Consider the following 57,671-nt stretch of genomic DNA (forward strand, 5'->3'; position numbering starts at 1 on the left):
CAATAGCTTCTGCCGAGCAGCTTCACGGAAAAGAATTATCCTACAACAACATCAATGATGCAGACACCGCCCTGCAGATTGTAAAAGAATTCAAAGACCCTGCAGTAGTGGCTGTAAAACATATGAACCCATGTGGAGTGGGTACAGGCGCAACAACGGTGGAAGCATACCGCCGTGCATATGAAGCGGATCCGGTCTCCATTTTCGGTGGCATCATCGCTTTCAACACGGAAGTGGATAAAGAGACGGCAGAGCTTTTGCACGAACTATTTTTAGAAATCGTCATCGCACCATCCTTCAGTGAGGACGCTTTGGCAGTATTGAAGCAGAAAAAGAACATCCGACTGTTAGTGGTAGAAATGAATGGGGAAGATGTGCTGCAATCCCGCATGGTATCCGTTCGTGGAGGACTTTTGGTACAGGATGAGGACCAGTTTGGCTTGGAAGATGCGACTGTTACCGTTCCAACAAAGCGTGAGCCGACAGAGCAGGAGTGGGCGGACCTGAAGCTTGCATGGAAAGTCGTGAAGCATGTGAAATCCAATGCAATCGTACTAGCGAAAGACAGTCAGACAGTCGGCGTCGGGGCTGGACAGATGAACCGTGTCGGTGCGGCGAAAATCGCCATCGAGCAGGCTGGCGAAAAAGCGGTCGGTTCCGCACTTGGATCTGATGCATTTTTCCCGATGAACGATACAGTCGAAGCAGCCGCAAAAGCCGGCGTGACAGCCATCATCCAGCCAGGAGGTTCCATCAAAGACGAAGACTCCATCAAAAAAGCCGACGAATACGGCATCACCATGGTATTCACCGGCATGAGACATTTTAAGCATTAAGGAACATTGTGTATGTGAAAATGAGATTCGCTCGTGATTAACCAGATTTCCCCTGTTTACTGAAGTGCAAGGTGAGAGACTCCGGCGGGAGGTAGCGGTAGACTTGAGACCCCACAGCGCAGTGAGGAGGCTCAAGCACCGCCCTGCGGAAAGCGAACACCTGGAACGAAAGGAAACAGGGGGTTAGCGCGATCCCAAGGTAGTTTTATGATACAAATCAAAACCCCACAACACGTCAGGAGGAAATTTCATGAAAGTATTGGTAATCGGAAAAGGCGGCCGCGAACACGCCATTGCCTGGAAATTCGCCCAAAGCCCATCCGTATCAGAAATCTTCATCGCTCCAGGGAATGTCGGCATGCAAGCGATTGGTAACCTTGTACCGATCCAAGAATCCGACACGGATGCTCTCGTTCATTTTGCAAAAGTAAACAAAATTGACCTGACCATGGTAGGACCTGAAGTACCTTTATTGAACGGAATCGTCGATGCTTTCCAGGCGGAGGGTTTGCTAGTATTCGGTCCAACCAAGGCCGCAGCCCTCATTGAAGGAAGCAAAGGCTTTGCCAAAGATCTCATGAAAAAATACGGAATTCCGACAGCTGGCTATGAAACGTTCACAGAGTACGAGGAAGCAAGAGCGTATATTGAAAGCAAGGGAGCGCCAATTGTGCTGAAGGCGGATGGTCTTGCGGCAGGAAAAGGCGTGGTGGTCGCGATGACCGAAAAAGAGGCGCTTGATGCGGTGTATGAAATGATGGCACAGTCCAAATTCGGGGAAGCCTCTGCCAAGCTGGTTGTGGAAGAGTTTTTAGAAGGGGAAGAATTCTCGTTCATGGCATTTGTTAACGGTGAGAAGGTCTACCCGATGGTCATCGCCCAGGATCATAAGCGTGCATATGACGGGGATCAAGGGCCGAATACAGGTGGGATGGGGGCCTATTCACCAGTACCACAAATACCGGATTCTGTTGTGGAAGAGGCGTTGCAAACGGTGTTGCTTCCGACGGCAAATGCAATGGTGAACGAAGGGCGTCCATTCGTTGGAATCTTATATGCAGGGTTGATTTTGACAAAGCAGGGGCCAAAGGTGATTGAGTTCAATGCCCGCTTTGGAGATCCAGAGACGCAAGTGGTATTGCCGAGATTGGAATCAGACCTAGGTGAAGTGTTGACAGGAGTTTTACGTGGAGAAGATCTTGAACTAAAATGGTCGGAAAAGTCTGTGGTCGGAGTGGTCATGGCATCCATTGGATATCCGGAAGCCTATGAAAATGGAGCGGTCATTGAAGGGCTTGATCAAGTGGCAGAACAAGGGTCTGGCCTTGTCTTTCATGCAGGCACAGAAGCCCGTGATGGGAAACTTTTGACCAACGGGGGACGAGTACTGCTTGTTGCGGCACAGAGCGACAGCCTGGAAAAAGCGCAAAAAACAGCATATGAAGAACTGAGTAAAGTGAAGTGTGAGAACCTTTTCTACCGGAGAGACATCGCCAACAAAGCTATTGCGTCCGGCGTTTCCTCTTAACAAACACATACAAAATGGCAACAATCCCACCAATGATCGTCGCCAACACAAACGACATATCCGTTAAATACTCGAGCATTTTTCATACCTCCTTATATAGTTCGACGTGCGTAAACAAAACCCTTTGGGGGTCTGACCCCCAAAGGTGTTTTTTTTCCTCTTTTTAACCTCTTAAGACGGATTAAAAGAATCAGCGCCGCCGCTTTCTCCGCCACCTACGTTGGCTTCGAAGTCGTCGAAGTCGAAGTTGTAGTGGTTGTTTTCGCTGTTGTGGTCATTGCGGTATTCTTGCAAGCGTTCGAAGCCTTGTGTCATCGGGCAGTAGCGCAGGATGCCTTCGGCGATTTTCATTCCTGCAAGTAGAGCAACAAACTTGTAGGAGTCGCGGTGTGGACGACGGACCATTTTACTAGTGATCCAGGCCAGTGTTGCAAAGCCTGCTGTGATACGGATCATGGCATTGATGATACTGATATTCGGTTTAACCTTCATAATGAATCCCTCCATTTGATTTTATGTACCGTCCTTAAAGTTGATAAAATTTTCACATAATTATTAAGAACGATAATGCAAGCAAAACTTTGTTATGGTAACATGGTAAAAAGAGGTTATATCACAATAATTTTCGCGACAAAACCTTAAACTGATACAATCTCACAAAGAGTGGGTGATGAGCATGCATGAACAAGCATATCGATGGAAAAGCAAAAAAATTCGAGAACAGGTTTCGGTGATCGACGGAAAGAAAGCACCGACCATTCTCCTTACCAATGCCACATACCTTAATGTGCAATTGAAGACTTGGATGACAGCGAATATCTGGATCCATGAAGACCGAATCGTCTATGTAGGCGACGAGCTTCCTGCTAACACGAAAAACACGGAAGTGGTCAATTGTGAGTCGTTCTACCTGGTGCCAGGATATATAGAGCCTCATGTACATCCGTTTCAACTTTATAATCCCCTTTCCTTTGCGCAATATGCATCGAAATTGGGAACAACGACATTCGTTAATGATAATTTAATGCTTACTTTGCAGATGAACAAAAAGAAAGCGTTTACTTTTATAGAAAAAATGAATAAAACAGCTGCTACCATGTATTGGTGGTGCCGATTTGATGCGCAGACCGAAATCAAGAATGAGGAGCAAATCTTTTCCAATCCGAATATGAAAAGCTGGTTGGATCATCCTCTCGTGATGCAGGGAGGCGAACTGACCAGCTGGCCGAAGTTGATGGCGGGCGACGACATGATCCTGCAATGGGTCCAAGAGGCAAAAGCGCGAAGAAAGCCGGTGGAAGGTCATTTTCCAGGGGCGTCGGAAAAGACGTTGACGAAAATGCAGCTGCTTGGTATCCACAGCGACCACGAAGCAATGAATGGAGCGGATGTCATCAAGCGGATCTCCCAAGGCTACCATGCCTCCCTCCGCTATTCATCCATCAGGCCGGATCTTCCATTAATATTGGAAGAGTTAGAGGCTGCTGGTGTCCATTATTATGATCAAACATTTTTCAATACTGATGGTTCGACTCCAAGCTTTTATGAAAGCGGTGTCATCGACAGAACCATCGCTATCGCGCTCGATAAGGGAGTTCCGCCCATCGAAGCATACCGGATGGCTTCCTATAATGCGGCAAGGCACTTCTCGATCGACTCGCTTCACGGCAGCATCGCACCGGGGCGAATTGCCAACATCAACTTCCTGAAGGCAAAAGAGGAGCCGACACCGGTGTCTGTCTTATCCAAAGGGATTTGGGTGACAAGGGAGAACAAAACGAACGCAGAGGCGTTTCCAGAGCAAGATTGGAATTCCCTTGGTCTTGAGCCACTTAAACTCGACTGGGACCTTTCCATCGATGACCTTCAATTTTCCATGGCCATGGGAATGGAAATGGTTAACGAAGTCATCATCAAACCATATACTATATCGGTGGATGTTTCAGGGGACCGTTTATCAACTAGGCATGACGAGTCATTCCTCATGCTCATCGACCGGGCTGGGAAGTGGCGTGTGAATACAATCATCAAAGGCTTCGGCACACATGTGCAAGGATTTGCGAGTTCGTATTCAAACACAGGTGACATCGTTTTGATCGGAAAAGACAAGGTAGCGATGATGAAGGCTTTTCAACAGATGAAGGAGCTTGGCGGGGGAATGGTGCTCGTCGAGGATGGGGAGGTCATTTGCGATATTCCGCTACCACTGGCTGGGGGCATGTCCAACTGTGACATGGAGGGTCTGATGAAGCAGGAAACGGAATTGCGAAATCAGCTGTTTGCAAGGGGCTATGGCTTCAATGACCCTATCTATACCTTACTATTTTTGTCCTCCACACATCTTCCTTATATTAGAATAACACCTAGAGGAATATACGATGTGATGAATAAAACGGTACTCTTTCCGTCAATAATGCGTTAAAATGTAAAAGTATATGAAATTTGATCAAAGGTTGTGTTTTTTAAAAAGATGAGTAGGAACAAATTAGGCCTGATCGGGACAGTTCTTATGCTTTTTTTAGCAGGCTGTCAATCAGGTAATTCCGATGTTGATACAGCAAAAGAGCCGCAGGAAGATAACAAGCAAGTGGTCCAAGAGGAAGAAAAAGTGGGGACAGAGGTTTCTGAACCACTCGAAACAGCTCCACTGACAGGAGAAGCGGTGGAAGAGAAAGTAGATGCACGTCCTGTTGCCGTCATGGTCAATAACGATGGGAAGGCACGACCACAATCAGGACTTCACAAAGCCGATATTGTGTATGAAGTGCTTGCAGAGGGTGATATTACAAGATTTCTCGCCATTTTTCACAGTGAAATGCCCGATACGGTAGGACCTGTAAGGAGTGCAAGGGATTATTTCGTAGATTTGACAAAAGGCTATGATGCCCTTTACGTGTTCCACGGCTGGAGTCCGGCAGCCAAAGAGAAAATAGAAAATAAAGAAGTGGATGGAATCAATGGTTTGACCTACGATGGGTCGTTGTTCAAACGCGCAAGCTTCCGTAAAGCGCCGCATAATTCCTATATCACCTCTGAAAATATTAAAAAAGGTGCAGATCAGCTGAATTATTCTTTACAAGCAGAGGTACCCTCCTTTACATTCTTAAAGGAAGGTCAAACCAATGAGCTTGATGGAACGGCTGCTGAACAAATAACAATAGAATACTCATCAAGAAAAACCACACATGTTGACTATAAATATGATGAAACTAGAAATGCATATGTCCGTTATAGTGCAGGCGAGAAACTTACGGATCTTGAAACGATGGAAGAGATTATCGCTCATAACGTTTTCATTGTTGAGACGCCACATATCGTGATAGATGACCAGGGAAGAAAAGAAATCGATATTACATCCGGTGGAAACGGGGTGCTGATCCAAAACGGAGAACGCTTTGATGTGGAGTGGAAATCGGTGGATGGAAAAATTCTCCCTTTTGCCAATGGCGAACAGGTTCCGCTCGCTCCGGGGAAAACGTGGATTCAGGTCGTTCCAGACTTAAAAATCGTCACATACTAGTCTTACTAAGCAAAGGAGAAATCAATCATGCAAATCAATAAACTACGTGGAAAAGAACTCGATCAACTTTTCGAATCCATTCTTTCCTTAAAAGATATGGAAGAATGCTATCGCTTTTTCGATGATCTCTGTACCATCAACGAAATTCAATCTTTGGCACAACGCCTTGAAGTGGCAAGAATGCTGAGAGACGGTTTCACTTACCATAAGATCGAAACCGAAACAGGTGCAAGTACAGCAACGATCTCCCGTGTGAAGCGTTGCTTGAACTACGGAAATGACGCTTACGAGATGGCGCTTGAGCGTATTGCGGAAGAAAAGAAAGCAGAAGAAATATAAGTGAAAAGGTGGTCCGCTGGAAGTGCAGTGGGCCACCTTTTTCATGAAAGATATTATATTTTCCACAATAAATCACCGATAAAACGTCTCCTGGTTTGATTTTACTTGGTCGACTGTTTTCGTTGATGCTGCAGGGTCGGTTGTTCTCCTTCTTCTCTTTCCAAAATAATCCACAAGCGCACCGAATACCAAAAGAATAGCGAAGCCAATAACAAACCACAGCCACATAGGCATATTGGACACCTCCTTACCACATCATATTTTGAAACAATCATGATATGCATCTATCTATTAAAAGGCAACTATTTTCCTAAGTACTCCTCAAGTTGTTATTTACTATTTACCCGCAATACAGAAGGAATAACAGAATAGCTGTAAAATATAACTTTTGGTCTACCGGAAAAGGACGTAACTTCCAGTCGATAATCTCCTTTTCTCTTTTTCGTATTGGCGCTGATTTTGCTATAATAGGGGAATGGAAAATTAGAATGGGGGACGTTTGCAGTGTTAATGGAAATACGTGAGTGGAAGCACGTTTTTAAATTGGATCCAAACAAAGAGATATCGGACGAAGATTTAGAGCTTGTGTGCGAATCCGGTACCGATGCCATCCTTGTCGGCGGTACGGATGGGGTCACGCTTGATAATGTGCTGAGCCTGATGAGCAGGGTGAGAAGATATTCGTTGCCATGTGCATTGGAGGTATCCACCATTGAATCGGTCACACCGGGATTCGATTTTTATTTTATCCCAAGTGTGTTGAACAGTAGAAGGACAGAATGGGTCACGGACCTTCACATAGAAGCGCTAAAAGAGTATGGTGACATCATGAACTGGGAGGAGATCGTGGCAGAAGGATACTGCATCCTCAATGCCGACTGTAAAGCTGCCAAACTGACAGAGGCAAAAACAGACCTTGACAGGGAAGATGTCATCGCCTATGCAAGACTAGCGGAGAAGATGTTTAATCTTCCTATCTTTTACTTAGAATATAGTGGGACGTACGGGGACGTGGAAATGGTCCAGGCGGCGAAACAAACGCTAGAAAAAACACAGCTCTTTTACGGAGGCGGCATTTCCACAGCCGAACGCGCCAAAGAAATGGCAGCCCACGCCGATACTGTCGTAGTCGGAAACGCAGTATATGATAACTTGAAAGAAGCTTTGAAGACCGTGGACGCGGTGAAAAATAAGTAGTAGTTAGATATTCTAGCTGTTGATTGTAGCACAGGGCGAAGACTCCGGCGGGAGGTAGCGGTAGGTTGAGACCCTAAAGCGTTGTGAGGAGGCTCAAGCACCGCCCCGCGGAAAGCGGAGCCCAGTGCGGAAATCAACAGCGGTGTCAGCGACATTTACCAAAACTTCTAAAATAAATAGTAATTTAAACTACATTTTAGTATGATAGAAAATAAGAACATACGTTTGTTGGGACGGTGAAAAAATATGCAATATTTAAGTCAGAGGCTTCTTGAAGGGCTAAACCCGATGCAAAAAGAAGCAGTGAAGAAAACGGACGGACCCTTACTCATCATGGCCGGAGCGGGAAGTGGTAAAACCAAGGTGCTGACGCATCGAATCGCCTACCTGATGACCGAAAAACAGGTGGCGCCTTGGAATATCCTTGCGATCACCTTTACGAATAAAGCAGCCCGCGAAATGAAAGAACGGGTGGAAAAACTACTGGGACCTGCAGCGGAAGATATCTGGATTTCCACTTTCCACTCCATGTGTGTGCGCATCCTGCGCCGCGACATTGACCGCATCGGGATAAATCGTAATTTTACCATACTTGATACGACCGACCAGTTGTCAGTCATCAAAAACATTTTAAAAGACCGCAATATTGATCCGAAAAAGTTCGAGCCAAGAACAATTCTAGGTACCATCAGCTCTGCAAAAAATGAACTGATGAACCCAGAGCAATACGCAAAACAGCCGCTTGGACCATACGAGCAGCAGGTTGCGGAAATCTATACAGACTACCAAAAGAGGCTGAAAAAGAACCAGGCACTTGATTTTGACGACCTGATCATGACGACCATTCACTTGTTCAAGCGTGTGCCGGAAGTGCTCGAATACTACCAGCGCAAGTTCCAATACATCCACGTGGACGAGTATCAGGATACGAACAGAGCGCAATATACCCTGGTCAATCTTTTAGCGGACCGTCTGAAAAATCTTTGTGTGGTAGGGGATTCCGATCAATCCATCTATCGCTGGCGCGGGGCGGATATCGCGAATATCCTTTCCTTTGAAAAAGACTACCCGAATGCGGAAGTCGTGCTGCTTGAACAGAATTACCGTTCTACAAAACGTATTTTAGAAGCGGCTAACCGGGTGATAGATAATAACATCGGTCGGAAAAAGAAAAACCTTTGGACGGAAAATGACGAAGGTCAAAAAATCATCCATTATCAAGCGGATTCAGAGAAATCGGAAGCACAGTTTGTGGTCGGGAAAATGCGGGAACTCATGCAAAAGGATCCAACACGAACGCTTGGCGACTTTGCGATCCTCTACCGTACAAATGCCCAATCTCGTGTGATGGAGGAAATGCTCCTCATGTCCAACATCAATTACACGATCGTCGGCGGGACCAAGTTCTACGACCGCAAAGAGATCAAGGATATCCTTGCTTACCTTCGCCTGATTGCCAACCCGGACGATGACATCAGCTTACAACGAATAGTCAACGTACCAAAGCGTGGCATCGGGGCAACAACCGTCGATAAGATCGCCAATTACGCTGCGCAGCATGATATCTCCATCTACACGGCCCTTGCAGAGGTGGACCTGATCGGCGTGAGTGGACGTGCAACTTCACAACTGAAAGAGTTCCGCGCACTTATTGAGGGATATGTTCAAATGCAAGAGTATATCTCTGTAACGGAACTTGTGGAAGAGGTACTCGAGAAATCGGGCTATCGCGAAATGCTGAAGGCTGACAAAACAATTGAATCCCAAAGCAGATTGGAAAACATCGATGAGTTCCTGTCTGTTACGAAAAACTTTGAAGAAAAGTACGATGACAAGAGCTTGGTGGCATTCCTTACAGACCTGGCACTTGTTGCGGATATTGATAAATTGGATGAGGAAGACCCAGCACAGCAGGAAGGGGTTATTTTAATGACCCTCCATGCTGCAAAAGGACTGGAGTTCCCGGTTGTATTCCTGATTGGTATGGAGGAAGGGGTATTCCCTCACAGCCGTTCCTTGTTTGAAGAAGCGGAGATGGAAGAGGAACGCCGCCTTGCATATGTAGGAATCACGCGTGCCGAAGAGCAGCTGTTCATCACAAATGCCCAGATGCGTACCCTGTTCGGACGTACAAACATCAACCCGCCATCCCGTTTTATTAAAGAGATCCCGGAAGAATTGTTAGAAAGTCAGGAACCGAAAGAAGCTGCGTCCAGACAAACGCCATTCGGCGGTGGCCGTGGTTCAAGTTTTGGAGGCTCTGCTTCCCCGTTTGGAGGAGGATCCGCAACAGGAAGAGGAAGAGCCGCAACTCCCGCTTCCCAAACAGCTCGCCGTACGACAGCACCATCGCGTGGCCTTACCGCAACAGGTGGAGAAAGCTTGGACTGGATGGTAGGGGACAAAGCGGAACATAAAAAATGGGGAATCGGAACCGTTGTCAGCGTAAAAGGCGACGGCGACAGCAAGGAACTCGACATCGCGTTCCCAAGCCCAACAGGCATCAAACGCCTCCTTGCGAAATTTGCGCCTGTAACGAAGGTTCAATAGCCAAAGTTACACCTGTTTAGAAGTTGACAATAATTAGTGGATTGAAGCGGAAGGCACTCGACTCCGGCTGAAGGTAGAGGGAAACGGGGAAACCCGAAGGCTTCGCTGAGGCCACTGATAAACCCAGTAACTTTTCAATAATATGATTTCTAGCTGTTGATTGGAGCAATAGGCGAAGACTCCTGCGGGGGGATAGCGACATTCTTGAGACCCCGCAACGGAGTGAGGAGGCTCAAGGTCGCCCCGCGGAAAGCGAAGCCGGTTGCGGAAATCAACAGCGGTATTAAACAGATTACTACAATCATGTACTCTTTCAGTGGCCTTGGCAAAGCCGAGGAGGCTCCCGGCCATCCCCGCGGAAATCGAGTGCCGGCAACGAAAAAAAAAGGTCAATCTAAAATTTTGAAAATAGAACTAGATATGAAAACCGCCAAAAAAGAAAGGACGACATTGCATGGAAAGAGAACAAGCTGAAAAACGGGTTCGCGAGCTGCATGATGTGCTGAACCAATATAACTATGAATATCATGTACTGGATAAACCGTCCGTTTCAGATGCCGAATACGACTCCCTTTTACAGGAGCTGCTGACGCTTGAGAAGGATTATCCAGAGCTGCAAACATCGGACTCCCCGACTCAGCGTGTGGGAGGAAATATTCTTGAGATGTTCAACAAGGTCGAGCATCGCACCCCGATGCTCAGCCTTGGCAATGCCTTCAACGAGGAAGACCTGCGTGATTTCGACCGCCGGGTCAAACAGGCTGTCGGCGAGGATGTCACATATGTTTGCGAACTGAAAATTGACGGTCTTGCCGTATCCCTGCGTTATGAGGATGGCCTGTTCGTCCTTGGAGCGACCCGTGGGGATGGGACAACTGGTGAGGATATCACGATGAACCTCAAAACGATCAAATCGATCCCGTTGCGTTTAAAAGAGCCGGTGACGATGGAGGTTCGCGGAGAAGCATATATGCCAATGAACTCTTTTGAAAAGCTAAATGCGGCGAAAATGGAGCGCGAAGAAGAGCCATTTGCCAACCCGCGTAATGCGGCGGCAGGATCTTTACGACAGCTTGATCCAAAAATTGCTGCATCCCGTAACTTGTCCGTGTATGTCTACAGCCTTGCGGATGCCGGTGAGACAGGTGTGGATTCCCACAGTGAGGCCTTGGATTATCTAGATAAACTTGGCTTTAAAACAAATACGGAAAGAAAAATTTGCACTTCCATCGAAGAAGTTTTGGAATATGTCACAGCTTGGCACACAAAACGCCCAGATCTGTCGTATGATATAGACGGTATCGTTATTAAAGTGGACAACACCGAGCATCAGGAACAGCTTGGTTTTACTGCAAAAAGCCCTAGATGGGCAATTGCGTACAAGTTTCCTGCAGAGGAAGTGACCACGAAGCTACTTGATATCGAACTGAATATCGGCCGTACAGGGGTGGTGACACCAACTGCTATCCTCGAACCGGTTCGTGTGGCGGGTACGACGGTCCAACGCGCGTCCTTACATAATGAAGACCTCATCCGTGAAAAGGACATCAAGCTTGGAGATACCGTCATTGTCAAAAAAGCAGGAGACATCATCCCGGAAGTGGTGAATGTACTTGTAGAGCAAAGGACCGGCGAAGAACGAGATTTTGCGATGCCGACACACTGCCCGGAATGTGAGAGCGAACTTGTCCGCATCGAAGGGGAAGTGGCGTTGCGCTGCATCAACCCGAAGTGTCCGGCACAGATTCGTGAGGGATTGATCCATTTTGTATCCCGTAATGCCATGAACATCGATGGTCTAGGGGAAAAGGTGATTGCCCAGCTTTTCCGCGAGAACCTGATTGAAGATGTGGCAGATCTTTATAAATTAACAAAAGAACAGCTTTTGGAGCTCGAGCGGATGGGTGAGAAGTCTGCGGACAACCTGATTTCTGCTATCGAAAAGACGAAGGATAACTCGCTTGAACGCCTTCTGTTCGGCCTTGGAATCCGTCTGGTCGGAGCCAAAGCCGCCAAAACATTGGCGCAGGAATTTGACCATATGGATCGACTTGCAAGTTTGACGAAGGATGAGCTTACAGCCATCCACGAGATCGGCGATAAGATGGCAGACTCCATTGTGACCTATTTTGAACAGCCGGAAGTGTCAGAGTTGCTTTCAGAGCTGAAAGAACTTGGTGTCAACATGGCGTATAAAGGACCGAAGCCTGTGAGTGTGGAAGACGTTGATTCTTATTTTGCAGGAAAAACGATCGTCCTGACAGGAAAGCTGGAAGAAATGTCACGAAATGATGCCAAAGCAGCCATTGAGCAGCTTGGCGGAAAAGTGACCGGAAGTGTCAGCAAAAACACCCATCTCGTCATTGCGGGAGAAGATGCGGGCTCTAAGCTTACAAAAGCGCAGGAGCTTGGGGTAGAAGTTTGGAATGAAGCACAAATGCTTAAGGAAATACAATCATAAGAGGTGTTGGAAGTGAAAAGGTTTTTGTCGTTGCTCCTTGTTGTTTCTCTTTTTGCCACCGGATGTGTGCCTGGCTTCGAGAAGCAGGAAGAAGTGGTACAAGATCCAGCGCAGCAGGAAAACACGGAACAAGCCATTGTTCCGCGATATAAAATATCAGATGACTATTACCAAACCATCCTTCCCTATAAGCCCGGGGAAACCCGCGGCCAGATCGCCCCGCGCTTGAACAGCCGGGTCGATGTGGAAGAAATGGAAACCGGCTTGATGCGCTTGGCCCAGGAAGTATTCCCATCTGACAGCTATCTGTATCAGGAAGGACAATATATAAAGCGGGGAACCATCTCCGAATGGCTGAAGCGTAAGACTGGTGAAGAGAGCTTAGGATTGAACCCGCCGATTGCTCGGGGGGAAGATGTAGATGTTGAAAAGGCTAATGAAGCCAGCCCCATCTATCTAGCGCATATTCAAGAACAGAATTATTTGATCCGAAGAGGAGAGGACCAGGTAGAGCTTGGCGGTGTCTCCATCGGGATCGCGCTTAACTCTGTTCATTATTTCAATCTTTTAGATAAAGACGGTGGGTTTCCTCGTGAGTACCCTATACCTAACGATGAACTTGAAGCAGAAGGCAAAAAGATTGCAGAAGAGGTAATCAAAAGGGTCCGCACGATGGAAGGCCTGGAAAATGTTCCGATCATCGTCGGATTGTATAAGCAAAGCCCTGCCAATTCCGTTGTGCCAGGCAGCTTCATTGCCAAAGCAAATGTCGCTTCTGGTAATAACACGATTGGAAAATGGGATAGCGTGAATGAGGAATATCACCTTTTCCCACATAGCAAAACCACGGAACTATTCCGTGATGACGCTGTACGCTTTGAAAATTTCAAGCTGGATATTGATGATTACTTCCCTAATCATACTGGTGTTATCGGCAAAGGCTATTACATTGATGGTGAAATCCAGCAGCTTGCCATTGAAGTAAATATGGAATTCAACGGAAAAGCGGAGTTGATCGGATTCACCCAATATGTGACGGGGCTGTTGGTAGAACACTTTCCGAATTATATGAATCTCCAAGTATCGATTTCTTCCATAAGTGGACAAGAAGCGTTGATTGTAAGGGATGCCGGAGCGGAAAAACCGTTTGTTCATATCTACTAAAATTTTTGTGACCTACTATTCTTTGGGATAGTGGGTTTTTTTGTGTGTTGACGGGAGAGGGGAGAGGTTATTGTAACTATTTTTGTGGTTATTGTGACTTTTTCAGGGATCATTGTGAGTTTTTCGCAAGTTATTGTGACATTTCCAAAGATTATTGTGACTTTTTTGGACCTCATTGTAACTTTTGCAAAAATGCAGTGAAATCCTCTCCCAGCCCCACATCTCACTAGCAAATTCCTGTCCTCCAGAATTTTCTTCCTATGAGAATATAAACAATATTTGAAAGACTAGTAATGATAAGGTAGAATGAGAATTGTATGCAAGCGCTTAAGAATGCAAAGGAGGGCGAATGTAATGGTATTACCTTACAAACATGAACCATTTACTGATTTCACTAATGAGGAAAACAAACAAGCTTATCTTGAAGGCTTGAAACTAGTGGACTCTTATTTAGGACAAGATTACGACTTAATTATCGGTGGAGAGCGTGTTACGACAGAAGATAAAATCGTATCCGTGAACCCTGCAAATAAAGAAGAGGTTGTTGGTCGTGTGTCAAAGGCGGATCGTGACTTGGCAGAAAAAGCAATGCAAGTTGCAGACGAAACGTTCAAAACGTGGCGTAAAGTGAAGCCAGAAGTAAGAGCAGACATCTTGTTCCGTGCGGCAGCAATCATTCGTCGTCGTAAGCACGAATTCTCTGCACTTTTAACAAAAGAAGCAGGTAAGCCTTGGAATGAAGCGGATGCAGATACAGCGGAAGCGATTGATTTCCTTGAGTACTATGCGCGTCAAATGCTTAAATTGAAAGACGGTATGCCTTTAGAAAGCCGAGTTGGCGAATACAACCGTTATAACTATATTCCACTAGGAGTAGGTGTGATCATCTCCCCTTGGAACTTCCCATTTGCAATCATGGCTGGTACTGCAGTAGCGGCGATTGTAACGGGTAACACAGTATTATTGAAGCCTGCATCTACAACTCCAGTTGTTGCAGCTAAGTTTGTAGAAGTAATGGAAGAGGCTGGCCTGCCTGCTGGCGTACTTAACTTCGTACCAGGTAGCGGAGCTGAAGTAGGGGACTACCTAGTAGACCACCCACGCACTCGTTTCATCTCGTTCACAGGATCTCGTGACGTTGGTCTACGAATCTATGAGCGTGCTTCTAAAGTGAACCCTGGCCAAATCTGGCTGAAGCGTGTAATCGCGGAAATGGGTGGAAAAGATACGATTGTGGTTGATAGCGAGGGCGACCTTGAGTTGGCAGCACAATCCATCGTTAAATCTGCTTTCGGTTTCTCCGGTCAAAAATGTTCTGCGTGCTCCCGTGCGGTAATCGTGGAAGATGTATATGATCAAGTATTGAACCGTGCAGTTGAATTAACAAAAGAATTGACAGTTGGCGACCCTACAGAGAACCACTACATGGGGCCTGTAATCGACCAAGCTGCATTTGATAAAGTAATGAAATATGTTGGAATCGGAAAAGAAGAAGGACGCATCCTTGCAGGTGGAGAAGGAGACAACTCCAAAGGATTCTTCGTTCAGCCTACAATCGTTGCTGACGTAGATCCAGAAGCTCGCCTGATGAAAGAAGAGATCTTCGGACCGGTTGTAGCATTCGCAAAAGCAAAAGACTACAATCATGCGCTTGAAATTGCGAACAATACAGAATACGGCTTGACTGGAGCGGTCATCACAAACAACCGCGATAAAATCGAGCAAGCACGTGAAGACTTCCACGTCGGGAACCTTTACTTCAACCGTGGATGCACAGGTGCAATCGTTGGATACCAACCATTCGGCGGATTCAACATGTCTGGAACTGACTCCAAAGCGGGCGGTCCTGACTACCTATTGCTACACTTACAAGCAAAAACAACTTCTGAAACATTATAATTTTTATAATAGAAGGAAAGCTGATGCCCATTTGGGTGTCAGCTTTTTTGCATTATGAACGGGAGAGGTAAGCTGCGGTTGGCTCCGAAATCTAGCTAAAATATTGTTTTGGCACGAACTTGGCCCATTTTGGCACGAACTCGCCTTCTTTTGGCATGAACTTGACTCCTTTTGGCACGAGCTCGGCCGATTTCGGCATCAACTTTCCCGTTCCTCCATCCAAACTCCAACCCAAGTATCCCAAACTCTCCTCAAAAAGAACAATTAATTACTATTATTTTACATATTCTAAGCGGAAAATTTCATACTAACAAATGTGTTCAAAAAAAGTAAGGTAAAGGAGACTAAAAATGAAGAAGTTCTTGAGCGTCTTAACAGTATTGTTGTTTGTCCTCGGAGGCGCAATCAACTTGGCAGAAGCCAATACAGGAAATAAGGATGAGGCACAAGTTCGTATCCTGCATGCATCGCCTGATGGGCCGGCTGTAGACGTCTACGTAGATGGAAATACAGCGGTGGAGGGTGCGAAATTCAAAGATGCAACCGACTATCTATTCCTTTCTGCTGGACCGCATAACATTGAAGTCTATCCTGCAGGTAAAAAAGACAAGGCAATTATTGCGCAACGGCTTGAAGTGGAAGGTGGCAAGTCCTATACAGTGACAGCCGTCAATAAGCTTGCAAACCTTGAAATGATCGCTGTGGAAGATGAGAGAAAAGCTCCAAAAGGCAAAGCCTACACCCGCGTTGGTCACCTTTCCCCAGATGCACCAACAGTGGATGTTGGAGTCATTAAAGGAGATACGGTATTCAGTGATCTTTCTTTTAAAGACATTTCCGTTTATCAGGAGCTTGAGCCTGGAACGTACAATTTGGAAATCAGAACGCCAGATGGAAAGCAGGTTCTAGACCTTTCCGGAACAAAACTTGAAGCCGATACAGTGTACAGTGTGTTTGCGGTGAATACGGCAGATAAGCTGGAAGTATTGGTATTGGTGGATAACAAGAAATAAGGAATTTTATGAAAAGTCGTTACCTTTTGTGGTGGCGGCTTCTTTTATATTGTCGAAATTTTTAATAGAGATAGCATTCGGCAGAGTGAAAATGTTAGAGACAGGAGCCGGTTCCAGGTGGTAAAATTTTCTTGTGATTAAGATGCCTAATGGATGGGGAGAGGGTTTCGCGATGGGGAAGAAAGCTGTATCGATGATGGCAATACTTTTGTTATTATTATCGGGCTGCACCAAGAGCCTCACTACAAGTGAGGAAAAAGTAAGGGAAGATTCTTCCGTAAAGTTGGAAGACCTCGATGCTGTAAAGGAAGCGCTGAAAAAGTTAGAAGGGGATCTTGTGGAAAAGGACAGTGCCATCAAAGAGCTTCAAACCACCGTAGAATCCACGAAAACCTCTCATCTAGATCGGATTGTAGAATTAGAAAACAAAGTGCATATGCAGGAGATATTGCTCGCCCATTTACCTGCTATTGTCCATAAGCAAGGATATATTAAGGAGATAAAAAGGGACGGGACTCAAGTGTTTTTTGTTATTGATTATGCGGCTTGGGAGCAAGATCCGAATGCGCCGAACGGCGGGAAGCTTGTAAATGAGAAGGAGGAGCAGGAGCTCATCGCTGTAAGTGAAAGCATAGCAGCGTATGTCCTTAATGGAGCTGCTGTACCCGTTTACGAGCCATTTAAAGAATTTGAAGAGAAAAGCCATTCAGGATTATTTAACCTGTATCTGGTGGAAGGTGAGATTGTCTTGATTAGTGAACAATACCTTCCATAGTAGGAAGGTTATTTTAATATAGCAATTTTCAAACAAACGTTTGATTAGAATTTCTAAGAGTGATTGCGTCCCAAGGGATTCAAGCAAAAAAACGGAATTAACTTTTCAAATAACTATATCAAAAAAGAGAACCCGCAAATTCTAAGGGGTTCTCTTTTGTATAAATCGATCTTATTCTTTATTCTGTTCTGATTCCATTGTTTCTTCCATTTCCGTAAAGCCTTCACGTACATTTTTACGTGGGAAGTTTGTAATATAACTTACAACGATTACGGCAATCGTACTTAGGATGAATCCTGGAATGATCTCATATAAGAATGCAGTTAGAGGTTTGCCGTTGATGGTGAATGGCCCATAGATCCATAATAGTACAGTGAATGTACCCACTAGCATACCTGCAAGTGCACCCCAGCGGTTCATGCGTTTCCAGTATAGACTTAGGATTATTACTGGACCAAATGCTGCACCAAATCCTGCCCATGCGTTACCAACTAGATTAAGGATGGTATCGTTAGGTGTCAGGGATAGCGAGATAGCGATGATAGCAACTATCAATACAGAGATACGACCGATAAGGACAAGTTCTTTATCCGATGCTTCACGGCGTAAAAATGTTTTATAAAAGTCTTCTGTCAGTGCACTAGATGTAACTAGTAGCTGAGAAGAAATCGTACTCATGATCGCAGCTAGGATTGCTGCAAGTAAGAATCCACTGATTAGTGGATGGAACAAGAATTGTGAGAAAACAATAAAGATTGTTTCAGAATCAGCCAATTCCATTCCTGTACGGTTCACATAGGCAATACCTACAAGTCCTGTAGCCATCGCACCGATGATGGAAACGATCATCCAGCTCATTCCGATACGACGAGCGGCTTTAAAGTCACGGATGGACTTAATTGCCATAAATCGTACAATGATATGAGGCTGTCCAAAATAACCAAGTCCCCAGGCAAGCAAGGAAATGATTCCAAGTACGGTAGTCCCTTTGAAGAAATCAAGGTATGTTGGGTCTATGGAACGTACTTCATTAAATGTTACTCCAACACCGCCTAGATCAGTAAAAGCAACAATCGGCACTAGTACTAAGGCAAGAAGCATGATGACACCTTGTACAAAGTCAGTTAAACTAACTGCCAAGAATCCCCCAAACAATGTATAGGCTACTACGACACCAGCCGTTACAAACAATCCAGTTTTGTAGTCTAACCCAAATGCACTATCAAATAGTGTACCACCAGAAACTAATCCTGAGGATGTATAAAGAGTGAAGAATATAATAATAACGATAGCTGATACGAAACGTAAAATACGAGTTCCATCATAAAAGCGGTTTTCAAAGAAATCTGGGATTGTAATGGAGTCATTCGCAGTTTCAGTATAAATCCTTAAGCGAGGTGCAACGATTAAATAGTTCACATATGCACCGATTGTAAGCCCGATTGCAATCCACATGCTGGATACACCAGTAGCATACATGGCACCAGGTAGACCCATTAGCATCCAACCACTCATATCGGATGCCCCGGCAGATAGTGCTGTTACTCCAGGTCCTAATTTACGCCCACCAAGCATATAACCTGAAATATCATCGGTAGATGTTTTATAGGCATATAAACCTATACCTAGCATGGCGATGAAATAAAGTGCTAGGGAAATAAATACTCCTGTTTCCACAATATCAACTCCTGAATAATCTTAAATGTTGTTTGACATCAGCAATTTCGGCGCCCCAAATTGCTCTTATAACGGTTACGAGTATTTAAGCTAACAAAGTATTTCCCTTAATTCAAGCGATTGAAACCATTTTCAATAGGAAGAAAATCACTGTACCCCTTGATATAATGGGCGTACTTCCCACTTGACAATTAATTAAAGTAAAACTATTCGAAATTTTCAGACGTGTAATATCTTTGTAATAGGGCTGATATTTTTAAGACCATTTTCACGAGTGCGTGAAAATATTTTATCCAATAATCCCGAAATATATTTTAGATTTGTTTAAGAGGGGGTCAGACCCCTTTTACCACTTTAACGCAATGAGGGTCAGACCCCTTTTACCGCTTTAAAGCAATGGGGGTCAAACCCATTTTACCCCTTTAACGCACTGAGGGGAAGTCCCTCTTTATCAAACTAAAGAAATTTTTTACCAATATCCCGTCAGGATTGCTTGTGGGGGTTAAAGTTTAGTATGATAGGGGTATTGTGCAAGTTCGAATTTTTGCGGAGGTGAAAGAGGATGTCACGTATTTCGGAGGATCAGGTGAAGCATGTGGCGCATTTGGCCCGTCTTGCGATCAGCGAGGACGAGGTGGTTATGTTCACAAGTCAATTAGATGCCATTATTTCATTCGCGGAGAAGCTGAATGAATTAGATACAGAAGAGGTTCAACCGACTTCTCATGTTCTACATATGAAGAATGTCATGAGGGAGGATGTTGCGAAAGATGGCCTGCCGGTGGACGAAGTATTGAAGAATGCACCGGATCATAAGAATGGTCAGATTCGCGTACCAAGCATTATTGAATAGGAAGAAGTAAGGAGGGAACCCCCATGTCATTGTTTGATAAAAAGCTATCGGAATTACATAGCCTTTTACATAAAAAAGAAATCAGTGTATCAGACCTTGTTGATACATCCTATAAACGCATCAACGAAGTCGATGAAAAAGTACAAGCATTCCTAACACTCGATGAAGAGAATGCCCGTAAATATGCAAAAGTCCTTGACGAAGCGTTAGGACTGGAGAAAGACCACGGCCTATTATTCGGCCTTCCAATCGGAGTAAAGGATAACATCGTCACAAAAGGCATCCGCACAACAGCTGCAAGTAAAATCCTAGGTGACTTCAACCCGATCTACAATGCAACAGTAGTAGAAAAACTTAACCAAGCAGAATCGGTAACAATTGGAAAAATAAACATGGACGAGTTCGCGATGGGCTCCTCCAACGAAAACTCCGCATTCGCAGCAACGAGAAATCCATGGAACCTAGACCGTGTACCAGGTGGATCCAGCGGTGGTTCTGCAGCAGCAGTCGCAGCAGGAGAGGTATTTTTCTCCCTGGGGTCTGATACAGGCGGATCCATCCGCCAACCTGCAGCATTTTGCGGTGTCGTCGGATTGAAACCTACATATGGCCGTGTCTCCCGTTATGGTCTGATCGCCTTTGCATCATCCCTTGATCAGATCGGGCCGATCACGCGCACCGTAGAAGACAATGCTTATCTTTTACAAGCGATCTCTGGCATCGATCCAATGGATTCCACATCTGCAAACGCCGATGTACCAGACTTCCTATCCAGCCTGACTGGCGATATTAAAGGACTGAAGATCGGGGTGCCGAAAGAATACCTAGTGGAAGGTGTAAGCGAAGAAGTTCGCCAATCCGTCATGGACGCATTGAAAGTATTGGAAGGGCTTGGAGCAACATGGGAAGAAGTTTCCCTGCCACACTCCCAATATGCGCTGGCGACTTACTATCTATTGTCTTCATCTGAAGCATCCGCTAACCTTGCCCGTTTTGACGGCGTTCGTTACGGATACCGTACAGACAATGCGAAGAACCTCCTCGACATGTACAAGCAGACACGCAGCGAAGGCTTCGGTCCTGAGGTGAAGCGCCGTATCATGCTTGGAACATACGCACTGAGCGCAGGCCACTATGATGCTTATTATGTGAAAGCACAAAAAGTGCGCACGCTCATCAAGCAGGATTTTGAAGATGTGTTTGAAAAATATGACGTGATCATCGGGCCAACTACGCCGACACCGGCATTTAAAGTCGGCGAAAACACGAAGGATCCGTTAACGATGTATGCAAACGACATCCTGACCATCCCAGTCAACCTTGCAGGAGTACCGGGAATCTCCGTACCGGCAGGCTTTGTGGACGGATTACCTGTCGGCTTGCAAATCATCGGGAAGCATTTTGACGAAAGCACCATATACCGCGTTGCGCATGCGTTCGAGCAGGCAACCGACCATCATAAACAAAAACCACAACTGTAAGGGGTGAGAACAGACATGAACTATGAAACGATTATTGGACTCGAAGTACACGTAGAGTTAAAAACAAAATCAAAAATCTTCTCGGCTAGTCCGAACGAATTCGGTGCAGAACCGAACTCCAACACGAGCGTCGTGGAACTTGGTTATCCCGGAACACTACCTGTACTGAACAAACAGGCGGTTGAATATGCGATGAAGGCCGCGATGGCCCTAAACTGCGAAGTTGCGACCGACACCAAATTTGACCGGAAAAACTACTTCTATCCGGACAACCCGAAGGCATACCAGATCTCCCAGCATGACAAACCGATCGGGGAAAACGGCTGGATCGACATCGAAGTGAACGGCGAAAAGAAACGCATCGGTATCACGCGCCTTCACTTGGAAGAGGATGCTGGAAAATTGATGCATACAGGCGACGGCTACTCCCTTGTCGACTATAACCGTCAGGGAACACCGCTTGTGGAAATCGTATCCGAGCCGGATATCCGCACACCGGAAGAGGCATATGCCTACCTGGAAAAGTTGAAGTCCATCATTCAATATACAGGGGTTTCCGATTGTAAAATGGAAGAAGGATCCCTACGCTGTGATGCGAACATTTCCCTGCGCCCAGTCGGCCAGGAGAAATTCGGGACGAAAACAGAACTGAAAAACCTGAACAGCTTCAACTTTGTCCAAAAAGGATTGGAATATGAAGTGATTCGCCAAGAACAGGTTCTTTCATCTGGAGGAGTCATTGAGCAGGAAACGCGCCGTTATGACGAATCAACAAAAGAGACCGTCCTGATGCGTGTTAAAGAGGGGTCCGACGATTACCGTTACTTCCCGGAACCAGATCTTGTGGCAATCCACATTGATGATGACTGGAAAGAGCGTGTGCGTGCAGACATCCCGACACTTCCGGACGAGCGAAAAAAGCGCTACGTGGATGAGCTAGGCTTGCCGGCATATGACGCCCAAGTCCTTACCATTACAAAAGAAATGTCCGACTTCTTTGAGGGGACAGTGGAAGCGGGAGCTGACGCGAAGCTTGCTTCTAACTGGCTGATGGGCGAGGTTTCCGCTTATCTGAACGCTGAAAACAAAGAACTCGATGATACCGCGTTGACTCCAGAGGGACTTGCCGGCATGATCAAGCTTCTTAAAGACGGCACCATTTCATCCAAAATAGCCAAGAAAGTCTTCAAGGAACTGATCGAAAACGGCGGCGACGCAGAGAAAATCGTCAAAGAAAAAGGCCTTGTCCAAATCTCGGACGAAGGCACCCTTCGTAAAATGGTCGGCGAAACGTTGGATGCAAATCCAAAATCCGTCCAGGACTACAAAGAAGGAACAGAACGCGCCATCGGCTTCCTTGTAGGACAGATCATGAAAGCCTCCAAAGGCCAGGCAAACCCGCAAATGGTGAACAAGATTTTGATTGAGGAAATTAAGAAGCGCTAACCACTATAGGCAGAACCCCAACTACGGATGTTGGGGTTTTGTTTTTTAGGTTGGTGGTTGTCGAAGTGTGTCGAATGGCATCCAAACAAAAAAAGCGCCAATACAGCGCCCTCAAACCTAAAACTCCCTTACGTCCCCAAAATACTCCTCCAATGTGATCCCTTTCTCATAAATCTCCCCAGCGATCTCCACTCCAACATACCGGAAATGCCAAGGCTCAAATGCATACCCCGTGATAGTAGTCTTCCCTTTCGGATAGCGCAGAATAAAGCCATAATGATGGGCGTTCTCAGCAAGCCACTTGCCTTCTGCAGTACCCTCAAACTTCTCCACAAGCTCAAGGCCCACGCTTTTAGCGGTGATGTCCATGGCAAGCCCCGTCTGGTGCTCGCTCGTTCCGGGCAGGGCCACATAAAGGACCGCCCGCTCATAGCCGAATGCGGCGACCTCATTCTTAAAAATAGCAGCTTGTGTTTCATAAGAACGGAAGCCGGAGCGTGCGTAAAGCTCAATGCCCTCCCCCTTGGCGACCTGGAACATGACCTCAAGCGACTCGGCGGCTTCGGCACGCAGCTTGGAACGGTCGCTGTTTTCATCCCCGAAGGAAAACGGCACATTCGGCTTGATCAAGTCCCCAGGGCGGTACCCCTCCGGTAGCGACCAGAATTTATTGACCATGACATTCATCGCGCCAGGATTGGCAACGACAGGGATCGCTTCAGGCTCCGACGGGTCTTCTGCGTCAGCAGGATGGGAAGGATCCTCCTCGTTCACCGCCTCTTCAGGATCCTCCTCTGCGGAGGGTACCTCCTCAGCCCCGTCTTCCTCTTCTAGCGATTCTGCCCCTCCTTTTTCAAAAAAAACATCCCACGCCATATCATAATCCGTCATTTGTGGAACCGCCGTTTTAAAGGCATGTGCAGTGCCAACCAACGCTTCCTTTTCCTCTCCTAAACTATCAAAACTTGTACAACCTGCCAAAAGGCTCAAGGTCACGCCACAAATAATTCCTTTTTTTATCATAAGTGATAGTTTTCCCCTTTAGTTTAGTTTATGATGAAATAGGTAGATTTTTGTAAATTCCTACTATTATTTTACACCTATCATCGTCCTAGAAAAAGGTAGAAAAATAGAAATCTTTTTGAAACCTTTAGGAGGAATGACCCGTATATAATAGCGGAAGGAAGTTTTGGAAGGGGGATCAGGATTCCAAAGGTGATTGCCTTCAATACAACAGGAAAGGAAACGATGGCTTATGACGATGTTTGGATTGGACATGATGACGCTCTACTTTTGGTGCCTCATCATCTTTGGCGGCTTGACGCTGATCTATGTTTTATTATCTGATGTGGTGGACGTGATATTTGACGTGTTACCTATTGATCCAGCTCTTATCTTTTCATTCTTTACCGTGTTCGGAGCAACAGGCTATCTGGTTGAAAAGTATTCGCCGCTATCAGGCTTGCTGGTGTTGGCCATTGCCACCGTCCTTGCACTTCTACTAGTCATTTTGCTTCACATCTTTGTTTTTGTACCAATCAAGTCCGCCGATTCCTCACTCGGCTATACAGACGATGACTTAAAAGGAAAGCTTGCAAGAGTCATCATCTCCGTTCCGAAAGATGGGTTCGGGGAAGTCGTACTGAGCATCGGGGGAAGCACCGTTTCACGGTCTGCACAGAGCTTTGAGAACGAGGAAATACCTTATGATACGGAAGTCCTGATCATCGATGTCCAAACCGGGGTGGTCTCTGTCACTCCATACGAAAAGGTTTTAGAAAACTATAATAAATAGGGGGAAGAGAAAATGCCTGAAATCGTAATTATCATTGGTGCCGTCGTCGCACTGATTTTTGTCCTGATTGTCGTTTTCGTAGCACGCTACAAAACAGTCGGTCCAGACGAAGCGCTAATTATCACTGGTAGCTACCTAGGTGGCAAAAATGTCCACACAGACGAAGCAGGAAACAGAATCAAGATTGTACGAGGTGGAGGTGCGTTCATCGTACCGGTATTCCAACAATCTGAACCATTAAGCTTGCTATCTATCAAACTGGATGTGAAAACACCGGAAGTTTACACGGAGCAAGGTGTGCCGGTCATGGCGGACGGAACGGCGATCATCAAGATCGGCAATTCCATCGGCGACATCGCAACAGCTGCAGAGCAATTTTTAGGAAAAAGAAAAGAGGATCTGGAAAACGAAGCGCGTGAAGTACTAGAAGGTCACCTTCGTTCCATCCTAGGTTCCATGACAGTAGAAGAAATCTATAAGAATCGTGAAAAATTCTCGCAAGAAGTACAACGTGTCGCATCCCAGGATTTAGCGAAAATGGGATTGATCATCGTATCTTTCACAATCCGTGACATTCGTGACAGCAACGGATACCTAGAGTCCCTTGGGAAACCACGTATTGCGCAAGTAAAGCGTGACGCAGACATTGCAACAGCGGAAGCGGACAAAGAAACTCGTATCAAGCGTGCGGAAGCGGCAAAAGATGCACAACGCGCAGAGCTTGAGCGTGCGACTGAAATCGCAGAAGCGGAAAAAGAAAATCAAATGAAGGTTGCCGAGTACCGCCGCGAGCAAGACATCGCGAAAGCCCGTGCTGACCAAGCGTATCACTTAGAGGAAGCGCGTGCGAAGCAGGAAGTAACCGAGCAACAGATGCAGATCCAAATCATCGAGCGTCAAAAGCAAATCGAGCTTGAGGAAAAAGAGATCCTGCGTCGTGAGCGTCAATACGACTCCGAAGTCAAGAAAAAAGCCGATGCAGACCGTTACTCTGTTGAGCAAGCTGCATCTGCTGATAAGATGAAGCAAATGGCAGAAGCGGATGCACATAAATATCGCATTGAAGCAATGGCAAAAGCGGAAGCGGAAAAAGTACGTATCGACGGTCTTGCGATTGCCGATGCACAAAGAGCGCAAGGGGAATCCGAAGCAGAAGTCATCCGCCTGAAAGGTCTTGCAGAAGCGGAAGCGAAAGAGAAAATCGCAGAAGCATTCGAGCAGTTCGGTCAAGCGGCTATCCTAGACATGATCATCAAAATGCTTCCTGAATATGCGAAGCAAGTCGCAGCTCCACTTGGCAACATCGACAAGATCACGGTTGTCGACACTGGCAGCAGCGGTGAAAACGGCGGCGCTAACAAGGTTTCTGGCTATGCAACAAACCTGATGTCCACTCTACAGGAATCCCTGAAGGCATCTTCCGGGATTGATGTAAAAGAACTTATCGAAAACTTCTCAGGTAAAGCGAATGTGCGTCACAGCATCGACAGCTTGACCAGCGAAATCGCTACAAGCAAAAAGAGCGAAGAGAAGAAGACAGAAGAATAATTATGAGCTTTAGCCCCCATCTGCAGCTGCTACTTCCGAGAAGTAGTGATGCGGGTGGGGGTTTTGTTTTCGGGAGGATGCTAACCGCATTTCTCGAAATTTTCATTTTAATTGCATATAGCACACCGAATAGGCTAATATGTTATCAGTAGTGGATTACAGGTTCACTACTTAGTGGTATTGGTAAATATAACTATCTTATCAGACAACATAAAGAGCAGGACAAGACATAGATATAAAAGAGGGCTTAGTTAAATATAATTTTAGGATGATGGGAAATGAAACGAGCTAGGGTGATTTATAACCCAACCTCTGGACGTGAGTTATTTAAGAAGCACTTGCCAGAAGTGTTGGTTAGATTAGAAAAGGCTGGTTATGAGACATCATGCCACGCAACAACCGGACATGGAGATGCAACCGTAGCAGCGAGGCTTGCTGTGGAGCGCCGTTATGACCTGGTTGTGGCAGCTGGTGGAGACGGTACGATTAACGAGGTGGTCAACGGGCTTGCCGAACAAGAATACCGACCGCTGCTTGGTGTGATACCAGTCGGAACAACCAATGACTTTGCTAGAGCATTGGACCTTCCACGCGATGATATTTTAGGTTGTGTCGATGTCATTGCAACAGGGGTTCCGATGCCTGTTGATATTGGAAAAGCGAATGACCAGTACTTCATGAACATTGCCGGTGGCGGGAAAATGACCGAGCTATCCTATGAAGTACCGATTAAAATGAAAACGATGCTGGGACAGCTTGCCTACTACCTCAAGGGGATCGAGATGCTTCCTTCCATTCGTCCAACAAACGTAACGATTGAATACGACGGGAAGATTTTCGAAGGCGAAATCATGCTTTTCCTCGTTTCACTTTCCAATTCGGTTGGAGGATTCGAGAAACTCGCACCTGATTCCTGCATGAATGACGGCATGTTTGACATGATCATCCTTAAAAAGGCAAACATCGCCGACTTTATCCGGATTGCCTCATTGGCGCTTCGCGGCGAGCATGTGAAGGATCCGCTTGTCATCTACACCAAAGCCAATCGGGTAAAAGTAAACACGCACGAAAAAATGCAACTTAACCTGGATGGAGAATACGGTGGACTGCTTCCGGGCGAGTTCGTTAACCTATACCGTCATTTAGATGTAATAGTAGCTGAAAAGCGTAAAGAAATCGAAATGGCTAAATGCCAATAGAAATACATTCTAAAATGGTGCCAGACCCCCAAACATGGGATTCTAGCACCATTTTTATTTTCCTATAACGTAGACAAGGAAAAATATGTTAAGGTTTAAGAAGAAGTACGGGGTGTAAAGGGGGAAGTAGCTTGAAGAAAATAGGGGCTTTATTCTGTTTGTTATACCTGTTGACGGCTTGCAGTTTAGAAACACAAAAGGAAGCGGACCCAGTAATGGATATCTCGTCCCTCTCGCTTGGGATGGGGGAAAATGAGTATGGGACGGTTCAATATGTCCGCTACTCCATGATTCTTACATATAGTGAAAATCTAAAAATAAATGAAAAAACGTTGGAGCCTTTACTTGCAGGTTGGATTGAGGAGCGTATGCTTGACCATGAAATTGAGTTGGCGGATGAGATTGGTAACGGCCAGTTAAAGCTGGAAGGAAAAGTGACCTTTGATTCTAACGGCCTGACAAAACGAGATATTATTACCTATGAAAAAATAGAGGAAACCATCCAAGGAGTTATGTTTGAAACAAAAGCTGGAAAGATGTATCAAGCCGTGCTGGTGAAAGATGGAACGAAGCTTAAAAAAATCGGTAAATAAACGGAGTTGGATAGGACCAACTTCCTAAAATCGAAAAAATCCAAAAAAACTGTCAATATCATTGTTGACAATTCATATAAGTATGGTAGGATTAATTTTATTAAAAACAACACAAATGAAACGCTTATCTAGAGCGGCTGAGGGACTGGCCCGTTGAAGCCCGGCAACCTGCGAACAGCAAGGTGCCAATTCCAGCAAAATGGATACCCATTTTGGAAGATAAGGTGCAGGATACATACAATGCGCCTTTCCATAATGGAAGAGGCGTTTTTTATTTGGTGAAATGGAGGCGAGCCAACTGGCACAATCGGAATGGGATGATGTTGTAACTCACTTGGAAAGGATGCTGCAATCAATCAAATTTGGATCTATCACCCTTGTCGTACAGGATGGAAAAGTCATTCAGATAGAAAAAAATGAGAAGGTTCGCCTTCAGAAAAAATAAATATTGCCAGAATACAGTTGGTGATTGGAGCAAAGGGCGAAGACTCCTTCGGGAGGTAGCGCTTAGTGGAGACCCCGCAGGCTTGCCGAGGAGGCTCCACAAGCGCCCCCAGGAAAGCGTAACCCGTTGCGTAAATCACCAACGTGTTTAATGACATTTTAAAAATCAAATAAGCGCTGACCAGACAAACTGGAGGCGGTCTTTTTACATGATGCTTAGCTCGCATGCACAAGCACATATGTAAAGGGGCTGCCTTTTTTCGTTGGGAAAGAAAGGAGCAACAAGAAGATGAACCAGAAAATAACGTATGAAAGTTGGAAGGAGATATCAACAGACTTTGAGGTACATGATCCTTCAAAAGGCGCAAATGCCGTCTTGGAATGGGCTTATCAGGCCTATTCATCAGATGATATCATCTATGCCTCAAGCTTTGGGGCCGAGGCGGTGGTCCTGATCGACCTGATTCAAAGAGTAAAACCGGATGCCCATATTGTGTTTTTAGATACAGATCTGCATTTTCCGGAAACCTATAAGGTCATTGAACAGATAGAAAGTAGATTCCCGGAATTGCAAATCGAAAAAAGGAAGCCAGCGCTAACCTTGGAAGAACAAGCATCAGCGCATGGCACGGCCCTTTGGAAAAGAGATCCTAGCCTCTGCTGCCACATTCGCAAGGTGGAACCGCTAAAAGAAGCGCTCACGCCAAGGAAGGCATGGATATCCGGTCTCAGAAGGGAGCAGTCACCAACCCGGGCCAACACAAACTTCCTGAATCGTGATGATAAGTTCAAAAATATTAAAATCTGTCCGCTCATCCATTGGACATGGGAGGATGTTTGGGATCACATCCGTATCAGGAGGCTTCCTTATAACGAGCTCCATGACCAAGGATATCCAAGCATCGGCTGCTTTCCCTGTACACAGGCAGTCGGCGCAGCCGGAGATTCCCGCGCTGGCCGTTGGGCGGGGAGTGGCAAGACGGAGTGCGGACTGCATACAAACTAAGGTTGTCTGGGAAGTGAAGGAGGAAAAAGCATGTTAGTTACGATGGCCGTCATCGTTGGTCTATTTTTCGCCATGAATATAGGGGCGAGCGGTGCGGCGGCATCCATGGGTATCGCCTATGGATCAGGAGTTGTCAAAAGAAATCTTGCCTTGGTTCTGTGCGGGATTGCGGTATTCTTTGGGGCATGGCTTGGCGGGGGCGAGGTCGTCAAGACGATGGGAAGTGGGATTGTGCCGCAAAGCACCTTTACCGTTGCCATTGCACTGATTGTGATTGCATCTGCGGCTCTATCTTTATTTTTAGCGAATGTGTTTGGCATCCCGCTTTCCACGAGTGAAGTGACGGTCGGTGCAGTCGTCGGTGCCGGAATCGTCTATCAATCTGTCTTTGTCGGAAAGCTCGCCTGGATTGTTTCGTTCTGGCTTTTGACCCCTGTCCTTGCATTCTTGCTTGCAATCGGGGCCACCTGGGTGCTGAAACATAGAGTGATAGATCGGTGGGTTAAATCATCCCGGGCCGTTCCGATATTGTCGGTGCTTGTCGTGGTGATGGGGGTGTTCGAGGCATTCTCGGCAGGGATGAACAATGTAGCTAATGCGGTGGGACCTCTTGTCGGGGCAGGCATCATGAGCACCGGACAAGGAATTCTCTGGGGAGGATTGTTTGTTGCACTTGGCGCACTATTGCTCGGCCAGCGCGTCATGGAAACGAACGGAAAGAAGATTACCAAGCTACGGTTGGAGGAAGGGTGCGTGATTTCGGGCACTGGAGCCGGGATTGTTACGGTGGCCTCAGTGTTTGGAATCCCGGTGCCCCTGACACAGATCACAACGTCTTCGATTATCGGAATCGGCTTTGTGAAGCAAGGGCGTTCGGTTTTGAAGAAGGACATTGTCGTACAGCTGCTCGTTGTGTGGGTGGTATCGCCGGTGTTGTCGATGGTGCTTTCCTATACACTGATTCACTTATTGATCGAGCGGAATGTGTATCCGGTGATTGCGATGATCGGGGTGTTGGTATCGGTGTTCGGGGTGAAGTTTTTGATGCAGCGCTCGGGAGTTGGATCGGGGACGGCGGTTGTGTCGACAGGGAGTAAGGAGTGAGGGGCGGTTGCCGGAAGCTTTTGGCTCGAAGGTGGTGCTTCGGGTGGGACGAAATGTACAAATGTCTGAAGTTTTGGCGAACTTGTCCAAAGATTTGCTGAACTTGTCCGAAATTTCCTCCAACTTGTCCGAAGATTGGCCAAGATTGTCCGAACCAATTTTTCAAGTGTCCGAACACCCAGGTAAACTTGTCCGAACCACGCAATTTGTTGTCCAAACCGCATAGAAAAAAGTACAGAACTTGTCCGAACAAGCGCAATAGTTGTCCGAACGATTTTTTACAGGCAAAAAACACAAGATTTTCTAATTGATTTCATTTAAAAACCAAAATCCATTCAAAAAAGAGAGGTAACCAAAAATGACCCTACCAAAACCACACGGCGGCACACTTGTGCAAGCCTACCAACCAAACTATGACACGACCAATCTAACAAAAGAAATCCAAATAGACGCAATCGCACTTAGTGACTTGGAACTCATCGGAGTCGGGCTTTTCAGTCCGCTCACAGGCTTCCTTAACAAATCCGACTACCAATCTGTCGTCGAAAACCTCCGACTCCGAAACGGCACGGTCTGGTCGGTCCCTGTCACACTGCCCGTCACAAAAGAAGTAGCAAGCACCTTACAACAAGGGGAAACCTATAAGCTTACCCACCAACAGACCACATATGGAGTCATCACCGTTTCGGAATGGTACGAACCGGATCTCCATAAAGAGGCTCATGAAGTATACAAAACGGAGGAACTCGCACATCCCGGGGTCAAGCGGTTATTCGAACGGGGCGACATATACGTGGCGGGGGAAATCAAGCTAACCAAAAAACCAGACAAAGGGGTAGCCCAGGATGTCTGGATCGAGCCAAAAGAAACCCGTGAACTTTTCCAACAAAAAGGCTGGAAAACGGTCGTCGGCTTCCAAACGAGAAATCCTGTCCACCGCGCTCACGAATACATTCAGAAAGCGGCGCTCGAAACAGTGGATGGACTATTCCTTAATCCACTCGTAGGCGAGACAAAATTAGATGATATTCCAGCCGACGTCAGGCTAAGGAGCTACCGGGTGCTTCTTGAAAACTACTATCCAACAGATCGTGTCCAACTTGCAGTCTACCCAGCAGCCATGCGCTATGCCGGACCAAGGGAGGCAATCTTCCATGCCATCGCCAGAAAGAACTTCGGCTGCACCCATTTTATTGTTGGACGTGACCACGCTGGGGTTGGCGATTACTACGGCACCTATGATGCGCAGCATATTTTCCAACAGTTCACAGAAGAGGAGCTTGGTATCAAGCCATTGTTTTTCGAGCATAGCTTCTATTGCACCAAATGCGAGGGCATGGCCTCTGATAAAACATGCCCGCACCCTAAGGAAGACAGGGTCATTTTATCAGGAACGAAGGTGAGGGAGTTGCTGAGAGCCGGGGAACTGCCACCGTCCACCTTCAGCCGAAAAGAAGTCATCGAAGTCCTGATCGACGGTTTACAACAACAGAAATCAGCTGCCGTATAAGGGGGAAATAAAAAAATGAGCTCAAAAGCGACAAACATCACTTGGCATGAACAGACCATCACAAAAGAGGAGCGCCGTGCACAGAATGGGCATGGCAGCTGCGTCCTCTGGTTCACCGGACTCTCGGGATCTGGTAAATCGACCATTGCAAACGCAGTCTCCACGGAACTATACCGCCAAAGTATTAACGAGTATGTGCTGGATGGAGACAATGTCCGCCATGGACTCAACAAGGACCTAGGATTTTCAGACGCGGACCGGAATGAAAACATTCGACGCATCGGTGAGGTGGCAAAACTTTTCGTAGATAGCGGAAAGATTGTCACCACTGCATTCATCTCACCGTTCCGATCTGACAGGGATCAAGTGAGGGCGTTGTTTGAGGAAGGTGAGTTCATTGAAGTGTTCGTGGACTGCCCGTTGGAGGAATGTGAAAAAAGAGATCCGAAAGAGCTGTACAAAAAAGCAAGACGCGGGGAAATAAAGGACTTCACCGGCATTGATTCCCCGTACGAAGAGCCGCCCCAAGCGGAACTCACGATACATTCCAATAAGCTGACGGTGGAAGAAGCCGTCAACACGATACTCAAATACTTAAGAGATCAAAAGATTATTTAAAAGGGGGAAACACTCATGGCATATATAAAGCATTGGGCCGACAACGAAAAGCTCAACAAGACGGAAAAAGCAAAACTGGAGAAGGATGGCCTCAGGATCCTTGATGACATCCCGCACTACGCCAAGAATGGATTTGATTCCATCCCTAAAGATCAGTGGGACCTATTCAAATGGGCAGGACTTTACCTGCAACGACCGAAAGAGGACGGCTACTTCATGATGCGGGTTAATGTGCCATCCGGTATCCTAACCAAGCCTCAAGTGGAAGCGTTGGCAGGGATTGCGCGCGATTATGGCAGGGGCGTTTTTGACATCACCACAAGGCAGGCGATTCAATTCCACTGGTTGGAAATCGAACAGATTCCGGACATCTTCAACCGCTTGGAAGCGGTGGGGCTATCAAGTGCAGGGGCGTGTGGGGACATCACTCGTACCATAGTCGGCAATCCGATCGCCGGCCTTGATCCAGACGAGCTTTTTGATACAACGGACATTGTAAAAGAAGTCTATGATTTCTTCCAGAAGAATGAGGACTTCTCTAACCTGCCGCGAAAATACAAGATGTCCATCAGCGCCAATACGAAAAATGCATCGAATGCGGAAATCAACTGTGTTTCCTTTACACCGGCGACTAAGACGATAGATGGAGAGGAAAAGCATGGTTTTCATCTTAAAGTTGGTGGAGGGCTCTCCTCCAGGCCATTTCTGGCAGAGACGATTGATGTGTTTGTGGAACCGGAAAAGACGCTTGAAATCGCGATTGCGGTCACCACGATCTTCCGTGATTTCGGTTACCGGGAGAAGCGCCATCTTGCACGCCTGAAGTTTTTGATTGCTGATTGGGGACCGGAAAAATTTAAGGAGAAGCTGCTAGAGTACACCGGCCCACTACCTTCCAAAGGCGAAGAGCCGAAAGAGGAGTGGAATGCAGGCTACTTCTACGGCATCCATGACCAGAAGCAGGAGGGATTGAAGTTCCTCGGCTTCAACGTACCGGTCGGACGCTTAGATTCCGAAGAAGTGTTCGAGCTTGCGAGAATATCGGAAAAATACGGAAATGGGGAGATTAGAACCTGTAACTCTCAGAATCTCATCATCCCGAACATTCCAGCTGAAAATGTGGAAACGTTGCTCAAGGAACCGATTTTTGAACGCATTTCCATCAATCCGAACTCCTTCCTCGGCCATGCGGTTTCCTGCACCGGAATCGAGTACTGCAACCTGGCCTTGGTGGAGACGAAGGAGCGCATGCGATTGATTGCGGAGGAACTGGATCAGCGCATAAGCTTGGATGTCCCTATCCGAACCCATATGGTCGGCTGCCCGAATTCATGCGGTCAGCGCCAGATTGGCGACATCGGCCTGCAGGGGATGAAGATGCGCAATGAGCAAAAAGAGATGGTGGAAGCCTATGAAATCTATGTAGGAGGCACCTTGAACAAAGGCGGAAAGTTCAATGAAAAGCTGAAGGGGAAAGTGGCGGCAGAGGAATTGACGGATGTCCTCGAGGAGCTATTGATCTACTTCCGCGACCAGAAGACAAAAGGGGAATCCTTCTTTGATTTTGTCGGACGAGTGGGAGTCTCGACCTTGCAAGACGTACTAGATACTATTTTAGGAAAAGAAACAGATGGCGTATCTGTATAGATTTGATGTAGCCCTTGAGGCTAAGGAAATTGTATCCGTCATATTTGCTGAGAATGATGAATCGGCTTTTGAACACCTGGATGTGGAGCTTGAGAAGTTTTATCTGAAGGAACCCACAGTGAAGGAAGTTATTTTACGAGAGAAAAAGCGCCTTGGGAAGAAGAGTGGCTATATATTAGATCCAGAGGAGAAAGGGTGGTAGCGCATGAAGGGAAAAGTATATTTGGTGGGAGCGGGTCCCGGGGATCCCGAATTGATTACGGTGAAGGGGTTGCGCCTACTCGAGCAAGCGGATGTCATCCTTTATGACCGTCTGGTGAATCCTGAACTACTAAACTATGCAAAAAAGGATGCGCAGCTCGTCTACTGTGGAAAGCTGCCCCACTACCACACGATGAAGCAAGAGACGATCAATCACTTTCTTGTAAAATATGCCAAAAAAGGCTTGCAGGTCGTACGCTTGAAAGGAGGCGACCCGTTCGTTTTCGGTCGTGGCGGCGAGGAGGCGGAGGAATGCTCCAAGCAGGATGTCCCTTTTGAGGTAATACCGGGAATCACCGCTGGGATTGGAGCGGCTGCCTACGCTGGCATTCCAGTCACCCACAGGACCTTGAGCAAAAGTTTCGCCTTCGTCACCGGACACCAGGCAGGTGACAAGGAGGCGGAGCATCAATGGGCAAACCTTGCACATGCGGTGGATACAATCTGTGTGTACATGGGGGTTTCCCAGCTGCCAAATATACTCATGCGACTACAGGAGAACGGCAAGTCGCCAAAAACACCTATCGCCCTTGTCCACTGGGGTACGCTAAATGAACAGCGGACGGTTGTTGGCACGCTTGCCAATATCGAGCGAAAGGTGAAGGATGCCAACATCTCCAATCCAAGCATGATCGTAATTGGGGAAGTGGTGAAACTCCATGAGAAGCTGCACTGGTTCGAAGAGGAGGTCGTGCCACACTTACCTGTGGTGCATGGATAGAAGGGAGCGGGTTTTGTGACTAGGGCTATTTTATATGTGGGACATGGAACGCGTTCAAAAAAGGGAGCGGAGGAAGCGAAAGAATTTTTAGGGCGGGTCATTGCCCGGGTGGATGCACCAATCCAGGAAATCAGCTTCCTGGAGCTGACCGAGCCATACATTCCAGAAGGTTTCGGACGCTGTGTGGCAAAAGGAGCGACAGAGATCACCGTTGTTCCCATCTTTCTTTTGACGGCTGGGCATATAAAAGAGGATATCCCGGAAGCGCTCGAAACACTGCGTGTGAAATATCCGGATGTCAGTGTGGAGGTCGCCCCTGCTTTTGGCGTGCAGGAGCGGATTGTGGATGCCATAAGTGAATTGGTGAAGACCTCTATCGGAAAGGTGGATCCGGTGGATTCCGTGTTGGTGGTGGGTAGGGGCAGTAGTGATCCCGCTATTCATGGGGCTTTTGCAGAAATAAAAGCGGGGCTTGAAGAGAGACTCGGTGTTTCACGAGTGAGTGTCTGCTATCTGGCGGCAACCACGCCATTATTTGCCGAGGGCATAGAGTCGATTAGTTTCGAAGCTGATGGCCGGGTGCTGGTTGTGCCTTACCTGCTCTTTGCCGGATTGCTATTAAGTGAGGTGGAAAGGGAGGTCCGGAAGAGGAATCGTGCTGGACAGGATATTGTATTAATCGAGCCGTTAAGTCGGCACGGGGCGATTCAGGATATTGTCGTGGAGCGGGCTTCTGGAAAGGAGGATGTTAGAGTTGCAACCGTTGATCATTGATTTGAAAGGGAAAAAGGTTGTCATCGCAGGCGGTGGGAGGATTGCGGCCCGTAAAGCGAAGGTGCTGGATGCGGAGCAGGCGGATATCACGTTTATCGCACCGGAATTTTCCGAGGAAGTGAAGGAACTGTCGGCGATGAGAGGCTACCGATTGGTGGAGCGTGGAGCGAAGGTGGATGATTTTAGGGATGCCTTTCTTGCCATACTCGCTACGAATAACAGGAATGTGAACTCGGCGCTTGTGGGTGGGTTGCACCCGTCACAGCTCGTATGCGTTGTAGACGAGTCAGGGGAAGGGAATGTCACATTCCCTGCAACCGTCAGGCGCGGGAATTTACAGATCGCCGTGACCTCCAATGGTTCCAGCCCCAAGTTGACCCGCAAACTAAAAAGGAAGCTAGAGGAACAGTTCGATTTTTCTTGGATTTCTTATACAGAGTTTCTGGCGGAATATCGGGAGGTGGTAAAGCGGTTACCTTTGTCATTAGAAGAAAAGGGAGAACTGCTGTGGGAGATATTGGAGGATAGGTATCGTTTAGACGAAAAGGCCAGGGAAGAGAAACTGGGGGAATTATTGCGGTTGAAGGAAAGGTTTATATCTTAATAAATACATGAAAAAGCGCTCGTACTTGTCGGATTGTACGGGCGTTTTTCATTGATTAAGGAAATAGAGGAAAATACACCCAAACAGTATCTGGAATAGTATAATAAAGCTATCATAACCTTTATCTATGAAGGAGGGTGCTAGTTTGGACAATATGTTCTACCGTAAATTTACCGCATTCTATGTTTCTACCATTATCATCTCCCTCTTCATTTCTGCAGGCTCCTTCGGTCAAGGGCAACCGGTCTACCTTGATTCGTTCTTGGGCTGGGCTTACATACTCCTTTTCGTGGTTGGAGGAATCATTCTCGTATATGGCAATCTAATTTCCCTCGGTATCGAGTATGTAGTAAATAGGTGGATGAAAGGAAATGCTATCGCTTTTATCCTGATGCATGGGGTTTTTGGTGGAGTGCCTGTCGTCTGGTCTCAACAATGGACGCTTACCCTATATACTACAGGTGCGGCATTACTTTATGCGATAGTGGATCGGTGGATATTCAATCGAAGTTGCAAGAACAAACATACATGGCCAGTCCATACAGTTGCGCCGGTACTTTTCTTGATTTTGTTCGCTATTTTCATGGTCAAGTCCCAATCTCTACCTACCTATGGTACAGAACAGGTTGTGGGGTTTATCCTCTAGGGAATGTTATAGAAATTAAATCGATTGACCATACTTTATTAAAAATAATAGATTGACAAAATTTCCAACAAACCTATATAATCTTCTCAATATCAAACGTCGAAGAGGACCAGTAAAATGATTTCGTCTATCCAAGAGAGGGTGCCGAGTGGTGGGAGGCAGCCATAGATGACCATTTGAACCTGCCTCAGAGTTCTGCATCCGAAACGGTGCAGCGGTTCAAAACCGTTACCATGAAAGAGAGTGAAGCCTTGCTTTGAATAAGGGTGGTACCGCCGGAAATGGTCCCTTATTTATAGCGGGGCTTTTTTTATTTATCTGTAAAATGGGTTTGGCATCAACTCGGGGTATTTTGGCACGAACTTTCAAAGGAGGCTCTCTCGTTTACTAGCATACCCCGGCGATTATAATCCAAGCGTTGAATTCAGATTAAAAAGACAGGAGATTAATAAAAATTTCACATAGATTAAGCCGATATTTTTACTAACAAATAGAAATATCCTTAATACTTTGAAAAAAAGGAGCAAACCAACATGTCCAATAAAAATTTCGTAGAAAAAATCACTAATATGGACGAAGACTTCGCCCAATGGTACACGGATGTTGTCACCAAAGCCGAACTTGTCGATTACTCCAGCGTCCGCGGCAGCATGATCATCCGCCCATACGGCTATGCACTTTGGGAAAACATCAAAGACTCACTCGACAAACGAATTAAAGAAACCGGCCACGAGAATGTCTATATGCCACTTTTCATCCCGGAGAGCCTGCTTCAAAAAGAAAAAGATCACATCGAAGGGTTCGCGCCAGAAGTGGCCTGGGTTACCCATGGTGGCGATGAAAAGCTACAGGAACGCTTAGTTGTCCGTCCTACATCAGAAGTGCTGTTTGGCGAACACTACAAAAACATCATCCATTCCTACCGCGACCTGCCAAAGCTCTACAACCAATGGGCAAATGTGGTTCGTTGGGAAAAGACAACAAGGCCATTCCTGAGAACCCTAGAATTCCTTTGGCAAGAAGGGCATACGTGCCATGAGACAGACGAACAGGCACACGAGGAAACGGTGAAAATGCTCAACGTCTATGCGGAAATCTGTGAGGATATCCTGGCTATCCCTGTCATCAAAGGGCAAAAAACGGAAAAGGAAAAATTCGCTGGAGCCAAATACACCTACACCATTGAGAGTCTGATGCACGATGGCAAAGCTTTACAATCAGCAACATCTCATCATCTGGGAGATGGTTTTGCCAAAGCATTCGGCATTCAATTTCTGAACCGTGAAGGAAAGCAAGAATACGTCCAGCAAACTTCCTGGGGCTTCACAACCCGTATCATAGGAGCGATGATCATGGTGCATGGCGATGACCGCGGTCTTGTCGTTCCTCCAAGGATTGCACCAACGCAGGTCATGATTGTCCCAATCGCTCAGCACAAAGAAGGGGTCCTTGATTTTACCTATGATTTAAAAGAAAAGCTGGCCAAAACTATTCGCGTAGGAATAGATGCCAGTGACAAAAAGCCAGGATGGAAATTCAACGAGTACGAAATGAAGGGAATTCCACTAAGACTGGAAGCGGGGCCACGCGATATCGAACAACAACAAGTAGTCCTTGTCCGCCGTGACACCGGCGAGAAAATAATCACACCTATGGAAGGACTGGCAGCCAAGATCCAAGAAATCCTCGAAGACATCCAGAAAAACCTTTTAGAAAAAGCAAGATCCCACCGCGAAGCGAAAACAAGTGTGGCGACAACTTTCCAAGCTTTCCAAGAACAAATCGAAGGAAAAGGCGGCTTCATCAAAGCCATGTGGTGTGGCGAGCAAGCGTGCGAGGACAAAATAAAAGAGGAAACTAGCGCCACATCACGTTGTATGCCTTTTGAACAAGAACAGGTAGCCGAAAATTGTGTATGTTGCGGAAATGAAGCAAAACATATGGTATATTGGGCTAAGGCATACTAGATCGATTAAGGGGAGAAAGCCATGCAACTGGAAAAATTCATCGACCGCAGAAAGACGCATTCGGTCAAATGGTTCATCGAAGATCAAGATATTATCCCGCTTTGCATCGCAGATATGGATTTCCAGGTTTCCGAAGAGATTGTCAGTGCCATCAGCCAAAAAGCCACTCACGGAATCTATGGATACAGTACATTTTGCGCCAGGTACTACGACGCGGTAGAACACTGGTGGAAGACGCAATACGATTGGGAGCTGAAGCACGAATGGATCTCGTTCAGTCCGGGAATCATTCCGGGGATGAACCTTTTATTGAAGGCATTAACGCAACCGGGTGATTCGGTGATTGTGCAGGATCCTGTTTATTATCCGTTCTTTTCTACCATCCAAACACAAGGGTGTAACATCTTGCATAATTCCCTCCTCTATTCCGAGGACGGCTATAAAATGGACTTCGAAGATTTTGAAGAAAAAGCAGCTCAGCCAAATACGAAGGTGTTCATCCTCTGCAGCCCGCACAATCCGGTCGGCAGAGTCTGGACTCGTGAAGAGTTACGAAAGATTGGGGAGATTTGTGAAAGACATGGAGTGATGGTGATCTCAGACGAAATGCATGGCGACCTCACCTATCCGGGGCACAAGCATATTCCATTCGCAAAGGTGCATCCTGACCATCTGGATTTTTCCATCACCTGCGCAGCACCAAGCAAGACGTTTAACATTGCGGGAATGCAAAGCTCTATTTTTATCATTCCGAACAAAGAAATAAAAGAGAAATACGAAACGCTCCTAAACGGTTTCGGGCTGATGCGTCCCAATGCGTTCGCGGTAGAAGGAACCATCGCAGCCTACTATAAAGGGGTGCCTTGGCTTCAAGAAGTGAAGGAGTATTTAAATGAAAACCTAGAGTATGTTTACACATACTTGAAGGAGCATATTCCAGCCATAAAAGTAGTGAAACCCGAGGCAACTCATTTGATCTGGCTGGATTGCCGGGAGCTCGGAATTGCTGCAGAAGAATTGCACGCCTTCTTTTTAGAAAAAGCGGGAGTCCGACTTGATGAAGGAATGAAATTTGGTGCAGGCGGTCAAGGCTTCGAGCGCATAAATATTGCCTGCCCACGTGAGGTGCTGACGGAAGCACTATTAAGAATGAAAGCCGCAATAAAAGAGATGGAGAACTGCTGACGCTAACGTGTTGGCAGTTTTTTCTTGGGGAAATTACTTGGGGGTGGAGATGAAGATTTCCGGAGTTGATTTTTGGAGGCGGGATTAAACTTTTTATTCTGGCAGACAAAAAACTAAAAAGCTTAGAGCCACACGACCCTAAGCTTTCAAAAGCATAACCACTAACGTCTTTGCCCCTCATAAATCCGCAAGTTGGCATAAATCTTCTCCAGAGTAGGAGCGGATATCCCTTGCTCTTTCGCAACCCCAAGCAGATAACCATAAAAATGATCAGCCTCTACCGACAATCCTTTTTCCATGTCACGCTGCATCGAAGACTTCATGCCTGCTTCGATGGAATGAAGTTTATCCCAGTTTCCATCCACAATATTCTCAGCAAGTGGTGCATCTACACTTTTCATAATACCGGCAGCTTCCTCTAAAGTCTGTTTGATGGTATCCGCACCGAACTCATCCTCCCGTATTGGCCCTATTGGCGAACGGAACAATGTCGTGACCCCAGCCAAGGTAGCGATGAAAAGGTACTTTTGCCACATGGCTTGATGGATATTCTCGGATAAGACAAAGTTGGCCTTTGTGCCACTGAAAAATCTAGAGAGCTTCTCTACCCGTTCCGACTTTCCGCCATCCAGTTCCCCGAAAACGAGATCATGAATGGCACTTGTCTGAATGATGGCCCCTTGGTCGTCCAAGGTAGATTCCACAAAGCATAGTCCACCAATCACATTTGACTCATTGAAGGCCGCACTTAATTTTTCCATATGTGCTATCCCGTTAAGCAAAGGGACAATTATCGTGTCCGGTCCGGCATAACTTCTGAAGTCCTCCATCGCAGAACTTAAATGGTAGGCTTTCATTGATAATAAAATGACATCGTACGGATCTGCCTTTTCTCCACTGACCAGTAGCTTTGGTTTTAGTGTGGCATCCCCATGAGCGCTTTTAATGACAAGTCCGCTCTCTTCAAGTTGCTTCTTCCTTTTTTCCCGTACAAGGAACGTTACATCCTCGCCCTTTTCCACTAAACGTCCGCCAAAATATCCACCAACCGCACCTGCACCGACAACAAGTATCTTCACCTATAATCCCTCCCTATTATGTATGGCTTCATTGTAACAGGTTTGGAGAAAAATCTGTCCAGGAATGCATTTGTCTCATAAAGTTCAAATATTTGGTATATTAGAAGAAAAGAAAAATAGGAGAAAGCCCAATGAATCTACTTGAACACAACATATAAAAACGCAATCGCGGACCTCCAAGCTACTAGGCACCAGCAACTGAATGAAAGAAAATGGAGGATAACTAAATGAAAACTGATCAACTATTCGAACACTATTTAAAAGAGGCAGAAACCGATTTTTCCGGATGGGATTTCTCCCATATAACAGAAACTGGCCGTCTTGCATCAGGAATGCTTTCCTGGTCATACGGCAGCATCGCAAAAAAACTGATGGCAGATGCCACATCCATGCTGGACATGGGGACAGGCGGCGGGGAACTGCTTTCCAAGTTGCAACCATTCCCACAAACTGTCTGTGCAACCGAAGGCTACAAACCGAACTATCCTATTGCAAAAGGAAGACTGGAACCACTCGGTGTACAGGTGGTCGAAGTGGAGCCGTACAACCGGCTTTCTTTTCCAGACAAACACTTTGACCTAATTATCAACAAACATGAAGAGTACGATCCGAGCGAGGTTAGAAGAGTTCTGCAAGAGGGAGGGACATTTCTCTCTCAGCAGGTGGGGCGGAGCGACTGTCAGGACATCAACAGATTTCTGGGAGCACCGATTAATGAAGAGTATGCTCATTGGAATCTTGAATTTGCATATAAGCAATTGGAAGAGCATGGATTCCAGATTCTACTTAGTAAAAAGGAATATCCTATGCAACGTTTTTACGATATCGGTGCACTAATCTATTATTTAAAGGCCATTCCGTGGCAGGTAGTGGATTTCATGGTAGAAGATTACCTGGATCCCTTGTACAATCTTCATCTGAAAATTAATCGGGAAGGGTATTTGGATATCAGGCAGGACCGGTTTATTTTAAAGGCGACAAGCAAATAAACATCTGGGCAAGCATTATAATCGTGGCGTTTGTCGAACAGTGTCGTTTGGCATGTATTGTATAGTATTTGGATTGTATTTAGGTGGGAACGGACAGTATATGCAAGAGGTCGGACTGTATTTGCCCTAGTTCCGACAGTAAATGATAAATCCCTAACGCCTTACTGGGACGGTTCCCTCTGCAATTGCCTAAATAGTGTGATAATATATATATTGAGTCCATAACCGCATATATAATGTCACCCGTCCCCCGAGTCAAAAGGATATAAAGGGGTTTAATCCAAGTGAAAGTGAAAAACGTAGAATTAGAAACTAAATTAGCTAACAAGGTAAGCGAAATAGACTTTTCAGGTGTGATACACGTGGAGAACCGCACTGGAATAATCCATTCCAGTGCTCATGGCTTCTCCAATCGGGCAGAATCCATTTCCAACACTACCAACACGAGATACGGAATTGCCTCAGGCTGTAAGCTTTTCACGGCGATTGGCATATGCCAGTTGGTGGAGAGGGGATCCCTAACGTTTCAATCAAAAATAAGCAACTTGTTGGATCATTCTTTCCCTCATTTCGATGGGGAGGCCACGGTCCACCATCTGTTAACCCACTCATCTGGCATACCGGACTATTTTGACGAGGATGAAATGGATGATTTCGAAGAGCTTTGGGTGGAGAATCCAATGTATCGCATGAGACAACTAGAAGATTTCCTCCCGCTCTTTCAGAAACAACAGATGAAATTCAACCCGGGAGAAAAATTCCACTATAATAATGCCGGTTATATATTATTAGGGTTGGTCATTGAAAAGGTAGCGGGCGTTCCTTTTTCTGATTATGTAGAGGAACATATTTTTACCCCTGCACAAATGTCTGATTCCGGTTATTTCTCTCTGGATAAGTTACCTGGCAGAACGGCAATTGGTTACATGGAAGAGGAAGACGGTTCCTGGAGGACCAACAGCTACTCCATCCCTATAAAAGGTGGAGCAGACGGTGGAGCCTATGTTACAGCAGGGGATATGGCGAAACTTTGGCAAGCCCTAATGAACGGGAAGTTAGTAAGTAAAGAAATGCTCGCCAAATTGCTGACACCTTGGATTCAAACGGATAACGAAAGAGATTACTATGGTTATGGAACCTGGATCGAGAAAGAGTCTGACAACATAGTAAAATACCATGTCATGGGCTATGATCCAGGTGTAAGCTTTGCGTCAGGCTACTACCCGGACTCAGAAACGATTGTCGTGATTCCGTCCAATAAAGAAAGTGGTCCCCATAAGCTGATGTACTTGCTTGAAGACCTGATCTGAATAAGAAGAGAGGCATATCTGTTAGTTGCAGGTATGTCTTTTTTGCGTTTGCCTATGAAATTAATAAAGGATTTATTCTATATTTATAGAATTATGTATTCTATAAATATAAAACGAGGTGCTGATCAAATATGAAACTCCTAAGCATTACAAACAGAAAAAGAGAGTCCTACCAGGTATCGTTCAGGCATTCCATCCTCTTGGAGTGTGCGCTGGGAATTGCGGTAGTGACGAATACGCCATTACACGATTCCTTGGAAAAAACTAAGCATTATTGGAGCAATCTCAGGGGGAACTTGTCACCTGAATTACAGGATAATCTGGATTATGTGGAAAAGCACAACACGTGGAAAGCCTTGCTGCAACTTTGTCATTATCATCACTGTGAAGATTTTCATGAATTCCTTTCTTTTATAGAAGAGCTCGAGGACAGTCAGCTTAAGTTTTATTCTCTTCCTTACTTGGGCAAGGAGCTTCAGGACATGCGGAGGCAGGCTTCAAAAGGGGACAAACATCCTTGCCGTTCTTTGATGGAGGCAACGAAGGAACACAGTTTCTTTCCAAAATACATACAGTGGATTTGCGAAAGTGATACCGCCCAGTTAAAAAGTCACCTTAAAATTGTGATGATCAAATGGTATGAGGAATTTGTGCAACCATCCGAGCGGGAAATCTGTGAGATGTTGAAGAGGGATGTCGCGTCCAAGGAAGAAAAGTTGAATAAGCTCTCGACAGAACAGCTAGTAGAGTGGGCGACAGGTGGGATTGAATATCGTGCGGAGCCGAATGTGCAAGAGGTAATGCTTGTGCCGCAGCAAATTTACCGTCCATGGAATATTGAAGCAGATATGGAAGGGACGAAAATTTTTTACTATCCTGTAGCCGATGAAAGCATTGCGCCAAATGATAGGTACACCCCGGATCACTTTTTGGTGGCAAAATACAAGGCATTAGGGGATGAGGCAAGATTGCGGATCGTGAAGCATCTGTCGGAAAAGGAATGTACCCTGCAGGAGTTGACCGGTTTATTGGAGGTGGGAAAATCCACCATCCACCATCACTTGAAAATATTAAGGGCCGCCAAACTCGTGGATAGTAAGGATGGGGTTTACACATTACGAAAGCAAGCTGTGAGTCTTATAGAAGAAGATTTGCAAAGGTATCTGGATCGATGAAAAAGGTTTGGAAGAATCGCTCGTTTCTCTATGTCTGGTCGGGAAACATGATTTCCGAACTTGGCGGTGCTTTTGGGACCTTCTGCAACTCCATCATGGTGTATCAGCTAACAGGTTCAACCTTGGCCTTAAGCTCCATGTGGCTGTTGTGGTTTGTAAAAGAACCGACACCGGAGCTCCGAGTACGAAGCACATGGTGGAAGGAGTTTAGTGAAGGCATCTCCTTTTTCTTCAAGCAACGGATTGTTGCTTGGCTGGGCTTTTTCCTTGCGTTCGTTCAGTTTGGTGTGGGGGTCACGATGGTCACAACACTGCCCTATATTACCGGAGAGCTTGGAGGGAGTTATGCCTCGTATGGTTATTTTATGGCGGGATTTCCTGTTGGGTATATTTTGGGGGCATTGTTGGTTGGGCGAATCGCTTTCGGAAGTCCTCGTTTTGTGATGCTTGGAGCATTGGCAATCGGCGGGCTGACATTTGTCGGACTTGGGTGGAACGGGAGCAGTTTAATGGTCGCCATTGTGCTAGAAGTGTTGGCAGGTGTGGTGATGGCCATCTTCAGTATTAACAATACGGTGCTCTGCCAACGAATCATTCCCAACCACTTGATGGGCAAAATATTTTCCGTTCGCCTCTTTATCATAAGGGGCGTTATGCCTCTGGGCGTATTGGTGGGCGGAATGCTTGGTGAAGTGTGGGGAGTGAGGCCATTGTACTTTTTGATAGGCTTTATGATCGCTGGTGTCGCGTTGGTGGGGATGTTGCTACCATATTTTAAGTTTATGGATGAGGAGATGGAGGAACGGAAGGCATCATGACGGAGGGGGAGTTTTTTCTTCCCCTTTCCTTTCCGCAATCTCCAAAGAGTTGCAATGGAACCACCAGAATCGAAAAGAGGGGAAGTTCAGTCGTCATAGAGGTCGTATGGAACCACCAGAATCAAAAAAAGGAGAAGTTCAGTCGTCATAGAGGTCGTATGGAACCACCAGAACCAAAAAAAGGAGAAGTTCAGTCGTCATAGAGCTCGTATGGAACCACCAGAATCAAAAAAAGGAGAAGTTCAGTCGTCATAGCATAGATACACCCATAAATTAGAACCATTTTTGCCCGTAAGAATAAGTACTACTCGTTAGAGTTACCCCTGTAATCGCCCAAAATCCACCTCCCCCTAACACAAACATCACCCACCAAATGCATCTTTTTACGTTTCAATTACCTTTAATAGGGTAAAGAGTAATATTTTCAATTAAACCCAACTTAAAGGAGGAACACCACACATGACAAAAGCACTTTTCCTTAACTGTTCACTCAAATCTTCAAAGGAAGAATCCAATACAGAAGCACTTATGAAAGAGGTAATCACCCACTTCAACAAAGAAAACGTAGCATCCGAGATTGTCAGGATAGTAGATTACAACATAAAATTCGGTGTTAGTGAGGACGAAGGCTATGGGGATGAATGGCCAGAAGTGTTCAACAAGGTGAAGCATGCGGATATCGTCATCATCGGAACCCCGGTGTGGCTTGGTGAGAAGAGCAGTGTTGCGAAAATGGTAATGGAACGACTTGATGGAGGAAGTGGACTAACGAACGACAATGGACAATATATTTACTATAACAAGGTAGGAGGGGTGGTCATAACGGGGAACGAAGATGGTGCGAAAAATGCGGCTTCTTCCATTCTGTACGGCTTGACGCATATAGGATTTACGATCCCACCAAATGTTGATACATACTGGGTTGGCGAAGCCGGACCGGGACCGTCCTATATCGAAGCAGAAGGATATAAGAACGACTTTACTATGGAGCATGCCAAGATCATGGCATACAATTTGATGCATTTCGCCAAAATGCTAAAAGAGAACCCAATCCCTGCAGAGGGAAATGTGGTCGAACAGAGCTAGAATTCAATAAAAGGAGCGGTATCCATGGAAACACAAACAATCAAATCAATATCACAACGATTTATGAATGTGCGTGACCTCACCATGAAGCTTGTTCAACCATTGGAGACGGAAGATTTCATTATTCAATCACACCCGGATGTCAGCCCGCCCAAATGGCATCTGGCCCATACCACATGGTTCTTTGAGCGCTTTGTCCTCAAAGAGTACTTTGAGAACTACAGAGAGTTCCATCCAACATACGATTTTCTTTTTAATTCCTATTACGAGACAGTTGGTCCTTTCCAGCCGAGGCATCAGCGCGGCGTCCTTTCTAGACCAAGCATACAAGACATTTTCCAATACCGCAGTTATATTGATAATTATGTGGTGGATCTCTTATCACAACTTGAAGGGGGCGAACCAGAAAAAGTCGACAAGGTCCATAGCCTCATAGAAATCGGCATGCAGCATGAACAACAGCATCAAGAGCTGATTTTGATGGATGTAAAATACAACTTCTTTGTGAATCCGTTGCATCCAGTCTATAAAGAATCCAAATCTACATCATCAAAAAAAAGAGAACCATCCTTCCACATATATGATGGAGGTCTCATTGAAATCGGGCACAACGGCGAAGGGTTTGCTTTTGATAATGAAGGGCCGAATCATAAAGTATGGCTCGAGCCATATAAACTGGCTGACCAGCCTGTCACGAACGGTGAATACTTGGAATTCATCGAAGCCGGTGGGTATCAGAAACCTTATTACTGGCTATCCGACGGTTGGAATACGGTGAAAAAGAATGACTGGCAGGCTCCGCTTTACTGGAGTAAGGATGAGGATGGCGAGTGGTATATTTTTACCCTGGCAGGAAAGAAGAAGCTGGATCTCTATCAGCCTGTTGTTCATGTCAGCTTCTATGAGGCGGATGCCTTCAGCAGATGGAAGGGCAAGCGTCTGCCGACAGAAGCAGAGTGGGAGCATGCGGCAAGGGATCTCGAGATAAAAGGGAACACGATGGACACAGGCAACTATCATCCTGCAGCCTCCGATCAATCAGCAGGTTCCAAGATGTTTGGTGATGTGTGGGAATGGACAGCAAGCGCCTACTCACCATACCCGGGAAGCAAGCCGCTTGAAGGGGCGCTTGGTGAATATAATGCTAAATTCATGTGCAATCAGATGGTGTTGCGGGGCGGTTCCTGTGCCACACCGCAGGAACATATCCGAAACACCTACCGCAACTTCTTCCCGGCTGACAAACGCTGGCAGTTCAGCGGATTCCGACTGGCGGAGGATGCGCTATGAGATTATTAGAACATAATATCCAGAGCTATGACTTTTATATAGAAAAAGAAAACATGCGTGATGAAATAGTAAAAGGACTAGAAGCTCCAGTGAAAACCATCTCTTCAAAATATTTATATGACCATCATGGCTCCGAGTTATTTGAGGAGATAACAGAACTTGCGGAGTACTATCCGACGCGCACCGAAATGAAAATTTTCAACGAAAGGATTCAGGAAATCACGCTCTCTGTCGGTAACGTCCACACCTTGATAGAATATGGCAGTGGAAGCAGCAACAAAGTTAAGGCACTGCTTCACAATTTCGCGAGTCTTAAAGAATATGTTCCAATTGATATCTCACGGGACTTTCTCTTTCAATCTAGCTTGGAGCTCGCGATGCAATTCCCTCATATCACCATAAAGGCGGTATGTGGTGATTATACGGCTCCGCTTACCTTGCCGTTAGAGTCGAGTGGAAAAAAGGTCATCTTTTTCCCTGGTTCTACAATCGGAAACTTCGAGCCGGTGGATGTTCGGAATTTCCTGATTAAGTCCGCCCAGCTTTTGAACGAAGGAGATGGTTTCCTTATTGGTGTCGATACGAAAAAGGACCTCCACACGTTAGAGCGGGCATATGATGACAGGGAAGGCGTCACCGCGGCATTCAATCTCAACCTCCTCAAAAGGATGAACAGGGAGCTGGGGGCAAATTTCAACGAGGAACAGTTCGAACACCTCGCTTACTATAACGAGGAAAAGGGTCGCATTGAAATGCACCTTGAAAGTCAGTGCGATCAGCAAGTGATCATCGGTGAGCATGAATTCTCCTTCCGGGAAGGCGAAACCATCCACACGGAAAACTCTTATAAATATTCAATCGGTCAGTTTCAGACGATGGCGTTGGAGTGCGGATTTAAGCCGAGCAAAGTGTGGACAGATGATGAAGAAAATTTCAGTGTGCATTACCTAGAAAAATAAACAAAAAAACAGTGCCTCCTATGTTACAGAGGCACTCTTTCCTCGTTCTAATTAAAATTGTGGTGCTCTCGGATTGTCATTCACAGACCAGCCTTCATAAAGACCGATATCGTCAAATGCTCCCAAGAACGCGTTATACTCTTCGCTACCCTCGCCATAAAGGTCGATGGCAGATTGTAAAATCGCTTCACGGAACTCCGCAAAAGAAGCGTCATAGTGCAGGTAGTCATACGCGCGGTACCAAGTGTCCGCAACCACTGTTCTACCCATGCCATACTCTTCCGCTACAAGGTAGGCAGAGTGCTGAAGAATCGTACAGTTGATGTGTACGCCACCATTATCCATGTTCGCAGGCAAGTAGTAGTACTCATCCATATGAGCCGGGTAGCGACCTTCGCCGTCAATGCTGTAAGGCCAGTAAACAGCACCTGTCGGGAATTTACCAGGGTCTTCGTTGCTTCGAAGGGCCGTTCTGCCATTCGCCAACCATTCCTCACCCATGATATCCTCGCCGATATCCCAGTTGCTATCGTCCACTAGTGCTGCAAAAGTATCAGAGTAGGCTTCATTGATGGCACCAGTTTCAAAGCGGTAGCGAAGGCCACCATTGTAATGCGTGATGCCGTGTACCATTTCATGCGCTGTTACATCAAGAGCAGCAAGTGGAATGAATTGTTTTCCATCGCCATCTCCATATGTCATCATCGCGATTCCGTTACTCCAAAATGCGTTATTATACTCTCTTCCGTAGTGTACACGGGAATTGATGGCCATGCCGTTATCATCCAAGGAGTTGCGTCCGTGGTTATTTAAGAAATAGTCATACACGATTCGGGAGTTGGAATGCGCGTCCACCGCAGGACCTTGTCCAACCGTTTCCCATGTACTGCTGTCACCCGTGTATTCTACATCTTTCCAAGAAGCATTCGTATTGGAATATAACCACATTTGATTGGATGTGTTTCTCATATTATAGGTAAAAATTCCGTTCATTTGTGGAGAAGTGTAATCCGCAAGGAAGAACTGGGATCCCTCGCCACTGCCAGGAACATTCCCGTGTGAAAGGTTTAACAGCTTCGTTAAACCAGTCGTACCTAAGCCAGAACCACGCGCCGGCTTTAATTTTCCAGCATTCTCAACGGCTTTCGGATTTGGACCTTGCTCCACTTTTAAAGCAGAAGAACCTTCTACGTTGTTCGTTCCAATGATATCTTCAAAAAAACCTAAGCCTGTCATCGCATTATATTGATCTAGCACTTTACCATTGTGGGCATCCACATACACATACCAGTTACCAGCTTCGCCTTCGAAAAATTCAAGGTTTACTCGGTAAGCAAGATGATATTCTTCTTCAAGTGGATAGATGATTAACTCAGAGGACTCCACAGGAACTTCTGCAGGAGCGTCAACTGCTACTTTCGCCTCCGTTACCGCTTTGTCCGCTTGAATGGAAGGGGTGGTGTTGATTTCTAAGGAATCTAGTTTTGTATCGAAGTTTCCATTTACAGTTGTAATGACATTCTCATCATTAAAATGAACATTCAGTTCATTTCGATCGACCGGAACGCCATTTTTAGTTTGTTGCAGGCGAACGTGGGTCATCCCAAGGTCATCGGTTGTTGCTCTTACTTCCTTCAAATCTTTCTCAGGATTGTTCATGTGGAAAAAGTCCTTATGTTTGCCAAGGAACTTCTTCGCATTTTGAGCATCTGCCTTTGCTTGCTTTTCTGATAGAATACCAGCTACAAAGGAAGGTGGTCCCTGATTGCCTTGATTGTCGACAACCCTTACTTTTCCTTTACTTTTAAATTCCTGTAGTGAGCTCGCCGCGTTCGACGATGGTCCGCCGGAGAAAAGACCAGCGAAGATAAGAAATACTACTGCAGATAAAACAAAGATCTTCTTCAAATAAACCCATCCCCTTTAAATACTTAGTGTTACGAAAATATCGGGTTGCGATATTTCGACAAGTTTATCGTAATGCAAAGGAGGGAAATGGTAAACAGACTATTCAGACTATTTTTAAGGTCAGGGGAACTTGAACACGGGAGAAATGATAAAAAATGACAGGATTTGCTATGACTTAAGGCGCGGTAACGTGGTAAAGTACGTAGGATATTTACCCTGTTTTTTGGAAGGAGAAGTTTGGAATATAATGTAGAAAACAGGTTAAATGATAGTTTGGAAGTATGGACAATGCTGAATAGATGTATATAATAGGAAAATATTACTTGTATTTCTAATTTAAGAGGGGAGAGGTTCAGGAGTATGACTATTTTTTTAGAGACAGAAAGATTACTATTACGCAGATTAGAGCTAAGAGACGCCGATCGTGTCGAAGAACTGGCAAGTGATTATGAACTTGCCAAAACAACCCTAACCGTGCCGCATCCTTATCCTCCGGGATCTGCGGCGGATTTCATTCGAAGTATGTGGGATTCAAAAGAGAGGGGACTGGTGGTATTTGCGATTGTGGAAAAAGAAATTGACAGTTTAATAGGTATTATCAATATCAAGCAGACTCTTTCTTACAAACGTGGCGAGCTTGGATACTGGATCGGCCGTCCCTACTGGGGGAAAGGGTATGGGACCGAGGCGGCACGTGCGGTGGTTGCGTTTGGATTCAAAGAGCTAGGCTTAAACAAAATGTTCGCAGGTGCATTCGCCGATAACCCAGGTTCCTGGCGCATCATGGAAAAAGTCGGCATGAAGCACGAGGGAACCTGGCGCCAGCATGCGATGAGGGACGGTAGATTTGTAGACTTGGCATATTATGGATTGCTGCGGGAAGAGTTTGAGAGGGGAAATTGATTTCTTATGGACATTGATCCCGGGGGATTCTGGGAGTAATGTCTTTTTTAGATGGGGAGGATTAGAGTGGCTACAGGGGAAATAGTGCTTTGGCACGAACTTGAGGTGATTTGGCACGAAATTCCATCTCCATAAAAAAAACGACAGTACCCATCCATACTGTCGCTTTCCTTTTACAAATGCTATACTCCAGCCACCAAAACCTCCACCCCAGCAGCCTTCAACGCATCCACTTTCTCCTTATCTGTCTCCGCATCAGTAATCACCACATCCAACTTCCCAACCGGGTACATGCCGGCAAACATCTCCTGCCCCACCTTTGTATGCTCAAACATGGCAACCAGTTTCTTCGAGTTATCATAAACCGTCTTATAAAATATGGCCACCTCCGGCGTTGCGGTACTCATCCCTTTTACAGAAAGAGCCCCTGCCGTTGCAAAGCACAAATCCACGGTAAACTGTCGCGCAAATTCGTTCGCCAATGCATCTGTGATGTTGCCGGAGCTTTTCACATTCCCGCCAATTAAAAAGGTCGAGATGTTATCAGACCCGCGCAAAGCATACGCAATTTCAAGTGAGTTGGTCAGCACAGTGAATGGAATGTCCTTTGGTAGATATTTGAGTAGCACATAATGAATCGACGCTCCGCCGATAAATACCGTTTGATTAGCTTTTACATATCCTGCCGCCAATTCTGCAATGGCATTCTGGTGTTCCGTGCCGTCCCCAAAGCGCTCTGCAGGAGGACGTGGCAGAGTACGAACGGATGCTACCGGGATTGCACCCCCGTGTGTGCGTTTTAATAATCCCTGTTCTTCCATGATGGATAAATCCCTGCGGATGGAATCGATGGACATATTAAATTGATCCGCCAAATCCTTAGCCAGCACTCTTCCTTCCAGATTCAATACCTTCAAAATTTCTCCCCGTCTTTCATCAGTAAACAAGAACATCACCCCAATATTTGAATTCAACTTCTTTCCTATTATTTCATGTTTATTCATGTTTTGTCAACTTTAATCTTCACGTTTACGCTTTTTTGTTCCGCTTTAACATTTTTAAAAGGAAAGAACAGGCAGGAAGTCGAAATGTGTGGAATGTGTTTTTTTAAGAAAGGGTGATAGAAATGAAGAAGATTCCAAAAAGCGTACAAAAGGTTTTAGACCTTTATATAGATAAATGTAATCAAGCGTTACCAGGGCTGCTGGACGGATTATACCTTCATGGATCCCTCGCAATAGATGCGTACATAGAAGGAGAAAGTGACGTGGATTTTGTTGCGGTGACAAGCCGGAAGCTGACAAATAAAGATGCGACTATCTTAAAAGATATTCACTTGAATCTTGCAGAAACATGCAAAAACCCGCAATTGGATGGCATATATGTGCAATCGTCCAACCTAGCAGCTGAGGGCTATTTTTATAATGAAGGGACCTTTGGTAAAGCGGTTCACGATATTCCTGTGACGTGGTGGTTGCTCAAGAACAAAGGAATAACGTTCATGGGGCAGGCTTCTAGCGAGCTGGCACTTAACGTAACAACGGAAGACCTCACAACCTATGTGCGAAAAAACATGAATGACTACTGGGCAACAAGGATATCTGCCATGGAAAAAAAGCAGGATCAACTTATCAATTATCCAGTCAAACACATAGAAGCGGAAATGGAATGGACAGTGCTGGGGTTGCTTCGTCAATTTTACACATTAAAGGAAGAGAATATCATTTCCAAGCTGGCTGCAGGAGCGTATGGATTACGTGTACTTGAACCGAAATGGCATGGCCTCGTACAAGAGGCAATCAATATCCGGCAAGGAAATCCAGAAAGAAGCTTTACCACAAATGAAAAGAGACTTAATGCCACGATTCATTTTGCTAAAGAGCTTATACAATTTTGTAATGAAAATGGACTTGGAGAAAAAGAGAATCAGAGTAAGAGTGAGGTTAAACTAGTAAACTTTCAAATCGAACACTTGGAACATTTATCAGAATACAAGTTAACAGAAAGTCAGTTGAAATTTACTTCCCATCCCAGGGACGCATGGAAGGCTTGTGAAACGGATAAGGGAAGGCATCCCGTAGTTATTTTAAAGGATGGGCGCCCTGCAGGCTTTTTCGTCCTTTATGAGGGAGAAGAAATTCCAAGTTATACGGACAACCCTAATGCCATTCTTTTGCGGGCATATTCCGTCTCCCTACAATTTCAAGGACAAGGCATTGCAGGGAAGTCACTAGAGTTGCTTCCAGATTATGTGGAGCTGAATTTCCCTCAGGTGGAAGAGGTGGTTTTGGCTGTGAATCGAAGAAATGAAACGGCTCAACGGGTTTACTTGAGGGCTGGATTCGAAGACAGTGGAAAAAGGGTGATGGGGCAAATGGGAGAGCAGTTTGTGTACCGATTGAAAGTGAATGGAGAGAAAATGCCATGAAGCATGCACTGGTGGTTGGTGGAACCGGGATGCTTTCAGAGGTATGCACTTGGTTAGTGGAACAGGATTATCACGTTTCTGTAATCGGAAGGAATCCAGAGAAAATGAGCCACCTTGTAGAGAAAACAGATAAGGATAAAATAACTCCACTACTTGTCGACTATAAAAAAATAGATCAGTTAGACATCCTTCTCAAACAAACGATTTCTGAAAAGGGTCCATTCACATTGGTTGTTGCGTGGGTTCATACTGGTGGAGAGCAGGGGTTAGGAAGACTGATTGAAATTGTAGCAGAAACAAGTGGAACATGGGAGTTGAATCACGTACTTGGAAGTCGGGCAAAACTGGCGGAAGTGAAAAGTGGCCTCCTCATTCCAAGGACTTGTAACTACCATCAAGTCCAACTCGGTTTCAAGCTAGAGGAGGACAGGGGAAGATGGTTGAAAAACCATGAAATTTCTGAAGGAGTTATGGAAGCTATTCAGTATAAAGCACCAACTTTGCTAGTCGGGGTGTTGGAACCAGCGAAAATGAGACCGTGAAGGAGAATGCTTATGAGCTATCAAAATGCACTAAATCAATACATTGAAGCAACAAATACCCACAACTTCGATAATGTGGAAAAATTGCTCCACGCCAATGTGGTTTATTGGTTCACCAATAGTTCCTGCACTACCATGGAAGAAATCCGAGCCTTTTTCGAAAACGCATGGGACACGATCAAAGAGGAAATCTACTCGGCAAAGGATGTGGAGTGGATTGCGGTGGATGAGCACACGGCCACATGCCTCTATACCTTTCATTATGAAGGGTACCTGAACGGGGAGTTCATTTCTGGCAGCGGGCGTGCAACCAATGTATTTGTAAAAGATGAGGGACAATGGAAGTTGATTCACGAGCATTTGAGCCGATAAAAAGGAAAATGGTTTGTAAAAGGGGGAATGTTATGAACTGCAAAATAGTATTTTTTGATATCGATGGCACCCTTACACATCACGAGGATGGCAGTATTTCAGAGAAAACAATAGCCGCCATCCAAACGTTAAAAGATAAAGGGCTTATCGTGGTGGCAGCAACCGGCCGCCCGCTATCCATGTGTGAGGAGATTCGGGAGCTTGGAATTGATACGTTCATCACTGCCAATGGAGGGTATGCCAAGCATTTAGAAGAGGTTATCCATAAAATTCCGCTGGATAAAAAGGTGATGGAAGAAGTGGTCCAGTTTGCTTCAGAACAGAAACACGGACTTTCTTTTTATACGGAAGGCTTCCATATGAACGGGGTGGAAGAACCGCGGATCTCACAAGCGTTGAAAGAAACACTGGGGGTACTAGGGTTAGAGGACTTCTCGGTGATGGACCAAACCAATGAACAGGAAGTCTATCTCATGTGCTTGTTTGCAGCGGAAGACATGATGGAGCCATACACGGAAAGATTCCCGCACCTGACATTCAGGAGATGGCACCCGTTTATCTTGAATGTATTGCAAGAGGATGTTTCTAAATCTGTCGCCATTCTGAAGTTATTAAACTACTTCGGTATCGACAAGTCCGAGGCAGTCGCCTTCGGGGATGGGGAGAATGACATCGACATGCTCGAGCTTGTTGGCTATGGTGTTGCGATGGGGAACGGCAGCGACAGGTTGAAATCAGTTGCTGACTTTGTCACCAAAAATTCTAGTGAAGATGGAATTGAATATGCATTGAAAAAACTACAAATCATTTAGGGGGCACACGACCATGTTCGTACATAAAATTGATGAGGAACTATCCTTGAAGCTAGCAGAGGAAAAAGATGCGGAACGACTATTCGAGCTAACCGACAACTCCAGGGACTATTTGCGTGAGTGGTTGCCATGGTTGGACTTTACAAAAAAGGTGGAGGACTCCAAGGATTTCATAAAAGGAACCAGACAAAGCCATGCGGAAAATAAAGCAATGACTACATTGATCCTTTATAAAGGGGAAATCGTTGGTGTTGCAGGCTACAATACACTTGACTGGACGAACAAAGTAACGTATATCGGGTACTGGTTGGATAAGGATTATCAAGGGAATGGCATCATGACAAGGGTGGCGGAAGCTCTGACGGACTATGCCATCACGGAACTTGGGATGAACCGGGTTGATATTCGTGCCGCGGTGGAGAACGTAAAAAGCAGGTCCATTCCAGAGAGACTCGGATTTACGTTGGAAGGAAAGATCCGTCAAGCCGAATGGCTGTATGACCGTCATGTTGATCATGCGGTATACGGAATGCTTGCAGAGGATTGGAAAAAACGAAAAGCTGGAGGAATGTAAGCTGAAGCGAAAATTTTTATGGTGGGGTTCAGGGGGGATCATTCTGGCCCTGCTCCTGTCGTTTGTCTTTTGGGGATCGCCTTGGGGCATGTGGACGAACAAACAAGCATTCGAAGCGTATTTGGAAGAGAAATACGGCAAGGATTTTGTGATCAAGGATATCTCTTTTGATTTTTTTCATACAAGAAAGTATCACGCTTATGCCTATGCAAAAGACGATCCGGAACTTTTGTTTTATGTGGGGCAGAATCGGTATACGGGGGAAATGCAAGATGGGTATGGGTATGAGGTTTGGAGTTTTGAGGCAAACAAGGAGATTGGTCCAATAATAGAAGAATATTATCCGAATCTCACTAATTATGGGACTAGTTTGATCTTACCTGAAACAGAACCAAAAGATGTAATTAGGGTGGATTATAAAAAGCATGCAACAGTTGAAGTGGGAGTCTCCGTAGAAAATGTCCGAGTGAACAGCGCAAACAGCGACAAAGAAATAGAGCGGGCCTTCCGGTTTTTACAGGCATTAAAAGAAAAGGGAGTTCCCCTTCATCATGTTGGCATCAGCTATCAAAATAGAACACTTCAGTTGCAGAAGGATGATATCTCAAGCATCAATAGCTTAGAGGATCTAGGGGAGCACTTAAAGTCATATCAATAAAAAATGTAATGGAGGATAGGAAATATGGCTTTTCATATATGGGAAGGTATAGCCGTACGTTTGCGGCCGATCCAGCCTTCAGATTGGGAGGAATTCCATAAGGACGGGATGGATTCAGAGATTGCCAGATTGAATGATGCCATCTATGGGCCAAGGTCGGAAGAGGGCACCAAGAGATGGACAGAAAGGGAGTCGGAAAAGGGCTGGGATGGCCATAACTTTAGGCTTGCCATCGAGAACTTCAGCGGTGAGCTTGTCGGTAGCATCAGCACAAACAGTTGCGACCTGCAAAACGGCACATTCAGCTATGGCGTCAGTATTTTCCGTGAGCACTGGAAGAAAGGGTATGCGAGTGATGCCGTCCGAGTTGTGCTGCGCTATTTCTTCGGGGAACTCAGGTATCAGAA

The 57,671-nt window shown here is 45.8% G+C and carries 57 protein-coding genes, 1 riboswitch and 1 other annotated feature (2 of these 59 cut by a window edge); of the genes, 49 read left to right on the plus strand and 8 right to left on the minus strand.

From position 1 onward, the window contains the following. Both purH and purD read left to right on the plus strand, forming a co-directional pair. Positions 1-836: the 3' portion of a bifunctional phosphoribosylaminoimidazolecarboxamide formyltransferase/IMP cyclohydrolase gene (gene purH, locus MKY77_RS02820; RefSeq protein WP_339148736.1), read on the plus strand. Its footprint begins 694 nt before the window's first position; the window shows 836 of its 1,530 coding nt (coding positions 695-1,530); the start codon falls outside the window, past its left edge; it ends in the stop codon at positions 834-836. Positions 837-1,086: 250 nt separating this feature from the next. Continuing rightward, on the plus strand, positions 1,087-2,364 hold the full coding sequence (gene purD, locus MKY77_RS02825) for a phosphoribosylamine--glycine ligase (protein ID WP_339148737.1): 1,278 nt from the start codon (positions 1,087-1,089) through the stop codon (positions 2,362-2,364). Here the strand turns inward: purD and MKY77_RS02830 are convergent. Then, positions 2,339-2,443, minus strand: a complete 105-nt coding sequence (locus MKY77_RS02830; protein ID WP_331254675.1) for an EYxxD motif small membrane protein — start codon at positions 2,441-2,443, stop codon at positions 2,339-2,341. The genes purD and MKY77_RS02830 overlap by 26 nt on opposite strands. 92 nt (positions 2,444-2,535) lie before the next feature. After that, positions 2,536-2,856 carry a DUF2892 domain-containing protein gene (locus MKY77_RS02835; protein ID WP_339148738.1) on the minus strand — a complete coding sequence of 107 codons (321 nt, stop codon included), beginning with the start codon at positions 2,854-2,856 and terminating at the stop codon, positions 2,536-2,538. A gap of 184 nt (positions 2,857-3,040) precedes the next feature. Here MKY77_RS02835 and MKY77_RS02840 point away from each other — a divergent pair, with 184 nt between their 5' ends. The 3 genes from MKY77_RS02840 to MKY77_RS02850 all read left to right on the plus strand — a co-directional run bounded on the left by MKY77_RS02840 (position 3,041) and on the right by MKY77_RS02850 (position 6,223). Next, entirely contained in the window at positions 3,041-4,786 is a 1,746-nt protein-coding gene (locus MKY77_RS02840; RefSeq protein ID WP_339149937.1) for an adenine deaminase C-terminal domain-containing protein, read from the plus strand. Positions 4,787-4,873: 87 nt separating this feature from the next. Beyond that, positions 4,874-5,884 (plus strand): DUF3048 domain-containing protein, encoded by a 1,011-nt coding sequence (locus MKY77_RS02845; protein WP_342515639.1) that lies wholly within the window; start codon positions 4,874-4,876, stop codon positions 5,882-5,884. A 27-nt stretch (positions 5,885-5,911) separates the two neighbouring features. Further along, entirely contained in the window at positions 5,912-6,223 is a 312-nt protein-coding gene (locus tag MKY77_RS02850; RefSeq protein ID WP_339148740.1) for a YerC/YecD family TrpR-related protein, read from the plus strand. A gap of 72 nt (positions 6,224-6,295) precedes the next feature. Here the strand turns inward: MKY77_RS02850 and MKY77_RS02855 are convergent, their stop codons facing one another. Beyond that, complete coding sequence (locus tag MKY77_RS02855; protein ID WP_339148741.1) at positions 6,296-6,457, minus strand: hypothetical protein; 162 nt, start codon at positions 6,455-6,457, stop codon at positions 6,296-6,298. Positions 6,458-6,733: 276 nt separating this feature from the next. Between MKY77_RS02855 and MKY77_RS02860 the strand changes: the two genes are divergently transcribed. The 8 genes from MKY77_RS02860 to MKY77_RS02895 all read left to right on the plus strand — a co-directional run bounded on the left by MKY77_RS02860 (position 6,734) and on the right by MKY77_RS02895 (position 17,282). Then, positions 6,734-7,420: a heptaprenylglyceryl phosphate synthase gene (locus MKY77_RS02860; protein ID WP_339149938.1), complete on the plus strand. Its 687-nt coding sequence runs from the start codon at positions 6,734-6,736 to the stop codon at positions 7,418-7,420. Between the two features lie 246 nt (positions 7,421-7,666). Then, positions 7,667-9,970, plus strand: a complete 2,304-nt coding sequence (gene pcrA / locus MKY77_RS02865) for a DNA helicase PcrA (RefSeq protein WP_339148742.1) — start codon at positions 7,667-7,669, stop codon at positions 9,968-9,970. Positions 9,971-10,192: 222 nt separating this feature from the next. Next, entirely contained in the window at positions 10,193-10,444 is a 252-nt protein-coding gene (locus MKY77_RS02870) for a hypothetical protein (RefSeq protein WP_342515640.1), read from the plus strand. Next, entirely contained in the window at positions 10,425-12,431 is a 2,007-nt protein-coding gene (gene ligA / locus MKY77_RS02875; protein WP_339148745.1) for an NAD-dependent DNA ligase LigA, read from the plus strand. Before MKY77_RS02870 ends, ligA begins: the two co-directional genes overlap by 20 nt. 12 nt (positions 12,432-12,443) lie before the next feature. Then, positions 12,444-13,595 (plus strand): CamS family sex pheromone protein, encoded by a 1,152-nt coding sequence (locus MKY77_RS02880; RefSeq protein WP_339148746.1) that lies wholly within the window; start codon positions 12,444-12,446, stop codon positions 13,593-13,595. 354 nt (positions 13,596-13,949) lie between these two features. Further along, complete coding sequence (gene pruA / locus MKY77_RS02885) at positions 13,950-15,494, plus strand: L-glutamate gamma-semialdehyde dehydrogenase (RefSeq protein ID WP_339148747.1); 1,545 nt, start codon at positions 13,950-13,952, stop codon at positions 15,492-15,494. A 350-nt stretch (positions 15,495-15,844) separates the two neighbouring features. After that, a complete protein-coding gene (locus MKY77_RS02890) occupies positions 15,845-16,507 on the plus strand; it encodes a DUF4397 domain-containing protein (RefSeq protein WP_339148748.1) in 663 nt (220 codons plus the stop codon). A 172-nt stretch (positions 16,508-16,679) separates the two neighbouring features. Continuing rightward, entirely contained in the window at positions 16,680-17,282 is a 603-nt protein-coding gene (locus MKY77_RS02895; RefSeq protein WP_339148749.1) for a hypothetical protein, read from the plus strand. A 171-nt stretch (positions 17,283-17,453) separates the two neighbouring features. On the opposite strand, the gene putP is transcribed toward MKY77_RS02895, so the two are convergent. Beyond that, entirely contained in the window at positions 17,454-18,959 is a 1,506-nt protein-coding gene (gene putP, locus MKY77_RS02900) for a sodium/proline symporter PutP (RefSeq protein WP_339148750.1), read from the minus strand. A gap of 562 nt (positions 18,960-19,521) precedes the next feature. Here putP and gatC point away from each other — a divergent pair. Genes gatC through gatB form a run of 3 tightly spaced genes read left to right on the plus strand, consistent with a single transcriptional unit; the run spans position 19,522 to position 22,739 of the window. Beyond that, entirely contained in the window at positions 19,522-19,812 is a 291-nt protein-coding gene (gatC, locus tag MKY77_RS02905; protein WP_339148752.1) for an Asp-tRNA(Asn)/Glu-tRNA(Gln) amidotransferase subunit GatC, read from the plus strand. Between the two features lie 23 nt (positions 19,813-19,835). Continuing rightward, complete coding sequence (gatA, locus tag MKY77_RS02910; protein ID WP_339148753.1) at positions 19,836-21,293, plus strand: Asp-tRNA(Asn)/Glu-tRNA(Gln) amidotransferase subunit GatA; 1,458 nt, start codon at positions 19,836-19,838, stop codon at positions 21,291-21,293. 15 nt (positions 21,294-21,308) lie between these two features. After that, on the plus strand, positions 21,309-22,739 hold the full coding sequence (gene gatB, locus MKY77_RS02915; protein WP_339148754.1) for an Asp-tRNA(Asn)/Glu-tRNA(Gln) amidotransferase subunit GatB: 1,431 nt from the start codon (positions 21,309-21,311) through the stop codon (positions 22,737-22,739). 117 nt (positions 22,740-22,856) lie between these two features. Here the strand turns inward: gatB and MKY77_RS02920 are convergent, their stop codons facing one another. Then, complete coding sequence (locus MKY77_RS02920) at positions 22,857-23,762, minus strand: D-alanyl-D-alanine carboxypeptidase family protein (protein WP_339148755.1); 906 nt, start codon at positions 23,760-23,762, stop codon at positions 22,857-22,859. A gap of 238 nt (positions 23,763-24,000) precedes the next feature. On the opposite strand from MKY77_RS02920, the gene MKY77_RS02925 reads away from it, so the two are divergent. The 18 genes from MKY77_RS02925 (at position 24,001) to MKY77_RS03010 (ending at position 40,361) form a co-directional block, all read left to right on the plus strand. After that, the gene (locus tag MKY77_RS02925) at positions 24,001-24,534 is read left to right on the plus strand and encodes a hypothetical protein (protein ID WP_342515641.1); all 534 of its coding nucleotides are present in this window, start codon (positions 24,001-24,003) and stop codon (positions 24,532-24,534) included. Between the two features lie 12 nt (positions 24,535-24,546). Continuing rightward, a complete protein-coding gene (locus MKY77_RS02930) occupies positions 24,547-26,082 on the plus strand; it encodes a flotillin family protein (protein ID WP_339148757.1) in 1,536 nt (511 codons plus the stop codon). Positions 26,083-26,360: 278 nt separating this feature from the next. Then, positions 26,361-27,281 carry a diacylglycerol kinase gene (locus tag MKY77_RS02935; protein ID WP_339148758.1) on the plus strand — a complete coding sequence of 307 codons (921 nt, stop codon included), beginning with the start codon at positions 26,361-26,363 and terminating at the stop codon, positions 27,279-27,281. A 131-nt stretch (positions 27,282-27,412) separates the two neighbouring features. Beyond that, positions 27,413-27,874, plus strand: a complete 462-nt coding sequence (locus tag MKY77_RS02940) for a hypothetical protein (protein ID WP_339148759.1) — start codon at positions 27,413-27,415, stop codon at positions 27,872-27,874. A gap of 121 nt (positions 27,875-27,995) precedes the next feature. Then, a riboswitch (SAM riboswitch) is annotated at positions 27,996-28,100 on the plus strand. 57 nt (positions 28,101-28,157) lie between these two features. Continuing rightward, complete coding sequence (locus MKY77_RS02945) at positions 28,158-28,319, plus strand: YezD family protein (protein ID WP_339148760.1); 162 nt, start codon at positions 28,158-28,160, stop codon at positions 28,317-28,319. Positions 28,320-28,607: 288 nt separating this feature from the next. Then, entirely contained in the window at positions 28,608-29,324 is a 717-nt protein-coding gene (locus MKY77_RS02950; RefSeq protein ID WP_339148762.1) for a phosphoadenylyl-sulfate reductase, read from the plus strand. 30 nt (positions 29,325-29,354) lie between these two features. After that, complete coding sequence (locus MKY77_RS02955; RefSeq protein ID WP_339148763.1) at positions 29,355-30,428, plus strand: inorganic phosphate transporter; 1,074 nt, start codon at positions 29,355-29,357, stop codon at positions 30,426-30,428. A gap of 43 nt (positions 30,429-30,471) precedes the next feature. Further along, on the plus strand, positions 30,472-30,654 hold the full coding sequence (locus MKY77_RS02960; RefSeq protein ID WP_339148764.1) for a hypothetical protein: 183 nt from the start codon (positions 30,472-30,474) through the stop codon (positions 30,652-30,654). 132 nt (positions 30,655-30,786) lie between these two features. Then, positions 30,787-31,938 carry a sulfate adenylyltransferase gene (gene sat / locus MKY77_RS02965; RefSeq protein WP_339148765.1) on the plus strand — a complete coding sequence of 384 codons (1,152 nt, stop codon included), beginning with the start codon at positions 30,787-30,789 and terminating at the stop codon, positions 31,936-31,938. Positions 31,939-31,953: 15 nt separating this feature from the next. Then, positions 31,954-32,556 carry an adenylyl-sulfate kinase gene (cysC, locus tag MKY77_RS02970; RefSeq protein ID WP_339148766.1) on the plus strand — a complete coding sequence of 201 codons (603 nt, stop codon included), beginning with the start codon at positions 31,954-31,956 and terminating at the stop codon, positions 32,554-32,556. Between the two features lie 15 nt (positions 32,557-32,571). After that, positions 32,572-34,203, plus strand: a complete 1,632-nt coding sequence (locus MKY77_RS02975) for a nitrite/sulfite reductase (RefSeq protein ID WP_339148767.1) — start codon at positions 32,572-32,574, stop codon at positions 34,201-34,203. Then, positions 34,187-34,405, plus strand: a complete 219-nt coding sequence (locus MKY77_RS02980; protein WP_339148768.1) for a DUF3906 family protein — start codon at positions 34,187-34,189, stop codon at positions 34,403-34,405. The genes MKY77_RS02975 and MKY77_RS02980 overlap by 17 nt, the downstream gene beginning before the upstream one ends. Positions 34,406-34,408: 3 nt before the next feature. Next, complete coding sequence (gene cobA / locus MKY77_RS02985) at positions 34,409-35,185, plus strand: uroporphyrinogen-III C-methyltransferase (protein ID WP_339148769.1); 777 nt, start codon at positions 34,409-34,411, stop codon at positions 35,183-35,185. 36 nt (positions 35,186-35,221) lie between these two features. Continuing rightward, complete coding sequence (locus MKY77_RS02990) at positions 35,222-35,959, plus strand: sirohydrochlorin chelatase (RefSeq protein WP_342515642.1); 738 nt, start codon at positions 35,222-35,224, stop codon at positions 35,957-35,959. Next, positions 35,931-36,563, plus strand: coding sequence for an NAD(P)-dependent oxidoreductase (locus MKY77_RS02995; protein ID WP_339148772.1), 633 nt, complete (start codon positions 35,931-35,933; stop codon positions 36,561-36,563). Before MKY77_RS02990 ends, MKY77_RS02995 begins: the two co-directional genes overlap by 29 nt. A 145-nt stretch (positions 36,564-36,708) precedes the next feature. Next, positions 36,709-37,209 carry a hypothetical protein gene (locus tag MKY77_RS03000; RefSeq protein WP_339148773.1) on the plus strand — a complete coding sequence of 167 codons (501 nt, stop codon included), beginning with the start codon at positions 36,709-36,711 and terminating at the stop codon, positions 37,207-37,209. Positions 37,210-37,299: 90 nt separating this feature from the next. Further along, positions 37,300-37,502 (plus strand) — a binding site (T-box leader). A 240-nt stretch (positions 37,503-37,742) separates the two neighbouring features. Beyond that, positions 37,743-39,176 carry a proline--tRNA ligase gene (proS, locus tag MKY77_RS03005; RefSeq protein WP_339148774.1) on the plus strand — a complete coding sequence of 478 codons (1,434 nt, stop codon included), beginning with the start codon at positions 37,743-37,745 and terminating at the stop codon, positions 39,174-39,176. A 21-nt stretch (positions 39,177-39,197) separates the two neighbouring features. After that, positions 39,198-40,361 (plus strand): MalY/PatB family protein, encoded by a 1,164-nt coding sequence (locus MKY77_RS03010; RefSeq protein WP_339148775.1) that lies wholly within the window; start codon positions 39,198-39,200, stop codon positions 40,359-40,361. 161 nt (positions 40,362-40,522) lie between these two features. Here MKY77_RS03010 and MKY77_RS03015 read toward each other — a convergent pair whose 3' ends face one another. Then, positions 40,523-41,440 carry a ketopantoate reductase family protein gene (locus tag MKY77_RS03015; protein WP_339148776.1) on the minus strand — a complete coding sequence of 306 codons (918 nt, stop codon included), beginning with the start codon at positions 41,438-41,440 and terminating at the stop codon, positions 40,523-40,525. A gap of 227 nt (positions 41,441-41,667) precedes the next feature. Between MKY77_RS03015 and MKY77_RS03020 the strand changes: the two genes are divergently transcribed. From MKY77_RS03020 to egtD, 7 genes are all read left to right on the plus strand, one after another. Continuing rightward, a complete protein-coding gene (locus tag MKY77_RS03020) occupies positions 41,668-42,429 on the plus strand; it encodes a methyltransferase domain-containing protein (protein ID WP_339148777.1) in 762 nt (253 codons plus the stop codon). Between the two features lie 284 nt (positions 42,430-42,713). Continuing rightward, positions 42,714-43,739: a serine hydrolase gene (locus MKY77_RS03025; protein WP_339148778.1), complete on the plus strand. Its 1,026-nt coding sequence runs from the start codon at positions 42,714-42,716 to the stop codon at positions 43,737-43,739. A gap of 131 nt (positions 43,740-43,870) precedes the next feature. Beyond that, the gene (locus MKY77_RS03030) at positions 43,871-44,914 is read left to right on the plus strand and encodes a metalloregulator ArsR/SmtB family transcription factor (protein ID WP_339148779.1); all 1,044 of its coding nucleotides are present in this window, start codon (positions 43,871-43,873) and stop codon (positions 44,912-44,914) included. Further along, entirely contained in the window at positions 44,911-45,732 is an 822-nt protein-coding gene (locus MKY77_RS03035) for an MFS transporter (protein WP_339148780.1), read from the plus strand. The genes MKY77_RS03030 and MKY77_RS03035 overlap by 4 nt, the downstream gene beginning before the upstream one ends. Positions 45,733-46,191: 459 nt before the next feature. Next, entirely contained in the window at positions 46,192-46,818 is a 627-nt protein-coding gene (locus tag MKY77_RS03040) for a flavodoxin family protein (RefSeq protein WP_339148782.1), read from the plus strand. A gap of 24 nt (positions 46,819-46,842) precedes the next feature. Further along, entirely contained in the window at positions 46,843-48,108 is a 1,266-nt protein-coding gene (egtB, locus tag MKY77_RS03045; protein WP_339148783.1) for an ergothioneine biosynthesis protein EgtB, read from the plus strand. Further along, the gene (gene egtD / locus MKY77_RS03050; RefSeq protein WP_339148785.1) at positions 48,105-49,067 is read left to right on the plus strand and encodes an L-histidine N(alpha)-methyltransferase; all 963 of its coding nucleotides are present in this window, start codon (positions 48,105-48,107) and stop codon (positions 49,065-49,067) included. Before egtB ends, egtD begins: the two co-directional genes overlap by 4 nt. A 51-nt stretch (positions 49,068-49,118) precedes the next feature. Here the strand turns inward: egtD and MKY77_RS03055 are convergent, their stop codons facing one another. Then, positions 49,119-50,975, minus strand: a complete 1,857-nt coding sequence (locus MKY77_RS03055; RefSeq protein WP_339148786.1) for a M4 family metallopeptidase — start codon at positions 50,973-50,975, stop codon at positions 49,119-49,121. Between the two features lie 360 nt (positions 50,976-51,335). Here MKY77_RS03055 and MKY77_RS03060 point away from each other — a divergent pair, with 360 nt between their 5' ends. Further along, positions 51,336-51,878 (plus strand): GNAT family N-acetyltransferase, encoded by a 543-nt coding sequence (locus MKY77_RS03060; protein WP_339148788.1) that lies wholly within the window; start codon positions 51,336-51,338, stop codon positions 51,876-51,878. A 182-nt stretch (positions 51,879-52,060) separates the two neighbouring features. On the opposite strand, the gene MKY77_RS03065 is transcribed toward MKY77_RS03060, so the two are convergent. Next, a complete protein-coding gene (locus MKY77_RS03065) occupies positions 52,061-52,825 on the minus strand; it encodes a DeoR/GlpR family DNA-binding transcription regulator (protein WP_342515727.1) in 765 nt (254 codons plus the stop codon). Positions 52,826-53,004: 179 nt separating this feature from the next. Here MKY77_RS03065 and MKY77_RS03070 point away from each other — a divergent pair, with 179 nt between their 5' ends. The 7 genes in view from MKY77_RS03070 to MKY77_RS03100 are tightly spaced (at most 32 nt apart) and all read left to right on the plus strand, a layout consistent with a single transcriptional unit that may run on beyond the window. Further along, a complete protein-coding gene (locus MKY77_RS03070) occupies positions 53,005-54,306 on the plus strand; it encodes a GNAT family N-acetyltransferase (RefSeq protein ID WP_339148790.1) in 1,302 nt (433 codons plus the stop codon). Further along, positions 54,303-54,848 (plus strand): short-chain dehydrogenase, encoded by a 546-nt coding sequence (locus MKY77_RS03075; RefSeq protein WP_339148791.1) that lies wholly within the window; start codon positions 54,303-54,305, stop codon positions 54,846-54,848. The genes MKY77_RS03070 and MKY77_RS03075 overlap by 4 nt, the downstream gene beginning before the upstream one ends. 12 nt (positions 54,849-54,860) lie before the next feature. After that, complete coding sequence (locus MKY77_RS03080; RefSeq protein WP_339148792.1) at positions 54,861-55,220, plus strand: nuclear transport factor 2 family protein; 360 nt, start codon at positions 54,861-54,863, stop codon at positions 55,218-55,220. A 32-nt stretch (positions 55,221-55,252) separates the two neighbouring features. Continuing rightward, positions 55,253-56,032 (plus strand): Cof-type HAD-IIB family hydrolase, encoded by a 780-nt coding sequence (locus MKY77_RS03085; RefSeq protein WP_339148793.1) that lies wholly within the window; start codon positions 55,253-55,255, stop codon positions 56,030-56,032. Between the two features lie 13 nt (positions 56,033-56,045). Next, positions 56,046-56,606 carry a GNAT family N-acetyltransferase gene (locus MKY77_RS03090; RefSeq protein ID WP_339148794.1) on the plus strand — a complete coding sequence of 187 codons (561 nt, stop codon included), beginning with the start codon at positions 56,046-56,048 and terminating at the stop codon, positions 56,604-56,606. Next, positions 56,539-57,264 carry a hypothetical protein gene (locus tag MKY77_RS03095; protein WP_342515643.1) on the plus strand — a complete coding sequence of 242 codons (726 nt, stop codon included), beginning with the start codon at positions 56,539-56,541 and terminating at the stop codon, positions 57,262-57,264. Before MKY77_RS03090 ends, MKY77_RS03095 begins: the two co-directional genes overlap by 68 nt. Before the next feature lie 24 nt (positions 57,265-57,288). Next, on the plus strand, positions 57,289-57,671 hold the 5' portion of the coding sequence (locus tag MKY77_RS03100; RefSeq protein ID WP_339148797.1) for a GNAT family N-acetyltransferase. It continues 169 nt past the right edge of the window; the window shows 383 of its 552 coding nt (coding positions 1-383); the start codon lies at positions 57,289-57,291; its stop codon lies off the right edge, out of view.

The organism is Sutcliffiella sp. FSL R7-0096 (assembly GCF_038595065.1).
Taxonomy (GTDB): Bacteria; Bacillota; Bacilli; order Bacillales; family Bacillaceae_I; genus Sutcliffiella_A.

Bases quoted from the DNA above. Each gene is read 5' to 3' on its own strand.
- purD (WP_339148737.1), top strand. From the start codon at position 1,087: ATGAAAGTATTGGTAATCGGAAAAGGCGGCCGCGAACACGCCATTGCC.
- MKY77_RS02830 (WP_331254675.1), bottom strand. From the start codon at position 2,443: ATGCTCGAGTATTTAACGGATATGTCGTTTGTGTTGGCGACGATCATT.
- MKY77_RS02835 (WP_339148738.1), bottom strand. From the start codon at position 2,856: ATGAAGGTTAAACCGAATATCAGTATCATCAATGCCATGATCCGTATC.
- MKY77_RS02840 (WP_339149937.1), top strand. From the start codon at position 3,041: ATGCATGAACAAGCATATCGATGGAAAAGCAAAAAAATTCGAGAACAG.
- MKY77_RS02845 (WP_342515639.1), top strand. From the start codon at position 4,874: ATGCTTTTTTTAGCAGGCTGTCAATCAGGTAATTCCGATGTTGATACA.
- MKY77_RS02850 (WP_339148740.1), top strand. From the start codon at position 5,912: ATGCAAATCAATAAACTACGTGGAAAAGAACTCGATCAACTTTTCGAA.
- MKY77_RS02855 (WP_339148741.1), bottom strand. From the start codon at position 6,457: ATGCCTATGTGGCTGTGGTTTGTTATTGGCTTCGCTATTCTTTTGGTA.
- MKY77_RS02860 (WP_339149938.1), top strand. From the start codon at position 6,734: ATGGAAATACGTGAGTGGAAGCACGTTTTTAAATTGGATCCAAACAAA.
- pcrA (WP_339148742.1), top strand. From the start codon at position 7,667: ATGCAATATTTAAGTCAGAGGCTTCTTGAAGGGCTAAACCCGATGCAA.
- ligA (WP_339148745.1), top strand. From the start codon at position 10,425: ATGGAAAGAGAACAAGCTGAAAAACGGGTTCGCGAGCTGCATGATGTG.
- pruA (WP_339148747.1), top strand. From the start codon at position 13,950: ATGGTATTACCTTACAAACATGAACCATTTACTGATTTCACTAATGAG.
- MKY77_RS02890 (WP_339148748.1), top strand. From the start codon at position 15,845: ATGAAGAAGTTCTTGAGCGTCTTAACAGTATTGTTGTTTGTCCTCGGA.
- MKY77_RS02895 (WP_339148749.1), top strand. From the start codon at position 16,680: ATGGGGAAGAAAGCTGTATCGATGATGGCAATACTTTTGTTATTATTA.
- gatC (WP_339148752.1), top strand. From the start codon at position 19,522: ATGTCACGTATTTCGGAGGATCAGGTGAAGCATGTGGCGCATTTGGCC.
- gatA (WP_339148753.1), top strand. From the start codon at position 19,836: ATGTCATTGTTTGATAAAAAGCTATCGGAATTACATAGCCTTTTACAT.
- gatB (WP_339148754.1), top strand. From the start codon at position 21,309: ATGAACTATGAAACGATTATTGGACTCGAAGTACACGTAGAGTTAAAA.
- MKY77_RS02920 (WP_339148755.1), bottom strand. From the start codon at position 23,762: ATGATAAAAAAAGGAATTATTTGTGGCGTGACCTTGAGCCTTTTGGCA.
- MKY77_RS02925 (WP_342515641.1), top strand. From the start codon at position 24,001: ATGTTTGGATTGGACATGATGACGCTCTACTTTTGGTGCCTCATCATC.
- MKY77_RS02930 (WP_339148757.1), top strand. From the start codon at position 24,547: ATGCCTGAAATCGTAATTATCATTGGTGCCGTCGTCGCACTGATTTTT.
- MKY77_RS02935 (WP_339148758.1), top strand. From the start codon at position 26,361: ATGAAACGAGCTAGGGTGATTTATAACCCAACCTCTGGACGTGAGTTA.
- MKY77_RS02945 (WP_339148760.1), top strand. From the start codon at position 28,158: ATGGAGGCGAGCCAACTGGCACAATCGGAATGGGATGATGTTGTAACT.
- MKY77_RS02950 (WP_339148762.1), top strand. From the start codon at position 28,608: ATGAACCAGAAAATAACGTATGAAAGTTGGAAGGAGATATCAACAGAC.
- MKY77_RS02955 (WP_339148763.1), top strand. From the start codon at position 29,355: ATGTTAGTTACGATGGCCGTCATCGTTGGTCTATTTTTCGCCATGAAT.
- sat (WP_339148765.1), top strand. From the start codon at position 30,787: ATGACCCTACCAAAACCACACGGCGGCACACTTGTGCAAGCCTACCAA.
- cysC (WP_339148766.1), top strand. From the start codon at position 31,954: ATGAGCTCAAAAGCGACAAACATCACTTGGCATGAACAGACCATCACA.
- MKY77_RS02975 (WP_339148767.1), top strand. From the start codon at position 32,572: ATGGCATATATAAAGCATTGGGCCGACAACGAAAAGCTCAACAAGACG.
- MKY77_RS02980 (WP_339148768.1), top strand. From the start codon at position 34,187: ATGGCGTATCTGTATAGATTTGATGTAGCCCTTGAGGCTAAGGAAATT.
- cobA (WP_339148769.1), top strand. From the start codon at position 34,409: ATGAAGGGAAAAGTATATTTGGTGGGAGCGGGTCCCGGGGATCCCGAA.
- MKY77_RS02995 (WP_339148772.1), top strand. From the start codon at position 35,931: ATGTTAGAGTTGCAACCGTTGATCATTGATTTGAAAGGGAAAAAGGTT.
- proS (WP_339148774.1), top strand. From the start codon at position 37,743: ATGTCCAATAAAAATTTCGTAGAAAAAATCACTAATATGGACGAAGAC.
- MKY77_RS03010 (WP_339148775.1), top strand. From the start codon at position 39,198: ATGCAACTGGAAAAATTCATCGACCGCAGAAAGACGCATTCGGTCAAA.
- MKY77_RS03020 (WP_339148777.1), top strand. From the start codon at position 41,668: ATGAAAACTGATCAACTATTCGAACACTATTTAAAAGAGGCAGAAACC.
- MKY77_RS03030 (WP_339148779.1), top strand. From the start codon at position 43,871: ATGAAACTCCTAAGCATTACAAACAGAAAAAGAGAGTCCTACCAGGTA.
- MKY77_RS03035 (WP_339148780.1), top strand. From the start codon at position 44,911: ATGAAAAAGGTTTGGAAGAATCGCTCGTTTCTCTATGTCTGGTCGGGA.
- MKY77_RS03040 (WP_339148782.1), top strand. From the start codon at position 46,192: ATGACAAAAGCACTTTTCCTTAACTGTTCACTCAAATCTTCAAAGGAA.
- egtB (WP_339148783.1), top strand. From the start codon at position 46,843: ATGGAAACACAAACAATCAAATCAATATCACAACGATTTATGAATGTG.
- egtD (WP_339148785.1), top strand. From the start codon at position 48,105: ATGAGATTATTAGAACATAATATCCAGAGCTATGACTTTTATATAGAA.
- MKY77_RS03060 (WP_339148788.1), top strand. From the start codon at position 51,336: ATGACTATTTTTTTAGAGACAGAAAGATTACTATTACGCAGATTAGAG.
- MKY77_RS03070 (WP_339148790.1), top strand. From the start codon at position 53,005: ATGAAGAAGATTCCAAAAAGCGTACAAAAGGTTTTAGACCTTTATATA.
- MKY77_RS03075 (WP_339148791.1), top strand. From the start codon at position 54,303: ATGAAGCATGCACTGGTGGTTGGTGGAACCGGGATGCTTTCAGAGGTA.
- MKY77_RS03080 (WP_339148792.1), top strand. From the start codon at position 54,861: ATGAGCTATCAAAATGCACTAAATCAATACATTGAAGCAACAAATACC.
- MKY77_RS03085 (WP_339148793.1), top strand. From the start codon at position 55,253: ATGAACTGCAAAATAGTATTTTTTGATATCGATGGCACCCTTACACAT.
- MKY77_RS03090 (WP_339148794.1), top strand. From the start codon at position 56,046: ATGTTCGTACATAAAATTGATGAGGAACTATCCTTGAAGCTAGCAGAG.
- MKY77_RS03095 (WP_342515643.1), top strand. From the start codon at position 56,539: ATGTTGATCATGCGGTATACGGAATGCTTGCAGAGGATTGGAAAAAAC.